Origin of the sequence: Antrihabitans stalactiti (assembly GCF_012932915.1) — a bacterium.
GTDB lineage: Bacteria > Actinomycetota > Actinomycetes > Mycobacteriales > Mycobacteriaceae > Antrihabitans > Antrihabitans stalactiti.
In genome coordinates, this window is sequence record NZ_VCQU01000008.1 from 171,552 (window position 1) to 228,968 (window position 57,417).

Sequence of the window (57,417 nt, forward strand, 5' to 3'; positions counted from 1 at the left end):
CCAGCGGTCCGCGGTGTCCTTGGTGACGACGACGGCGTCCTTGTCCTCCGCTGGCGCCGGCGTGGAGATTGCGAGCGAGTCGCCCAGCGCCTCGGTCAGTGCCTTATCCACATCCGCCGACGAGGTGGCCGTCGCATCCTTGTTCAGGTAGCGAAGGAGATTGCCGGTGTAGTCGGGAATCAGGTCGATCGAGCAATCTTCGACCGCAGGGACGTAGGCCTCGCGACTGCCGATGTTCGGCTTGACGACGACGTCGAAACCGTTGTTACGCAGGGCCTCGGCATAGATAAAGGCGATGGTCGACGATTCGGGGAAGTCGGCTGACCCGACCGCGATCTTGTTCGGATCCTTGGAATCGCACGAACCGCCCGAACTGAGCGGATCCGAATTGCCGCACGCTGCGGTTCCGACGAGTGCGAGAGCGAGAGCAGCGGTGGTGAGCCAGCGGAGCGGAGTGGCGGCCATGATGTCCTTCCAACGAGGCATTAGCGTGACAGTCTAACGATGCAATCCGTGGTCGAAGAGAAGGAATTTTCGTGTTCGTAGCTCGCTTCGGCATGGCGATCGCGGTGCTTGCCCTGGTTGCGGGTTGCAGTCTGGACGATCCCGTCCTCGATCCTGACCCGGCAACACTGCCGGTTGTCGTCGGCTCGGGGGATTCGACCTACAGCGAGTTGATCGCCGAGATCTACGCAGGCGCGTTGGCTCGCGGGGGCAGCACGGTCGAGGTCCAGGCACACCTCGGTGACCGCGCGGCGACCTTGGCCGCACTCGACAGTGGCAAGGTCACGCTGATTCCGGAGCTGACCGGCAGTTTTCTCGCCTACCTGAATCCCGCTGCCACACAAAGCAAGCCGGACGACGTTCGGGATGCGCTGAGCAAGGCTCTACCCGCGGGCTTGTCGATCTCGGACTACGCAGGTGCGCAACATCGGTCGGTGTTCATCGTCGGGGAGTCGACAGCTGCGCGATCGGTCGGCGACCTGCGTTGCGGTGAGCTGACCTTGGGATCGTCTCGCCCTGTGCCTGCTGTCGTGATCGATAGATTGCGGACCGAATACTCCTGCGAATTCCGGCAGGTCTCGTCCAAAGCTGAAGGATCTCGCGAGGGCACCGATGTCGGTGTCCAGGAACCCGGGGTCGGGTTCTCGAAAGGCGTTATCGCGCTGACCGACGACAAGTACGCATTCGCAGCCGAGAACGTCGTTCCGGTCTTTAGAACCGGGTCGCTCACGCAAAAGCAGATCACCAAGCTGAATGTCGTTGCAGGCGAACTGACTACAGACAACCTGAGTGACCTACTCGCGGACGCGAATCGTGGGGCTTCGGTAGCAGATCTTGCCCGCACGTGGCTCGACCAACACGGCCTGTGAGCAGTAGAGCTAGACGGCGACGTCGTCTTCCGTAGCCGTCCAGACGTCACGAAGGAAGACGCCGATCTCCTGGACCGCGCGGTGTGCATCTGCTACCAGCGAGGCCTGCAGTTGCGCGCAATGCCAGAGCCGGGCGTGTTCGGTGAACTCGACGTCGACGCCTGTCGTGCGGAGTGCGGACACGAAGGCGACTGCCTGCGGGTGCAGCAGTTCCGTTTGCCCGACCTGAACCAAGGTCCGGGGGAGACCGCTCAGATCGCCCAACAAGGGCGCGTACCCGATGTCGCTGGGGTCTGCGTCGCCGAGGTAGGCGGCGGCGCAGCGCCGCGACCACTTCTGCGTCAGAACGAGATCGCCCTTCGGCTCTGCGATGACGTTCGGATCCACCCACGGCGCGATCAGGGCGAGCCCGGCCGGCGTGATGGCATGCTCGTCGATCAGCCGACGAGTCGTCGCGACGGCCAAACCGCCGCCGGCCGAATCGCCGCCGAGCGCGACCTGGTCAGCGGAGTAACCGTGCCCGGACAGCAGATCGCGGTACGCGGCGACGGAATCGTCGAGCCCCGCCGGGAGCGGGTGCTCTGGCGCAAGCCGGTAATCGATCAGGTAGACCGCGGCGCCGGACTCGCGAGCGATATGCGCCGCGAGTGACCGATGCGTAGCGATCGACCCGATCGTGTAACCGCCACCGTGGAGATACAACACGGCAGTCCCGTTGTCGGACCCTGCCGTCACCTTCTCCGCCCGACGCCCGCCGAGCAATAGCTGTTCGACGACCGTGCCTGCTGGAATCAGCTGCAGGCGCGCACCGATGTCCAGCAGCGCGCGTTGTGTGCGATAAGGCAAGCGGTGGTACATCGCGACCCGGTAGAAACCGTGCAGCGCTGCGCCCGCTACGGGCAGGGGAAGATGCATGGAGCTATTTCGCCTTCGGCTTCGGAATCAGTCTGCTTGCCGCCTCGGCGACAACTCGCTGATAACGCGACCCGGTGACCCGGACGAATAGGTCGAGGGCCTGAGCGTCGAGGCCGATGAGCACGCGGCCCTTGCTGCCGCGAACGCCGTCGAGGATCGTCTTGGCGGCCATCTCAGGGGAATTCCGCGCCAATCGCTTGTTGAACACGTCGGCCATCGCCGTGATGTCCTCACCGCCGGCAGCGGTCGAGTTATTGGCGATGTTGGTCTTGATTCCGCCTGGGTGTACGCAGGTGACCTTCACCTTGTGGCCGCTGGCGAGCATCTCCATGCGCAACGACTCGGTGAAGCCGCGCACTGCGAACTTCGCTGCGTTGTACGCGCTCTGGCTCGGCATCGCGATCAGGCCGAACAGGCTCGATACGTTGACCACATGCCCGTCACCGGACTCGATCAGGTACGGCAGAAATGCCTTGGTGCCGTTGACAACGCCCCAGAAATCGACATCCATGACGCGCTCGATGTCCTTGAACTCGGACACCTCCACGTCGCCGGAGTAGGCGATTCCAGCGTTGTTGTAGATCTGGTTGACCTTGCCGAAGTGCGCATGCACCGCGTCGGCGTAGGTCAGCACAGCTTCACGCTCTGCGACGTTGAGGCGGTCGGACTTGACCTCTGCGCCCAGTGCTTCCGCCTGCCGCACGGTCTCCGCCAACCCCTCGGTGTCGATGTCGGAGAGTGCGAGCTTCGCGCCACGCTTTGCAAGGTCGAGAGCGAGTGCTCTACCGATACCGGATCCAGCACCGGTTACCACGGCCACTTTGCCGCTGAAGTCGCTCATCTAGCTGCCACCTTCTCGTTCGTTTCGTCTGCAATGACGCTGATCGGATCGACCTCGACGTCGGTTGTCGTGTCGTACGCGGCGACGTCGAACTTACGCGTCAGCTGGCGGAACTCGAACGTGAATCCTGGCCACAGCGTGGTGTTGTTGCCGTGCTTGTCGAGGTACCAACTGGCGCAGCCGCCGTTCATCCAGACGCTACTCGCCATGTCTGCCTGCAGTTCCGCGTTGTAGGCGTCCTGGGCATCCTGACGGACCTCGACGGTCCGGAGGCCTTGCTTCTCGATTGTCTTGATCGCGTCGGCGAGGTAGTTGATCTGCGACTCGATCATGAAGACCATCGACGTGTGGCCCAGGCCGGTGTTGGGCCCGACGAGGAAGAACATATTGGGGAAGTTGGCGATCGCGGCGCCCTTGTAGCCCTGCTGACCACTCTCGTCGAAGACGTCGGCCAACGACCGGCCGTCCTTGCCGAAGATGGTCTGGAATACGGGGGAGTCCGTGACGTGGAAACCGGTGGCGACGACGATCGCGTCGACCTCGCGCTCGGTCCCGTCCTTGGTCACGATCGAGTTCGAGCTGACTTCGGCGATGCCGTCGGTGACGACGTCGACGTTGTCACGGCTGAGCGCCGGGTAGTAGTTGTTGCTGATCAGCATGCGCTTGCAGCCGATCTGGAAGTCCGGGGTGACCTTCGCGCGCAGTTCTGCGTCGCGAACCTCGGCCAGGAGCTTCGCCCGTGCGATGAGCTCCAGCGGCTTCATGAAGATAGGTGCCTTCGCGAGACCGACGACCTGGACTTCGCGCGCCCAGTAGATTCCTGCGCGCGACAGGCGCTGGACGCCCGGGATGTATTTGAAGGCGAGCCGCTCCGGCGTGGTGTACGCGCGGTCGAAGCGGGGGAGCAGCCATGGTGCGGTGCGCTGGTACAGGTCCAGGCTGGCGACCTTCGGTGCGATCGCGGGGACGACCTGGATCGCCGAAGCGCCGGTGCCGATGACCGCGACGCGCTTGCCCGTGAGGTCCGCCTCGTGGTTCCACTGTGCGGTGTGGAAGATCTCGCCTTCGAAGCCGTTGATGCCCTTGATGTCGGGCAGGTTCGGCTCCGCCAGTGCGCCGACGGCGCCGACGAGGATCTTGGCCGAGTAGCGGCCCGTCGAGGTCTGGACTTCCCAGATCGCGTCGTCGTCGTTCCAATGCGCGGACTGGACGTGGGTGTTGAAGACATGCTTGTCGAGGATGTCGTGCTTCTTGGCTACGGACTCGATGTAGGCCTGAATCTCGGGCTGCGTCGAGAACGAGCGCGACCAGTTGGGATTCAACGCAAACGAGTAGGAGTAGAGCTGTGACGGAACGTCGCAAGCAGCACCTGGGTAGGTGTTGTCGCGCCAGGTACCGCCCACGGTCGCACCGCGTTCGAGGACCAGGAAGTCGTCTTTCCCTTCTTGGCTCAATCGAATGGCGGCGCCGAGTCCCGCAAACCCGCTGCCGATGATCAGCGTGTTTACGTGGCGCACGCCCTTGTGCAATTCCACATTGTCTGTAACTTCAGGACTCATGCAAACGAGCGTAGAGTTCTACTGACTGTTAGTCAATAGCTATTGAGTGGTGCTCAGTACGGGCGTGGAGGTGATGATCGATGGTGCGAATCAGGCTGGACCCAGCGCAACGGCGTGACCAGCTGATCGAACTGGGCGCAAAGATGCTGTCCATCCGCGGTTTCGACGACATCTCGATCGAGGAAATCGCCAAGAAGGCCGGTATCTCACGCGGGCTGCTCTTTCATTACTTCCCGTCGAAGCGGGACTTTCACCTTGCGATCGCAGCGCACGGCAGCGACGAGCTGTTGGCGATCCTCAAACCCAACACCGACCTCCCGCCGGTGGAGATGGTCCGTGACCTCCTCAACCGCTACGTCGATTACGTGCTCGAGAACCGGGATGGCTACACCGCGATTCTGCGTGGTCCCTCCAGCGGTGATCCCGACATGCGTTCGGTCGCGGACGAGAGCCGGAAACGCATCGTGGACCAGACGCTCAGCTTCGTGCCCCTACCGCCCGAGCAGATCACGCCGCGAATTCGGCTCGCCACCCGTGGCTGGATCGCGTTCGTCGAAGAGACCACGCTGAACTGGCTAGAGGATCAAGAGCAGATCAGCCGCGAAGACTTGATCGACATGAACATCCGCGCGTTGCCTGCTGTTGCGCTCAGTCCGGAGGTCGCAGCAGTGCTGCTGGCCGCTGCTGGAATGGACTCACAGGTGCCGGAGAAACATCTCGGGTGAGTCGAGGAATCGGCGCCAGTTACGGACGATGTCGAGGTCGCCCCAGTCGGGGGTCTCGATCCCGTCGTCGGTGAGCTCCCAGATATCGGCACCCGGGCACGCTGCGAGTACCGGCGAATGCGTCGCCATGACGACCTGCGAACCTTCGGCCACCAGATCGTTGATCGCCCCGATCAGTGCAAGGCACGACTGAAAAGACAGCGCCGCCTCTGGTTCGTCCATGATCCACAGTCCGACGCCGATCGGGCGTTCGGCGATGTAGCGCAGAAACGATTGACCGTGGCTGAGCTCGTTGAACGCTTGGTCGTCGTCCCGCGCACGACCGCCATCGGCCGCTGCGAACATCTGATGCATCGACTCGGCCCGTAAGAAGCAACCGCCGTGCGGCCGCGGACGCATGCCCCCGCACCACAGATGCCAACCAAGGTCGGTGTCCTCACCGCTGCCGCCCGTCGACCACATGGCGTCTTTGGCGGCGGTGAGCCCACCTTCCCAGCTCGAAGCGATCGCCTCGACCAGCGTCGACTTGCCTGCCCCGTTCTCGCCGACGATCACCGTGACCGGTGCGGCGAAGGAGAGTCCCTCGTCGCGCAGTTCGGCGATCGCCGGCAAGTCGAAATACCAGGCGTTCGGGTCGAAGGGGTGGGCGAGACTCTCCCTCGGACGCAATTCGACCCGGTCGAGCGGCAGCAAATCAGGCGAACGCCGGATCAATCAGCGAACGCTGCGTCGATGATCGCCTGTTGCTCGACCGCGTGCACCTTGCTCGACCCCGACGACGGTGCCGACATCGCACGCCGCGAGATGCGCTTGATACCCGTCAGCTTCTCGGGAAGGTATTCCGGCAAGTACAGCCCGAACGTCGGCCACGCACCCTGGTTCGCGGGCTCCTCCTGCAGCCAGAAGTACTCCTTGGCGTTGGGGTAGCCGTCGAGTGCTTCGTTGAGCCGGAAGCGCGGGATCGGGTACAGCTGCTCGATCCGGACGATCGCAACGTCCTCGCGGTTGTCCTTCTGCTTGCGCGCCAACAGTTCCCAGTAGAGCTTGCCGCTCGTCAGCAGGATCCGCTTCACCTTGCTGCGGTCGCCGTCGCCACTCTCGTAGGTGGGCTCGTCGAACACAGAGTGGAACTTGCCGTCGGTGAAGTCCTTCAGGTTGCTGACCACATTCTTGTTGCGCAGCATCGACTTCGGTGTGAAGACGACCAGCGGACGGCGAATTCCGTCGTGCGCGTGCCGACGCAGAAGGTGGAAGTAGTTCGCGGGAGTCGACGGCATCGCGACCGTCATCGAACCCTCCGCACACAGCTGCAACCAACGCTCGATGCGACCGGACGTGTGGTCCGGACCCTGCCCTTCGTGACCGTGCGGAAGCAGGATCACCACTTCGGAGAGCTGGCCCCACTTTGCTTCACCGGACGAAATGAACTCGTCGATGATGGGTTGTGCGCCGTTGACGAAGTCGCCGAACTGCGCTTCCCACAACACAAGTGCCTCGGGGTTACCGAGTGAGTAGCCGTATTCGAACCCCACGACCGCGAACTCGCTCAAAGCCGAGTCGTGAATCGCGAATCGGCCGGGCTTCTCGCTACCGATGTTGTGCAGCGGCGTGTACTCCGCGGCTGTCTTGCGGTCGATGATCACCGCATGGCGTTGGGTGAACGTGCCGCGCCGAACATCCTGACCCGTGAGCCGGACGCTCTTTCCTTCGTCGATCAAGGTGCCGAAGGCGAGCAGTTCAGCGAACGACCAGTCGACATTGCCCTCGTACGCCATTTCGCGTCGACGCTCGAGAACCGGCTTGACGCGCGGGTGCACCGTGAAGCCCTCGGGCACGTTCAGGTAGGCATCGCCGATGCGTTGCAGCAGCGCCTTGTCCACGGCGGTCACGAGCTTCTTCGGAAGGGGCTGATCCATCTCGACCGACTTCGTCGGCTCGGGTGTGTACTTCTCCAGCTCCCGGACCTCGTTGAACACTCGCTCCAACTGACCCTGGTAGTCGCGCAGGGCGTCCTCGGCCTCTTTGAGCGAGATGTCGCCACGACCGATGAGGGATTCGGTGTAGCTCTTGCGAACCGAACGCTTCGTGTCGATCGTGTCGTACATGTAGGGCTGCGTCATCGACGGGTCGTCGCCCTCGTTGTGACCGCGGCGGCGGTAGCAGATCATGTCGATGACGACGTCCTTGTGGAACTGCTGCCGGTAATCGACAGCCAGCTGCGCAACCCAGACGCACGCCTCGGGATCGTCGCCGTTCACGTGGAAGATCGGCGCCGCAACCATCTTTGCGACATCGGTGCAGTACTCGCTGCTGCGCGAGTTCTCCGGTGCCGTGGTGAAGCCGATCTGGTTGTTCACGACGATGTGGATCGTGCCGCCGGTCCGGAATCCGCGCAGCCCTGCGAGGTTCAGCGTCTCGGGAACCACGCCCTGGCCCGCGAAGGCCGCGTCGCCGTGCAGCATCAACGGCACGACGGAGAAGCCGCCGGGACCGTCGCCCTTGTCGAGCAGATCCTGCTTCGCACGGACCAGACCTTCGAGCACCGGGTCGACAGCTTCGAGGTGGCTCGGGTTGGCAGTCAGCGACACCTCGATGTCGTTGTCGCCGAACATCTGGATGTAGGTGCCGCTCGCACCGAGGTGGTACTTCACGTCGCCGGACCCGTGGGCAGCCGACGGGTTCATGTTGCCTTCGAACTCGGTGAAGATCTTCGAGTACGGCTTGCCGACGATGTTGGCAAGCACGTTCAAACGACCGCGGTGCGGCATGCCGATGATGACCTCGTCGAGGCTGTGCTCGGCCGCCTGATCGATGACGGCATCCATCATCGGGATGACCGTCTCGGCGCCCTCCAGCGAGAAGCGCTTCTGACCGACGTACTTCGTCTGCAGGAACGTCTCGAATGCCTCGGCGGCGTTCAGCTTGCTCAGGATGTACTTCTGTTGCGCAACAGTCGGTTTGACGTGCTTCTTCTCGACTCGCTCCTGCAGCCACTTGAGCTGGTCGGGCTCGAGAATGTGCATGTACTCGACACCGACGTGGCGACAGTAGGCGTCGCGCAAAATGCTGAGTACGTCGCGCAACCGCATGCGCTCTTCGCCGCGGAAGCCGCCGACGTTGAACTCGCGATCGAGGTCCCAGAGGGTGAGCCCGTGGGTGACGACGTCGAGGTCCGGGTGGCTGCGGAACTTGTCCTTGACCAACCGCAGCGGATCGGAGTCGGCCATCAAGTGACCGCGGTTGCGGTACGCCGCGATGAGTTCGAGCACACGGGTGGTCTTGTCGACACCGCGCTCACGCATGTCCTTGCGCCAACGGACCGGCTCGTACGGGATCCCCATCGCGTGGAAGATCTCATCGAACAGCTCGTCGCTGATCAGCAAGTTGTGGATTGTGCGGAGGAAATCGCCCGACTCTGCACCCTGAATGATGCGGTGGTCGTAGGTCGAGGTGAGCGTCATCAACTTGCCGACGCCGATATCGGCGATCCGCTCGTCACTGGCGCCCTGGAACTCGGCGGGGTACTCCATCGCACCGGCGCCGACGATCGTGCCCTGGCCCGGCATGAGCCGCGGTACCGAGTGAACGGTCCCGATCGTGCCCGGGTTGGTGAGGGAAATCGTCACGCCGGAGAAATCCTCGGCGGTCAACTTGCCGTCACGCGCGCGCCGGACCACGTCTTCGTACGCTGCGTGGAACTGCGCGAAGTTCATTGCCTCGCAGCCCTTGATCGCCGCGACGACCAGGGTGCGGCTGCCATCCTTGCCGGGCAGGTCGATCGCGAGACCGAGGTTGGTGTGCGCCGGCGTGACCGCGTTGGGCTTGCCGTCGATCTCGGCGAAATGTCGGTTCATGGTCGGCAGCGCCTTGACGGCTTGGACGATCGCATAGCCGAGCAAGTGCGTGAAGGAGATCTTGCCGCCGCGCGTGCGCGCGAGGTGGTTGTTGATCACCAGTCGGTTGTCGATCATCAGCTTGGCCGGGATGGCGCGGACGCTGGTTGCTGTGGGGATGCTCAGCGACGCCGACATGTTCTTGACGATCGCCGCAGCGCCACCACGCAGGATCTTGTTCTCGTCGCCGGTTGCCGCACCGGGCTGTGTCGGTGCGGTGGGCTTCGCGGCGTTCGACGCAGGCGCAGGCGCACTCTTCGGTGCGGGCTTCTCGGGTGGAGCAGACTTCGGAGCTTCTTGCGGCGCAGCGGCTTTCGGCTTCGTGGCCGGTGCCGGGGCTGCAGCCTTCGGCTCGGCGGCTTTCGGCTCGGCGGCCTTCGGTGCCGGAGTCTTCGATTCCGCGGGCTTCGGTGCTGGGGCAGCAGCTTTCGCGGGCGGTGGCGGCGCGGCGGATTTTGCCTCGGCTTGCCCGTTGGCCGCGTCGGCGCCGTCGGGTGTGTAGTCGGTCAGAAACTCGTGCCAGCTTTCATCGACGGACGCGGGGTCTTCCTTGAACCGCTGGTACATCTCGTCGACGAGCCATTGATTCTGTCCGAACTGGGCAGTGGAGCTGCTCACGGCAGGTAATCCTCTTTTCGTTCCTCATTACCGATCTGCACGTCTATATACGAGGCTAGACCTGTACCTGAACGCGTGCGCAGAATCCCTGCACTTGGTTGACGTGTCAACTGCGCGCAGTCGAGCCGTTAACCAGGACTTGCCCGGAATCGAAGACCTCGCCGCCTTCTTGATGTGCTGCATCCCACAGCTTCGCGTACGGTCCGCCCGCCGTTCGGAGGGCTTCGTGGCTGCCGGACTCGACGATTGTGCCGTGGTCGACGACGACGATCAGGTCAGCCCGCGCGGCTGTAGCGAGCCGGTGCGCGACGATCACCGCAGTCCGTCGCCGGGTCACAGCCTTGCTCGCTGCAAGCACCACGGCTTCGGTTGCCGGATCGAGAGTCGCCGTTGCTTCGTCGAGCAACAACAGGTCCGGGTCGACCAATTCGGCGCGGGCGAGGGCGACCAGTTGGCGTTGCCCGGCAGACAGCCCTTGACCGCGTTCGCCGATCGGAGTTCGCATACCGGCCGGCAATGCCGCGATCGTCGCCAACGCACCGACCGAGCGCGCCGCAACCTCGATCTCCTCGTCGGTTGCGTCGGGTTTGCCGAAAGCGATGTTGGTGGCGATATCACCGGTGAACAGGTGCGCCTCTTGTGGCACCACACCGAGGCGGGCGCGGTACTCACCGAGTCGGTAGCGCCGAACATCGACGTCGTCCACCGCTACCGACCCGGCCGTCGGGTCGTAGAAGCGGGCGAGCAGTTTGACGATGGACGACTTGCCGGCACCCGTACGTCCGACTAGCGCGACTGTCGTTCCCGCCGGAATGTGCAGATCAACATCTCGCAACGCGGCGGCGTCCTGCTCGCGGTAGCGGAACGTCACGTCGTGCATCGTGACCTCACCACGCAGGTGTCCTTCGATGGGCATGATCTCGTTCGGCTGGGCATCCTCGAGCGAGGTGGGCGTTCGCAGCAACTCGCCGATCCGCCGAAGGCCCACCGCTGCCTGCTGGTAGCCGTCGAACACTTGCGAAAGCTGTTGGATCGGCACGAACAGCAGGCCGAGGTAGAGGACGAAGGCAACGAGTGTGCCGGGCGTCGTTGTCCCCTCGGCCACGTGCCGGGCGCCGACGTAGACCACTGCAGCCAGCGCGAGATCCGAAAGCAGCGCGATGAACGGAAAGTAGATCGAGATCGCTTGCTGAGATCGCATCCGACTGCGCCGGTAGCTCTCTGCACGTTCGGCAAACCGCTGCGCCGCGAAATCTTCGCGGCGATACGCCTGAGACGCGCGCAGGCCCGCGATGTTCTCCTGGAAGTCGGCGTTGACGATCGAGATTCGTTCCCGAGACGTCGTGTACGCCGCCGACGAGAGCCGGCGGAACACCACAGTGGCAACGAGCAGCGGCGGGATCACCATCACCGCGACAAGTCCGAGCGATAGGTCGGTGACCAGCAGGGCGACGGACACGCCGCCGAGAACTGCCACGCTCAGCACAGCGGTCGACAGTCCGGTCTGGAGAAAGGTCGACAACGCATCGACGTCGGTGGTCATGCGGGTCATGATTCGGCCGGACAGTTCGCGTTCGTAGTAATCGAGACCGAGCCGCTGCAGATGCGCATAGCTGCGGACGCGGAGTCCGAACAACACACGCTCGCCGGCGCGCGCGGAGATCAACGTTGTAGCCGCAACGACGAACCAGTCGATGAGCACGAGGACCGCACCGAGTGCGCTCGCCTCCCACAACGCCGACGCCTGACCGAGCGAAACACCGTGGTCGATGGCGTAGCGCACGATGGACGGAAAGGCGATGACGATCGCCGAATCGATTGCCAGACACGCGACGACGGCGGCCAACAGCCAGCGCACCGGCCTGAGCATCTTCGACAACGCGAACTCGGGATCGGGCTGACGGAGTGCGGCGGTATCCAAGCCCGGTTGCTCGGTTGCAGGTGGTAGCGCGGCGATGGCCGCGAGCATGGCCGGCGTAGGCGGCATCGAGCCGACCGCCGCTGAGACCGGTCCGCTGAAACCAGGGGGAGCGGTCGTCTCTTTCGTGGCCGGGAGATCGATCTGCTGCTCAGGCCAGAGTTCTGGGTTGGCTGCTACGCCGGCCGCTCCCAACTCCACCACGCGATCGGCGAAGGCCAGCGTCGAATTTCGGTGGGCGAGAATGATCGTCGTTCTAAAGCTGTCGGCCGGCAGTGCGGCAAAGATCGCGGCCTCGGTCGTCGCGTCGACCGCAGAGGTCGCGTCGTCGAGGATCAGTACCCGCGGCTCGACGAGCAGTGCGCGGGCCAGTGCGATGCGTTGGCGTTGGCCGCCGGAGAGCGTCAACCCTCGCTCACCGATGACCGTGTCGTAGCCGTCGGCAAGCTCGGAAATGAAGTCGTCGGCCGCGGCGATCTTTGCGACCCTGCGGATTTCCTCCGTCGTCGCGTCGGGCTTGCCCAGCGCGATGTTCGCGGCGACGGTGTCGGAGAACAGGAACGGTTCGTCGAACACGATGCCTATCGCCGCGCGCAACTGGTCCGCTGCGACCTCGGCAATATCGACCTCGGAGCCGCCCGGTCCGGTCAATACGACTGCGCCGCTGCGCGGGGCGTAGAAGCGCGGCAGCAGCAACGACAATGCCGTCTTCCCCGAACCCGCCGGACCGACGATCGCGACAGTTTCACCCGGCGCAACGGTGAGGTTCAGACCGCGCAGGACGTCGTGCTCAGGATCGAAACCGAAACTGACGTTGCGAAAGTCCACACCGAGCGGACCATGCGGCACGTCGACAGGGGAGTGCGGGTCGGCGACCGTCGGCACGGTGTCGATCACCTCGAAGACCCTGTCGACCGCAGCGCGGGCAAGCTGGGCCAGCACGACGACCGACGACAAGACTCGCGTCGTACTCGTCATCGTGGCTGTATAGGCCGCGAACGCGAGAAATGTGCCGACCGTGATGTTTCCGTGCAAGGCAAGGAAGCCGCCGAAGGCCACGACGGCCACGAGGCCGAACTCGGGGAGGACCGTCATCGTCGGCGCGAACCGCGAATTGATGAATGCGGCGCGCATCCGCTCGGCGTAGAGCGTCCGGCCGAGTTGTTCGAGCCGGTCGGTCACGCGACGCTCCTGGCCGAACCCCTTTACGACGCGCACCCCGGTGACTGTCTCTTCGACGTGCTGCGCAAGGTCCGCCGCGCGCTGCTGTGCCGACCACGTCGCCGCATGCACCGTCGGCCGGACTTTGTAAACGATCAGCGCGACTGCCGGAACGATCAGCAGCGCGACCACCGTGAGCAACGGACTGAGCACTGTCATGACCGCGACCGCAAGACCGAACTGCAGCAACGCACCCGCCGACAGCGGCACCATCGCGAGCAAACCCTGGACCAATTGCAGGTCCGAGATCGATCGAGACACAACCTGGCCGGTGCGAATTCGGTCCTGACCGTGGCCGTCCAGGCGCTGGAGCGACGACAACAGCGATAGCCGCAGATCGTGCTGGACGCCGAGCGACATTCGTCCGGCAAGCATCCGCCGCCCGTACTGGCACGCGAACCGAACGACGGCCAACACGGCTAGCAAGGCCGCCACTGCGCCGATCTTTTCGACGGCACCTGCTCCCGCAGCATCGACGGCAGTCTTGGTGAGCAGCGGACCGACGATCTCGATCAACGCTCCGACTGCCGTGGCCGCCAACGCCCCGATCGTGACTCCGCGATGGGCCCAGCACTGGCCCCACAGCCTGCGTATCCACCCGTCGTCGCTCATCGTTTTCCACCGTAGACCGACGCTCCGACACCCCCACCCTCGTGAGTCTTTTAGGAGTCCCTGGACTCCTAAAAGACTCACGACCCGTCAACTCACGTGACGTCTCGGGTCCGCGCTACCAACCAGCCGGCACCGACGAATACGACGGCGTAGATGAACATGAGAATCGGTGGAATCGGCCAGGGTGGAAAGAGATCCGTTTCCTCGGCGTTGCCGCCGATCATCGTGCCGAAGGTGGTGAACAGCGGCAGCCAATAGCGCACGGGGTCGGCGCCGAGCCCGGCAAGGATCGTGCCAAGGACGAGGTCACCGATCGGGCCCGCCGTCACGACGAGGACGGCCGCGAGGCTCGACCCGAACAGCATGCCGAACCCGGCGCCGATCACGCCCCAGCACACGATGACGTAGAGACCGAGTGCGAGCGATGCGAGGACGTCGCCGTCGAATGTGGCGTCGCCGGTCGAGAACACGAATACGACGAGCACGCTGACGATCTCGATCACGAGTCCGTAGAAGAGGGCGAACGCGGCAGTGACGAGAATTTTCGCGCCGAGTACGCCGTCGCGACCGGAGGCGGTCAGGAAGGTCGGGGTCAGCGTCTTGTGCGCGAATTCCGTGCCGGCGTTGAGCGCGCCGAAAAGTCCGGCGAACATGATCGTCGTGAAGACGGCGACGATGAGTCCGGCGAAGGCGGCGACGGCGATGAGTTCGTTGCTCTGAAAATCGTCGGTGTCGCGTAATACGCTCGCGGAGAACGCGCTTGCGCCAAGCCCGACAAGCAGCGGGCCGATCATCAGGGCCCACCAGAACCGCAGTGTGATCACCTTGCGGAATTCGGCTTTCAACAGATTCATCGCGGAACTCCGTCGGTCGGACCGTGGTAGTAGCCCGGTGGTGGCGAGTAGGTCTGCGGTGGCGGTGCGTGCTGTGCAGCGAACTGTCCGGACGTCAACTGCAGAAAGACGTGCTCGAGATCGACGCTGTCGAGGGCGGTGCCGAAGACTTCGATGCCCGCGGACCGCGCAACACTGTCGATCTGCTCCTTCGTGAGTCCCGCTACCGCGAGCCGGCCGTCGGGAACCATGTGCGCGTCGGTGATGCCTTTGGCGACCAGCGCATTCGCCAACCCGAACGGGCTGGAGGCCGCGACGAGAATCCTGCTTCGATTCGCGCCACGCAATGCATCGAGCGCACCTTGGTACACCAGGGATCCGCGACTGATGATGACGACGTTGTCGACCGTTTGCTCGACTTCACGCAGGATATGGCTCGAAATCAAGACCGTTCCACCACGTTTCGCGTACGACCGCAAGAAGTCGCGGAGCCAGGCAATGCCTTCGGGGTCGAGCCCGTTTGCCGGTTCGTCGAGAATCAGGACCGGCGGATCGCCGAGCACCGCCGTCGCGAGGGCGAGCCGTTGCCGCATGCCCAGCGAGAACGTCCCGGCGCGCCTGTTGGCCACCTCGGCGAGGCCGACGAGACCGAGAACCTCACGCGCTCGGGTATCGGGCACCCCGATCGCGGCTGCGTAGACCTTCAGATGACCGAGTGCGGTCCGCTTGGGGTGCAGGCTGAGTGAGTCGAGCACCGCACCGACCGCTCGCGCGGGATCCGCGATGTTGGTGAAGGGAACCGAGCCGACCGTCGCTGTGCCGGCAGTCGGCCGGATCAGGCCGAGCATCATGCGCAGAGTCGTCGTTTTCCCAGCGCCGTTCGGACCGAGAAATCCGGTCACCGAGCCTGGGGGAGCGGCGAAGCTCAGGTTGTTGACCGCGATCGTCGAGCGAAACTGTTTGGTGAGGCCATGGACCTCGAGGTACGCGCCTTGCCACAATCCCGAAGTCACCGGGCCAGATTAGCCCGCGCGGCGAATCTCCTGGGCAACGAACGGCATGACGGCCGCAAGGAATTCGTCCGGTCTGTCCAGTTGGGGGCAATGACCGCAATCGGGAATCACGACGACCCGCCGTGCCGGTCCGTCGACGAAACTGCGGGCTTTACGTGACGGAGTCAGGACATCGTGTTGGCCCCACAGCAGCAATACCGGGACGGTCGCTTCCCTGATCATCCGTCTGATCGGCAGCGCGGCGATACTCGCGAGAACGCGACGTCCGGTTGGCAGCAGCGAAAGGACATTCGCCTTCTCGGCGTAGTAGCGATCGAAGCCGGTACGCATGACCGCGAACCCAGGCTGCAGCGGATGCCGCATCGCCCCAGCGGCGTACGCGAGGCCGATGCCGTGCCGGAGCAACGGCGACGGTATCGGAAACGCTGCTGTTCGGAGTAGCAGCTCGGTGGGCCGTGACATGACAACGCCCCAAGCCTTGGGCAAACGGTCGATACCCGGCATATCAGCGAGAACAACTCGGTCGACGAGTTCGGGGTGTGCAGTCGCGAGCGCGAGTGCGGTGACAGCACCGAGCGAGTTGCCGATGACCATGACCGGTCCGTTCGCTTCCGCGCGGAGCAACTCGCGAAGGAGTTCGACGTAGCCAGGGATCAAAGGGTCCGACATCGCTCGCGACGCTCGACCGAAACCAGGCAGATCCACGGCCAGCACGCGGAAATGGGCACCGAGGGTCGGGACTACTTTGTGCCAGGTCGCAGAGTTGTCCGCGAAACCGTGGATGAGCAGCAACGTCTGCGGACCATTGCCCGAACGCTCGACGTGGAGCGCGATTTCGGCTGTGTTGTGCGGCATCGAACATCACCTCGCTTCGACGACATTGTCATTGCAGAGGTGACGAACGTTACAGGCGCAGCGCCCGTTTCACGCCTTTCGTTATCAACTCTCAACCGCGGGTAGAGGGTCCGGATCGATGATCAGCTTCTCCGCTGGCCATCGCGCGGGAGCGGGTCCGAATGCGTTGCGCGCGTTGTTGATCACGCCTTTCCCCAGCGTGCGGTTACCGACACCGCCGATCACTGCGCCGATGCCGGCTGGGATGATCTTGCCCGCCATCAGGGCCGCACGCTTCGCGACGAAGCGGGAAATGAACTTCTTGAGCAGCGAGTCGTTCATGTCTTTGATGCCGGGGATGCGGCTGCCGAGCAGCGAACCCCAGTTCTTTGCGCCGTGCCCAGCCGTCCGTTCGACGATGTCCATCCCGCTCTCGCCGAGCGCGACCGCCAGCACGAGCGCCTTGCGGTGTTCGTTGTCTTCGGGCGAGATTCCGTGGACCGACGCGATCGCCAACGTCAGCAGGGCTGAGGCCTCCAGAAAGAAGGCGGTCTCGGCACCGGCTGCGGCCAGCGCCGCCGCGGTGCCGACGCCGGGCGCGGCAGCCGTTGCTCCAACGGCGCTACCGCTGCCGGTGACCGCAAGCAGGAACATCTTCTCGAGGCGCTCGATGATCTCGGCGGGGCTCTCGTTGGGATGTGACCGCCTGACGCGGTTGACGTACTTGTTCACAGTGGGTGCCTGGAGGCGGCTGCCGTCATCGAGCACAGCCTTCACCGCACCCTCGACCTTGTCCTTCAAGAACGCCATCGCTGCCCACCTTTTCTAAGTCGCTCTGGTCGGAAGAGAACTCTATGGCAACGAACGGACATTCCGGTCTGTTCCGCCTACCCTCGAAACTATGACCGGCGTCTCGGATGGCGCATTCAGCCTCCCCACCCCAAGGCTGCGCCAATTCGTGCGCGGCTACGAGGGATACTGGCTCTCGGGCTTCCCGCCTGGGAAACACGTCGGAATGCCGTCGACCAGCCTGACTGTGATCATCACCATCGGTGACCCGCTCGAAATCGCCGAGGCGTCGCATCCAGACCAGCACTCGACGTCCTGGACCTCGCTCGCGAGTGGCATCACCGTGGTCCCGTGCACCATCGCGCACGACGGAAACCAACACGGCATTCAGGTGGGGCTGACACCGCTCGGCGCGCGAGCGATCTTCGGGATGCCGACGGCCGAACTCGGCGCCTGGATGGTCGATCTCGACGACATTCTGGGCGCCGATGCCCGCGAGCTGCGTGACCGCGTTTCGTCGACGCCGGACTGGCGAAGACGGTTCGCGGTACTCGACGAGATCTTTTCGCGGCGGGCCGAGCGGTGTTCGATTCACGACGCCCCCATGAACCCGGCGCTCGAGCAGGCGTGGTCGATGCTCGCCGGAAACGACGGACAAGCACGCGTCGGCGACGTCGCCGAGGAGATCGGCTGGAGCCGACGTCATCTGGTGAATCAGTTCACGGCGGAATTCGGGATCACGCCGAAGGACTCGGCCAGGATTGCGCGGTTCAGCGCCGCTCATGCGATTTTGCGTCGACCCGAAATTCCTTCGCTGGCCGACGTCGCCGCAATGTGCGGATACTACGACCAAGCGCACATGGCCAGGGATTGGCGCGATCTCGCGGGTATGTCGCCGTCGAAATGGCGCGCGAGCGAGGTGTTCACATTCGTCCAAGACTCGACGACACCGGAGCTCGCAGACTTGGCGGTATGAACGAGACAGCACTTGCCCAGACAACGATTTTTCCGATCGTCCAGTACCGCGACGCGCGTGCTGCGATCCGGTTCCTTGTCGACGCTTTCGGTTTCGAAGAGGCGGCGGTGTACGGCGAAGGTGACCGAGTCGACCATGCTCAGCTGAACTGGCCCGGCGGCGGCGCCGTCATGCTCAGTTCGGGCGGCCGCGAAGGCGGCGGACTCGACGACCACCCGGTCGGCGCTGGCTCCGTCTACATCGTGATCGACAATCCCGACGAATTGTTCGAGCGCGCGGTCGCCGCGGGCGCGACGGTCAGCCGCGGGTTGCGCGACGAAGATTACGGGTCGCGGGGCTTTTCGGTCCGCGACCCGGAGGGCGTGTTCTGGAGCTTCGGGACCTACGCGGGCACCTGACCCCGTGCGCGCGTCTCACCCTTCCGGGGGTGAAATTCGCTCACAGTTTGAGACGGCTGATCCAGGCTCGGGAGTCGGCAGGGTCGATGACGTCGTCGAGTTCGAAGGTCGTTGCGGCGTACAGGGCCTTGCCACGTTCGTAAGCCATGGCGACGAGTTGGTCGAACAGTTCGGCGGGGTTGTCCGCGGCTTCGAGCTCCTTACGGAACCCCAGCCGGACCGCACCTTCCAAGCCCATGGGTCCGATCTCGCCGGTCGGCCACGCGACCGTGAACTGACCGGCGTGGAACGAGCCGCCCGCCATTGCCATCGCACCGAGGCCGTAGCCCTTGCGCAGGACGATGGTCCCGAACGGAACGGTCAGACGTGCGCCCGCGATGAACATCCGGCCGAACCGCCGGACCGTCGCCTCCTTCTCGGACTCCGGCCCGACCATGAAACCTGGTGTGTCACAAAGCGTCACAACTGGAAGGTTGTGCGACTGGCACAGGGTCAGGAAATCGGCAGCCTTGTCGGACGCTTCGGCATCGATCGCGCCGCCGAGGTGATGACTGCTGTTCGCGAGCATGCCGAACGCGGCGCCTTCGACGCGGACGAGCGCGGTAACGACGCCGACGCCGTAATCGGGACGCAACTCGAGGACCGACCCGACGTCAGCGATCGACTCGATGGCCTTGCGGACGTCGTAGGCGCGTAACCGGTTCTCCGGCACGACGTGTCGCGAGATCCGTGGGTCCGGCGCGGTCCACTCGCTGACGTCGCCTTGGAAGTAGGACAGGTACTGCTTGGCCAGCGCGACCGCGTGAGCGTCGTCGCGTGCGACGAGATAGACGACGCCGTTTCGGCGCTGGACCTCGATGGGACCGATGTCGGTAGGGCGATGGGTGCCGAGCCCGCCGCCCTCGACCATCGCCGGACCGCCCATCCCGATGTTGGCATCGGGCGTGGCGATCAGCACGTCGCATACGCCTGCCAGAGCAGCGTTTCCGGCGAAGCAGCGACCTGACACGACGGCGACCAGCGGCACCGAACCGTTCAGTGCGGCGAGCGATTTGAAGGTGTCCAGATCGAGGCCGAACGCGGCGCCGGCGTCCGTATCGCCTGGTCTGCCGCCACCTCCCTCGGCGAACAGCACGACCGGAACCTGCTGCCGTGTCGCAAGTTCCAGCAGTCGGTCGGTCTTGGAGTGGTTGCGCATGCCCTGCGTACCGGCAAGGACCGTGTAGTCGTACGACATCACCACGGCGGATGCCGCTGCCGCGCCGAAGGTTTCGGCGCCGATGGTGGCAAGACCGCCGATCAGGCCGTCGGCGGGTGTGTTGTCGATCAGGTCCTGCTCGCTACGCCGACTGCGTTGCGCGGCAAGGGCGAGTGCCCCGTATTCGACGAGACTGCCGTCGTCGACGAGGTCCAGGATGTTTTCGCGCGCCATACGCCTGCCCGTGCTGTGGCGCTTCGCGACTGCCGCGGGCCGTGCCTCGTCGAGCGTGCGTCGGTGGCGGTCGAGGACTTCGGCGAGATCGCTCCGGACGGTGTCGAGATCGTTGATCACGTTGGCGGTCAACGCAGTGTCGGTGCCGGTTGCGCGCACGATCGCGAGGACGTCGCCTGTCGTGAGGGCCTGACCGGGACGGGCGAGGACCCGGACCACTTCGGCATCGTGCGACGCCGGCTGCGCGTGCTGCATCTTCATCGCCTCCAGCACGGCGACCGGCGACCCGGTCGCGACCACGTCTCCTTCGGTGGCGATTTCGACGACGACGCCGCTGAGGTTCGTGCGGATGGCGGTCTCGTCGGCACGCAATTCGATGGTGGGGGTCGCGGCTGCCGGATGGGCGTCCAGTGCGCGTGCGGCGAGGTCGACGAGCCGGTCGCCGAGCCACGACGTCGACACCGCTCCCGGTTCGAAAGTCTTGTCGGACAGTACTGCCCGCAGGAACGCGATGTTGGTGGCGATGCCGTCGATATCGAACTCGGCGAGCGCGGCGTCGGCTTTGTCGACAAGCGCGGCGAGGTCGTCGGTGTGAGTGATCACCTTGGCGAGCAGGGAGTCGTACCGCGGGCTGAGGCGCAGCCCCCGGCGGCCGAAGGTGTCGACGCGAACGCCACGGCCGGTCGGCGGTGCGAAGGAAGTCAGCGTCCCCGCCGTGGGCACGACGTTGCCGAGTTCGTCGAACGTCTCCATGTTCACGCGAGCCTGCAACGCGAAACCGTGTGCGGCAGAACTCAGGTGGTCGGTCGACTTGCCCTGCGCGATGTCGAGTTGCACGCCGACCAAGTCCAGTCCGGTGACCTCCTCGGTGACGGTGTGTTCGACCTGAATTCGCGGGTTGACCTCGAGAAACACGAATTCGTTTCCCTTGACGAGGAATTCGACCGTCGCGAGGCCGCGGTAACCGTGCGATGAACACAACCGCGTGGCAGCGGCGTGCAATGCCTCTCGCGTCGTGTCCGAAAGGTTCGGCGCTGGTGCGATTTCGATCAGCTTCTGCTGCCTTCGCTGCACACTGCAATCGCGATCGCCCAGTGCCACCGCAGCGCTGCCGTCTCCGGCAATCTGTACCTCGATGTGGCGCGCATCCGTGAAGAGCGCCTCGGCGAACAGGTCCGAGTTGCCGAAGCCCAGCAGTGCCTCCGCCGCGCACGCGCGGTATGCGTCGTCGACCTCGGACTCGTTGTGCACCAAGCGTATTCCGCGTCCACCGCCGCCGGCGAGCGCTTTGATGACGATGCCGTCGGCATGCTCGGCCAGGAAGGCCCGGACCTGTTCGACCGTCGCCCCAGCGTCCGTTGCAGGCAGCACCGGTACGTCGGCGTCGATCGCCGCGGCCCGTGCCCCGACCTTGTCGCCGAACAGTCGCAGCGTCGCCGAATCGGGTCCGACGAACGTAAGTTTGGCGTTGGTGCACGCGTCGGCGAATTCGGCATTCTCGCTGAGGAATCCGTAGCCGGGATGGACAAGCGTGCAGCCGGTCGATGTCGCTGCGGCGAGTAGAGCCTGCTGATTCAGATACCCAGCGGGGCCGGAATCGCCCAGTGCCACTGCGGTGGTCGCCGCATGCACGTGCGGGCTGTCGGCGTCGTCGTCGGCGTAGACGGCGACGGTGTCGAAGCCGCGTTCGCGCGCGGTCCGGATGATGCGGAGTGCAATCTCGCCACGGTTGGCGACGAGGATCGACACGCGCGTCATGCGGTGTGTCCGGCCGGAACGGCTTCGGCAGGCTTCGGTGGCGCTGGGGGAGTGCCTTCGCCGAACGGGCTGCCTCCCAGGGCTTCCCGGCCGTGCGGGTCGTGCCAGTTGGCTAGGTCCGGACCTTGGGGGACGATCTGCGTCGGATTGATATTCGTATGGACCTTGTAGTAGTGCTCCTTGATCTGGGGAAAGTCGATCGTGTCGCCGAAACCCGGCGTGTGGAACAGATCGCGCGCATACGCCCACAGCACCGGCAACTCCGACAGCTTGTTCCGATTGACCTTGAAATGGCCGTGGTAGACCGAATCGAACCGAACCAGCGTGGTGAACAGGCGGATATCGGCCTCCGTGATCGTGTCGCCGACCAGGTAGCGCTGCGTCGCCAGGCGGTCGGTCAACCAGTCGAGGCGAGCGAAGAGCCGGTCGTAACCCTTGTCGTACACCTCCTGCGAGGTCGCGAAACCGCACCGGTAGACGCCGGAGTTGATGTCTTTGTAGACCAGTTCGTTGACCTCGTCGATCTCGGCGCGCAGGGCGGCCGGATAGAGGTCCGGTGCGCCGTCGCGGTGAAAAGCCTTCCACTCCAACGAGAAATCGAGGGTGATCTGCGCATAGTCGTTGGTGACGACTTGACCAGTCGGGACGTCGACGATCGCAGGAACGGTGATGCCGTGCTCGTATCCAGGGAAGCGGGCGAAGTATGCCTCCTGGATTCGTGGGATCCGCAAGACGGGGTCTACGCCGCCAGGGTCGAGGTCGAAGGTCCAACTGCGCTCGTCGTGGGTCGGTCCGCACATGCCCATCGAGATGACGTCTTCGAGTCCGAGGAGCCGGCGAACGATCACGGTGCGATTCGCCCACGGGCACGCCCGCGCTACGACGAGTCGGTATCGATTGGGCTCGACGGGGTAACCGTCGCGTCCGTCGGCCGTGATGCGGGTCTTGATGAATTCCGGCATCGAATCACTGTAGCCAACCCCCTGATTGCGACTCCGCGTGTTGTGCCCGCGACTTCCGCGCCGTATATTCCGGACGGAATAATTGGTGCGGACCATGTCGGACCGTCCCGCTAACGTCGTTCGGGTGGAGGTGATGGGGAGATGACGTTGACGCCGTTGGGTATCTCGGTGCTCGCGCTGTTGGCCGAACGCCCCATGCATCCGTACGAGATGTATCAGCTCCTCGTGCAGCGACGAGAAGACCGAATCGTCAAGGTCCGGCCGGGCTCGCTCTATCACACGGTCGATCGCCTGGCCGAGCAGAAGTTGGTCCGCGCGACCGGGACCGACAGGGAAGGAAACCGGCCCGAACGGACGATGTACGAGGTCACTCACGAAGGTGAGGAGGTGCTGAGGGCGCGAATCACCGAGCTTCTCGGCGCTCCGATCCGCGAGTATCCGTTGTTTCCGGTTGCGCTGGCGGAGTCGCACAATCTGCCTGCGCACGAGGTCGCGCAATTGTTGAAAGAACGAATAGAACTGCTTCACAACGATATCGACGAACTTGACGCCGTCGCGCAAGTAGCACGCGAACTCGACGTCCCCAGAGTGTTCTGGCTTGCCGTCGAATACACCGGAACCATCCAAAAAGCCGAGGCGAAATGGCTCAGCGAACTTGTGAGTCAGATCGACAGCGGCGAGTTGCCGTGGCTGATCAGAAGCCCCAACGAGAAGTAAGGACGATCAACATGGAGAAAGTGCTCAATCCATGGCGCGCGCTGGGCGCGCTGTGCCTGGGGTTCTTCATGATCCTGCTGGACATGACGATCGTGTCCGTCGCCAATGTCGCGATCATGAACGACCTGCGTACCGACATCAACAACGTCATCTGGGTGACGAGCGCCTACTTGCTTGCGTACGCCGTGCCGCTGCTCATCACCGGCCGATTGGGAGATCGCTTCGGCCCCAAGAACATCTATCTTGGCGGCTTGGTGCTGTTCACCATTGCTTCCCTGTTCTGCGGGCTGTCGCAGAACATCGAAATGCTGATTACCGCCCGGGTGTTCCAGGGCTTCGGCGCAGCGATGATGACGCCGCAGCCGATGGCCGTCATCACGAGGATCTTCCCGCCGGACAAGCGCGGCGCAGCAATGGGCCTCTGGGGTTCAGTCGCGGGTGTCGCGTCGCTGGTCGGGCCGATCGCGGGTGGCCTCCTCGTCGACGGACCTGGTTGGCAGTGGATCTTCTACGTGAACGTGCCGGTCGGCCTCATTGCGTTCGGAATGGCATGGATCTTCGTTCCGGCGCTCGAGACCCATGAGCATCGCTTCGACTTCCTCGGTATCGCGTTGAGCGCGATCGGTCTGTTCTGCCTCGTCTTCGGACTCCAAGAGGGCAACAACTACGACTGGTCGGCCGGCATCTGGCTGCTGATCGCATTCGGCGTCGCGGTGCTCATCGCTTTCATTTGGTACCAGTCGCGCGTCAAGACCGAACCGCTGTTGCCGCTCTCGCTGTTCAAGGAACGCAACTTCTCGCTCGCCAACGTGGGCATCACGGCAATGGCCTTCGCGATCACAGCGATGTTCCTGCCTGCGATGTTCTACGCCCAGGCGGTCCGCGGCTTCTCGCCGACCAAGTCGGCCTTCCTGTTCGCGCCGATGGCCATCGTCACCGGAGTCCTCGCCCCGTTCGTCGGCAAGCTGGTCGACAAGACGCATCCGCGAATCATTCCCGCGGTCGGGTTCGCGAGCTTCTCGATCTCGCTGGTGTGGTTCGCCGCAGTCATGCAAACCGACACCGAGATCTGGAAGTACATGGCTCCGATCGTGTTGATGGGTGTCGGCAATGCCTGCATCTGGGCACCGCTCGCAGCTACCGCAACGCACGACCTTCCGCCGATGCAGGCGGGTGCGGGAGCCGGCGTCTACAACACGACACGGCAGGTCGGGTCCGTGCTCGGCAGTGCCGCGGTCGCGGCGCTTATCGTCTCGCGGTTGTCGGCCCATGGCATCGACGGCGGTGCCGCCGAAGGCCAGACCGGTGCGTTGCCGCCATTCGTGCGCGAGGCGTTCAATTCAGCGCTGGCGGAATCGCTGCTGCTCCCTGCCGGAGTGTTGGTGATCGGCTTCATTGCGTCGATGTTGTTCGCCAGTACACGCCGCCCGCAGGAGTTGCCGAAGCCGGTCGAGGACGTCGCCGTGCCTGCCGCCTAGTCGGGCGGAGCCCGCCATCGAAAAATAAGCGGCGCTGACAACTTGTTGTTCAGCGCCGCTTACTGTGAGGGGATGAACTCGCCCCGTACGCGCTTGGAACGCGAAACGACAGAGGCCGGAGCTGAATTCGCGGTCCTCACGCTGGATAGTCCGCCGCTGAACCTCTTCGACCAGGAGTTGGTGGAGTCGCTCATCGCGAATGTGGCGATTCTTGATGAGGCTCCACCGCGGGCGGTGCTGCTGCGCGCCGAGGGCAAGGTCGTGTCGGGCGGCGTGGATGTCCATATGTTCGACGGGCTCAGCGTCGAAGAGGGCGCGCAGCTGTGGCGCCGACTTTTCGCCGACATCATCCATCCGATCGAGTCGCTACCGTGCCCGGTCGTGTTTGCGGCGCACGGTCTCACCTTGACCGCCGCGCTGGAGATCGCCCTGGCGTGCGACATCATCGTCGCCGCACCAAAGGCCAAATTCGGGCTGGTGGAGACCGTCGTGGGGTTGACGCCCTCGATGGGCGGGCCGCAGCGGCTGGCGGAACGCGCGGGGTCAGGTCGTGCCCGCGAATTCGTCATGACCGGCGACCTCTACGACGCCGCGACCCTGCACTCCTGGGGAGTCGTCAACGCCGTGCACGAGGACGTCGATGCGGCCGCGCGGGCACTCGTCGCGCGCCTCGCCGACGGACCGACTCGCGCGCACCACGCGACGAAGCAGATCATCGCCGCTTGGCGTTCCGGCGGTGTGGCGCATGCGGACGACATCACGCCGGACGTATCGGGAGCGCTGTTCGACACCGAGGACCTGCGCGGTGCCGTACGGAGTTTCCTCGATGTCGGCCCGGGAAAGGCGACTTACCGAGGCGTTTGAGGTCGCCGTAAATGTGATCTAGGCCATATAGTCGACCCCAAGAGATAGCTGGAGGTCGAAGTTGCCTTTGTCGCTCGTCGAATACCCGACGCACGAGCGGTGGCGCGATCGCTCGGTGGTGCGGCTCCACGACGGACTGCTGCATTACGGGGGGTTGGTGCCGTCGTTGACGGAGTACCTCGACGTGCGCGCGCACCGATACTCGAACCGCGAAGCCGTCGTCGAACTGGGCGGCACGCGTCTGACCTACCGCGAATTGTGGACGTCGGCGTCGCGAATTGCCGGTGGGCTGCAGCAGCACGGCATCGGCTACGGCGACCGCATCGCGATCGTCTTTCCGAACGGTGTGCGCTGGGTCCAGGCGTTTCTCGGCGCACTCCTCAGTGGAGCGGTGCCGGTTCCGGTCAATGTCGCGCTCGGCAGTGCCGAGGTAGAGCGACTGCTCGCCGACAGCGAACCCGATTACGTACTCGACGACGAATTGCCGGACGGACTCCCGTTCATCGACGACGGCGCGTGCCTCAGCGAGTTGGCCGTGCTCTGCTACACCCGGGGCATTGGTGAGCCGGCCAGGGGAGTGGAACTGAGCAACGAGAACATCCTGTCGGCGATCGAGACCGTCGTCCATGACGAACAGCTGACCTGCGATGGCATCAGGAACTTGATGATGCTGCCGCTGGCACACGCGAGCGGTTGCGTGAATCAGTTGCTGCCGACGTTCGCAGTCGGCGGCACCGTCGTGCTGGACCCTGCGCTCGACACCGATCTGATGAGCACCATCGAGCGCGAACATATCGATGTCGTCACGGGCACGACCAACGACTACGTCCGTAAGGTCGCGCAGCGCACCGGCGTTGCCGATGCCGGGCGCGTGCGCCGAATCAGTTGCAACGGTGGCAGATTCGGCGATGCCGAGGCTGCGCAGTTGCGCACTACGTTCCCGACCGCACAACTCTGGTCGTGGTCGGGCTCGACCGAGACCAGCGGAATCGGCCTCGCACTGTCCGACGAGTGTGCGCAGACGCACCCCGGAAGTGCCGGAATAGCTTGTGGGGGAATGGAGCTGGCGCTCTACGGACCCGACGCCGAGGTCGGGCGCGGTGAGTTGCTCTGCCGCGGACCCAATATCATGCGCGGTTATTGGCGCGACCCGGAGACGACGGCTCGCAAATTCACCGGAAACTGGTTCCACACAGGCGATTTCGCTGAGATCGACGGTGAGGGCTTCGTCCGGATGGTGGGTCCGGCCGCGTCAGTCGAGCAGGCGACCGCGAAGCCGGCCCACAGCGCCTGAGTCGAGGCCGAGCGAACCGAGGTAGTCCTCGAAGCTGCCGTAATGGTGCTCGACCGCATCCATGGCGACGCGGTAGTACTCCTCGTCGACGCCGAGCAAGTCATCGGAGAGGTTTACGGCTTGCCCGTACTGTGCCGACATCCTCGACCGCAGGGTTCCGATTGCGTCGTTGCTGCGCAGGTAATCGGCGACGATGTCGTCCTCGGTGACACCGATTGCTCGCAGTAATGTGGCGGCGACCCAGCCGGCGCGGTCTTTGCCTGCGGCGCAATGGATCAGGACCCTGTTGTCGGTATCGGCGACCGTGTCGAATATGTCAGCGATCGCGGCATGTGCGCCCGCGAGCAGGGGGAACTCGGCGTATGCCCGCGACAGGTATTCCCGTCCGCCGCCAGGCGAATCGAGGCGAGTCTCGTGCGGCGCCGTCGCATCGTCCAACCGGCGCTCGTGAAACGGCGCCACATGCAGTCGAACGCCGTCGGGCAAGTTGTCGCGTCCGCCGTGGCGGGCTTCTGCATCACCGCGCAGATCGAACACGTCCGTGATGCCGAGTTGGAGGAGCGCAGCCTGACCGTCATCGTCGAGTTCGGCGAGCTGTGACGACCGGAAGACGATTCCCGGCCGTACCGTACGGCCGTCGGCGGTTCGCAGGCCTGCAAGGTCGCGAAAGTTCCATGCCCCCGACAGGCGGAACTGGTCTGCATCGGTACTCGTCACACCAGCGACGATAGGCTCTCTGCTCATGGCAGTTCCCTCTACCCGGCTGCTCGTGCTCGCGATGGTGCGGTTGTTGCAGCCCGTTCACGGGTACGACGTGCGTCGCGAACTCCTGTCTTGGCGCGCCGATCAATGGGCGAGCATCGCCCAGGGGTCGATTTACAGTGCGCTCCGAACGTTGCAGCGTGATGGGTTGATCGACGTCGACGGCGTCGGTCAGGATGGTGCGCGGCCGGAGCGAACGCAGTACCGCATCAGCCCCGAGGGGGAGCAGGAGTTCCATGCGTTGCTTCGGGAGACGCTGCGCTCCATCGACCAGCCGAAGTTTCCGTATATGCCTGCGGCCGTGCTGTTTCCGTTCGCCGATCGTGCCGAGGTGATTGCCGCACTGCAGAGCCGAATCGCGAAGCTGGAGGTCGATGCCGAGTTCATGAACAGCGAGGTCCGACGGGTGTTGGCCGGGTCGGGGGATCCGATCGAGGCTGAGCCGTACCACGTCGCCGACGCGAATCGGTTTCTCGCCCTGCACCTCGAAGCCGACCTGCAATGGTCCAGAGAGACGCTCGCTCGCATCGAAACGGGCGAGCTCGACGTGTGGACGGACAGTCGAATCGCGCCCTTCACACGGGGTTAGTCAAGGGCGATTAGTCAACATTGACTAACGTCGGTCGCGAGTTCTATCGTGGTCGGCGTGACCACGACTGCACTCACCAAGAGCGACATGATTTCCGTTCGCGGACTGTCGCGGACGTTCACTACGAAGACTGGCCCAGTCGAAGCCGTCAAGGGCGTCGACTTCGACGTTCACCAGGGCGAAATCCTCGGCTTGCTCGGACCGAACGGCGCCGGCAAAACGACGACGCTGCGCATGATCAGCACGCTGATCGATCCGACGTCTGGTGAAGCCACCATTTCCGGGGCCGACCTACGGACCGATTCGCAAACCGTCAGGTCGCGGATCGGCTACGTCGCCCAGGGCGGATCCACAAACGATGACGAACTCGTCATCGACGAACTTGTCTTGCAAGCAAGACTTTTCGGCCTCAGCAAAGCGCAAGCGGTCAGCAACGCCGAAGAATTGCTCGCCACTCTCGACCTCGAAGGGCTGGGCGGACGCAAATGCAAGCAGCTGTCCGGTGGTCAGCGCCGCCGGGTCGATATCGCCCTCGGGTTGATCCACGGCCCCGCGTTGATCTATCTCGACGAGCCGACGACGGGTCTCGATCCGCAGAGCCGCGCGAACTTGTGGGGCCACGTCAAGGGTCTGCAGGAGCGCGGCACCACGATCGTGCTCACCACGCACTATCTGGACGAAGCCGACTTCCTGTGCGACCGCATTCTTGTGATGGATCACGGCGAGATCGTCGCGCAAGGCACACCGGAAGAACTCAAGCGACGCATTTCAGGTGATGTGATCAGCCTCGAAATCGACCAGGCGCGAACCGATCTCGCGATCGAGGTCGCGGAGGCGCTCCTCGAGGTGCGATCCAAGGTCGTCGAACTCGGCCGCGTCCACCTCACCGTCGAGCACGGTGATGCCGCCGTCGTTCCGCTGCTGCGCGCGCTCGACGAGCGGGGCATCGTCGCCCGATCTCTGACTGTCAAACGGCCCAGCCTCGACGACGTCTTCCTCACCGTCACCGGGCGCTCCCTCCGGGAAGGAAACCACTCATGAGATTTCTGCGCGATACGGGACTGATCTTCTGGGCACAGCTGCGCACGAATCTGCGCAACCCGACGTGGTTGATCATCGGGCTCACTCAGCCGATCCTCTACCTCGTCCTGTTCGGTCCGTTGGTGAAGGGAATCGCGGGATCACTCGGTGCCGACGCCGATCCGTGGAAGATTCTGGTGCCCGCCTTGGTCATTCAGATCGGACTGTTCGGCGCGATGTTCACGGGCTTCGGCTTGGTCAGCGAACTCCGAGCGGGAGTGCTCGAGCGGCAGCGCGTCACCCCGGCGAGTCGAGGTGCACTGCTGATCGGTCGAGTGCTCAAAGACATGGTCGTGCTGATCGTCCAAGCGCTGATCCTCGTGGTTGTCGCAATGCTTGCCTTCGGCCTGCGCCCTAGCCTGCTCGGAGCGGTCTTGTCGCTGGCGTTGATCGCGGTCATGGCCGCAGGTTTGGCATCCGCGTCCTACGCGCTCGCATTGTGGGCACGCACCGAAATGACCCTCGCTTCGGTGCTCAACAGTGTGGCGCTGCCGGTGATGTTGTTGTCGGGAATCTTGCTGCCGATGAGCGTCGGACCCGGCTGGTTACAGACGATCGCGAAGGTGAATCCGTTCTCACACACGGTCGACGCGGCGCGCGCCTTGTTCCGCGGCGACTTCGGTTCGACCGACGTGTACGTCGGCACCATCGTCACCATCGCGGTCACGTTGGTATTCGGCCTTCTCGGCGCCCGAAGCTTCGCGCGAGAGAACGCCTGACCCGCGCTACTTGACCTTCACAACCACCTCTGCGTAGCCCGTTGCCCCGTCCGGCACGACGTCCGCCTCAGCCGAAGTTTGGACCTCGCCGGTGCCGTCCGTGGCACGGGCTCGCAGCGTGTGTTTGCCTTCGGTCAAGTTCGACTCGACGACCCATTGCCGCCAGGTATCGATCGACACCTCGTCGGCGAGCCGCGCCTGCTGCCATTCACCGTCGTCGACCTGCACCTCCACAGCGCGGATACCGCGATGCTGAGCCCACGCGACTCCGGCGATCATCAGCGGTCCGGACCTCAACTCCGACGACCACCGCGGCGTATCGATCCGGCACGCAGTCTTGATCGGTCCGCGTGCGGACCAGCCCCGCTTCGTCCAATATGCCTTCGCCCGATCGAATCGCGTGACTTCGAGGTCGGTGACCCATTTGGTCGCTGACACGTATCCGTACAGCCCGGGCACCACCATCCGCACCGGGAAGCCGTGCATGATCGGCAGCGGTTCGCCGTTCATCCCGACCGCGAGCATCGCGTCCCGACCGTCCATCAGCACGTCGAGCGGCGTGCCTGCGGTGAAATCGTCGACGCTGGTCGAGAGCACCATGTCCGCGTCGGCATCCACACCCGCCTCTTCCAGCAGGTCCTTGATCGGGAAGCCGAGCCACTTGGCGTTGCCGATGAGGTCACCGCCGATCGGATTCGAAACGCATGCGAGCGTGACCAGCCGTTCGATCGGCTGCCGTGCCGTCAGCTGGGCGAAGTTGATCCGGATCTCGCGGTCGACCATGCCGTGAATGCGCAACGACCAGTCGTCGGTCGACAGCTGCGGAACGACGAGCGCAGTGTCGATCCGGTAGAAGTCGGGATTGGCCGTGATGTATTTCGTGATCCCGGGGACTTGCAGGTCGGTGCTCATCGGCACCGGTGGAAGCGCGGCCGCGGGTGCCGGCAGCTTGACGTTGGCTCGGTTCGCGGACACGTCGCGCGATCCCGACGCCCACACGCGACCACCTAGCCAGGCCAGCAACCCGAATGCTCCCGCACCGACGAGCATTCCGGTGAACTCGCGGCGGGTGCTGCCCGCAGTAGCTGTGTGCGGTTCGTCTGGCGTGGTCTCCAAGATCGGCCGCAGCAGCCAACGGAGAACGCCGATACCGACGCCGACTCCGAGCACGCTCGGCACCGCGTACGTCCACGAAGAATCGGTCCGCGTCAGCGCGGCCGCGGCGCCGACGATTCCGAACGCAACGAACAGTGCCGATCCCCACGGTCGAGTCCGGCGTTCGAGCATGCCGGCAGCGCAGGCGACGACGACGCTGACCGAGAGCATGACGGTGAACAACACCATTTTGTCTGCGGTACCGAAGTTCTCGATCGCCCATCGTTCGACGCCGAGCGGGGTGCGCTTGACGACTTCGTCGCCGACTGCGATCAATGGCGAGCTGTTCGAGGCGATTGGAGCCGAGACGAGCTCGGCAACTCCGAGGATCACCCCGGCCGAAACGACTCCAGCCAAAGCACGGCGTTGGACGTTTCCCACCTTTGGAGGGTATCCCGATTCGGAATATGTCCTGATCGTGAAGGCCGTCCAGCGGTAGGCCGTCAGTGTTCTGTCACAGAAAGTCGTTCTACGATCGAATGATGCTGACCCGACTGCCGGCGGACGAGCGCCGAGCGCAACTCGTCGAATCCGCTATCGCGGTCGCCGAACGGGGCGGGATAGCCGCGGTAACGGTCCGAGGCATCGCAGAGCATGCGGGGGTGTCGCTCGGTGTCGTGCATTACGTCTTCGAAAGCAAAGAGGCGTTACTCGCTGCGATGGGTGAGTCGATCGTGTTGCAAGTCAGCCAATCGATGCATGCCGCATTCGGCGAGGCGTCGCATCACCCCGAGGTCCGCGGCATACGCGGACTTCGCATTTTGCTGCACCGTGGTCTGAGTGCGATGTGGCCGCTCATCGAGGCGACTCCTGATCGGCAGAAGCTGTCGTTCGAATTGCGGTCCTATTCGCTCCGCGGCGCCAGCGCCGCCGACAATTCGACGGCCACGCTGATGAACGCGATTGCGAGTGAGCAGTACCAAATCATGGATCGGGAAGCCGTCGCATTCCTGAACAACTGTTCGGAGCGGAGCGGAACCACCTGGCTCGAACCGGTCGCCGCCGTTTCGCGTTTCGGTCTTGCGTTGCTCGACGGGCTAGTCCTGCGGTGGCTTGTCGATCGGCGCAGTGAGGCGATGTTGGCGCAACTCGACGACATGGCGGGGATCATCGCGTCGAAGGCGACCGAGGTTTAGGGCGAATGCCCTTCTTCGACGGAGCTGTCGGCCGCGTTCACTACCGTCGCTGGCAAGTAAAAGCACCTCGTGCGGTGATGGTGTTTCTCCACGGTCGTGGGCAGCACAGCGGTCAGTACCATCGCTTCGCCCGTACGCTCGGCGCCGCTGAAATCGAGCTCTGGGCAATCGATTTCGTCGGCCACGGCTTGAGCGAGGGCGAAGAGGGCGTCGTGGTGGCGCTCGAGTCATTGGCTGCTGATGCGTCGAATTTATTGTCGATAGCCCGGTCCGAGCGGGCAGGGTTGCGGGTGGTGCTGGCCGGACATTCATTGGGTGCCGCTACGACGCTGGCCGTGTTGGCGAACAGCTCCGTCGATGGTGTGGTGCTCTGCGGAACGCCTCGCTCGATCGCCGGAACCGCGGTGCCAGGTGGCGATTTGCTAGTGGTGCACGGAGTTGACGACAGACTCGCTCCCATCGAACCAGTCCGAGAGTGGGTCGCCGCACGGTCCGGAGTGGTGTTCCACGAGTACCTCGATGCCGGCCACGATTTGCTCCACGAACCAGTCCAGGCCCAGGTCACCGCCGACATTGTGGAGTTCGTCCTCAGCTTGTGATGGCCTCGCCGATCTGTGAAAGTAGACGGGGCAGGGGAGTGATCCGGGGCGGAACACACATTCGACGGAACCGATCGTGGTTGCGCTGCGTCGAACATCGTGAGCAGTTTTTTAGCGGGGAGGAGCTGGCTGGTGAGTGATAAGGCACCGACGGTCGAGGAATTGCGGCAATCCGTAGAAGGGGGTGTGCTCTGGCTAGAGCCTGGGACTGCCGAGAAATGCGCTGGCCGTGCCGAGGCTTTGCGGGATGGACTTCGCTCGACACGGCGGAGTTTGATCGCCACCGAACAGCTGTCCGGGTTCGGTGGATTCGGTTCGGGTGACGCCCTGCGTGCCCAATTTGTGGCAAAGGCAACCGAGGCGATCGACTATATCGACCGTCAAATCGCGATCGCTGCCAACATGGCGGAAACATTTCGTGCAGCTGGCCGAGCATATGCAAACCAAGAGGCGACCAACGCGGCGGCAATAAGTGCTGTCGAGGTCGGTCAACCGCGGTGAGGCTGCGCGGGCCGCTGCTCAGCGCGCTGCTTCTATTCGTCGTTGCAGGTTGTTCCCTTGGCGCTGACGACGGTGATGCGGCCAATTCGTTGGCGAGTTCCCTGACCGCTGTCCATGGGTCGACAACGACAGTCGTGCCACAGGGACTGGAACCGCCGAAGCAGTTCAACGAAAATGGCAGAGCAGATGTCACGTTCGACCCGTGCTTCGATTTCGATGACGAGGTGATCAAACGAGCTGGTCTGGATCCCGCATCCCGCCAGCGAACGGACATCGCCGCAGAGTACACGTTTCTGGGCTGTGTCTTCTTGGGAAAGGATTTCAGCGCCGGCGTCACGATCGGAAACGTGACTTTTGAGGAAAATATCGAGCGGTACAAGAACGACTCGCCACAGTTCCTCACAATCAACGGCCGAGAATCGTTGCTGGTGCGAAGCGATATTGCTGCGTCGTCATGCGCGATTGTTGTTCGAATGGCTAGGGGGGTAATGCTGATTTCAATCGGACCCGACTACGAACCTACGACGGCGGGGAATGACGGTTGCGTACTGGCGCCCGACGTGGCGCGGGCGTTCGAACCAGCTCTCCCCAAAGATCGCTGATGAGCGTGTTCTTGGTCCCAGCAGTCTCCACGCCGAAAGGACGTTGAAATGGCGCCGAAAGACCCCTCCCAGGACTATCCGTTCCTTCCGCCTGGGTTGGAGCAGTTGGTAAACGAGCACAAGGTCGTCGAGGATTCGGCCCACTATCGCGGGCCGAATTCTGTGGTCGCCGAAATGTTCGAGCCGATTCCGCACGAGACCATCTACGCCTCCGTGCAGGCCTTGAGTCCAGGCGCAATCGGCGGGAGTGCGTCGAACTGGACGAAAGCTGCGTTGCAGATGTACACGCATGCGACTGAATTCGCCGCCGGAATCGCCACCGACATGCGAGATGGTTGGCGTGGGGCAGCCGCGTCCAGTGCACAGAGCGGCGTCAACGCGGTGACGACCACGACGGCTGAGGGCTCGGGGCTCATGACCAACGTGGGTAATCGACTTCTCCAGGCGAGTGAGGCGGCAAGCGTCGTCAAAGCCGGCGTTCCACAGCCGATCTCCGTCGAGACGCGGGCGGCAATCACCGCCGTCCTCTACCCCGACACCGGACTCGCGCTAGCGGCAGCGCAAAAGGAAGCCGAAGCCGCCCATCGCGAGGCGGTGCGGGTGATGAATACCGTCTACAAGGGTGCGTTTCTGACCGTGGGCAATGGTGTGCCGGGATTCACGATGCCGACCGACCCAACTAACGGCGGCGGGGCAAACGGTACCGACGAATACGTCCATCGCCTCAACTCTTTTACCAGCAGCGAAAGCAACAACGCCAGTGGCGCGGACAACAGCCGGACCGCTGAGTCTGTCGCGAATACGAACCAAACCGACCCGAATGCTGTGCAGCAGGGCCAAAATCCAGCGAGCACGAAGACGAACGATACGACCAGCGCGAATCCAACATCCACCACCGCAACGAGGAATGCGTCAGCCGACCAGCCGGGCAACATCAATGGCAACTCGCCGACCGCCGACAACAGCGTCTCGCGAGGCCCGGTCGCGACCGGCGTCAATCCACAAAGCCCGAATTTCTTCACGAGCCCGACCGGTCCGAATTTGCGTCGCCAGGATGACAAGAGTCGGGACAATGCGAATGCGAATCTCGGGATGGGAATGCTCGGCGGCACTGCTGCTGTGGTGGGTGCCGACAGCCTTCGCCAAGGACCGAGTGTCGCGGCGAATGCCGTTGCCGCAAAGTCTGTTCCGAGTGGAATGATGCCCCACGCCGCGCGCGCCGCGGGGGATGAGGACAAAGAGCACAAGACTCCGTCGTACCTCGTGAACGTCCACAACGGCACCGAACTGATCGGCCCGATCGACCCCGCAGCGCCGCCTGTGTTGGGGGAGTGGAAAGAGGCGTGAACTGGACGTTCACCCCGGACCAGTTCAGTTACGCATGGGAAACGACTGGCCTTGATTGGCATCCGTATCCGCTGAGTGTGTGGCCTACCGCGCAAACCGAAGACGAACGAGCGCAGCATCTTCGCGAGTTGAAGCCGTGGGTTGAGCGGGCTGTCACCGCAGATCTGGAGGTCGCGTTCCGGATCCTCGCCCAGCCGGATCTGCGGATCACGGTGTTCGGGCTCGAAGGTCCGGACGAATCGCGACCGATTCGTGTGCTCGCCGCATCCGAAGGCCGGACCGGTGTCGTTGCGGCACAACAGGAAGGCCGACACGGGAAGGTCTGGGTGTCACTCGGACAGCTGAATACGTTGCTGCTCAGGACAGTTGCATCGATTCCGCCCGAGCCGGCCGGTCGCGAGCCGGCACGGACCGAGCGGCTCAGCGATGTGCAACGAGACGGTCGCGACGTGATCGTAACGTCGGTTGCAACGAAATCCGTTGCGGCGCAAATCCGTCAGCTTGCGGCGAAACCTCGTCGCCGGACTGGAAACGTCTTGGTGGCCACTCGCTTGAGCGAAGGTATCGAACGCCCGGACCGCATTCTAAGTTGGATCGACGTCGAAGGCGATGGCCGCTACATCATCCGTGCACGAGAGGAAGTCGACGTAATCCCCGCAACGCGTGACGTATTCGTCGAACAGATCCGCCGGCTCATCCGCGAGGAATGAACGGACGCGCGCGAGGAATGTAGTTTTCCACTCGGTATCCGAGAGGAATTCCACACTGCTGAGACCCGCGGATCGCCGTGACCTCTGCGCCCCCTGAATGCACTGCAAGAGTATGGGATTCCACTCGCCATCCGAGCGAAATCCCACACTCTCGCGAGCAGTTCCTACGAGTAGATCGCGTCGACCTCGTTGCCGTACTGCTTGAGCACGACGTTCCGCTTGAGCGACATCTTGGGCGTGAGTTCGCCGCCCTCTTGCGTCCAGTCGACGTCGAGGATGCGAATCTTTTTGATCTGCTCGGCTTTCGAGACCTTCTTGTTGGTCTCGGCGACCGCGGCGTTGATGTCGGCGATCAACTCTTCGTTCTTCGCAAGCTCGCTGACCGAGGTGGTGGCAGGCAGGCCGTGGCGTTCGGCCCAGCCGGGCAGTGCCTCGGGATCGAGGGTGATGAGCGCGCCGATGAACGGCTGCCCGTCGCCGACGACCATGCACTGGCTGATCAGTGGGTTCGAGCGAAGGGAATCCTCGAGCTGCGACGGCGACACATTCTTGCCTGCGGCGGTGACGATGAGTTCCTTCTTGCGGCCGGTGATCGAGACGAAGCCGTCCTCGTCGATGGCACCGAGGTCGCCGGTCTTGAACCAGCCGTCGACGAAGTTGTCGGCCGTCGCGGCCTCGTTCTTCCAGTACCCGGTGAACACGACCGGACCGCGGACCAGCAGTTCGCCGTCGTCAGCGACCTTCGCGCCGTGCCCGGAGATGGGTCGGCCGACGCTGCCGACGCGGATGTGCGACGGCGAGTTGACCGTGACAGCGGCGCTGGTCTCGGTGAGTCCGTAGCCTTCGTAGATCGTGACGCCGACGCCGCGGAAGAAGTGGCCGAGGCGAGCGCCGAGCGGTCCACCGCCGGAAACTGCTGCCTTGCACTGACCGCCGAGCGCGGTCTTCAACTTGCTGTAGACGAGCCGGTCGAAGACTGCATGCTTGAGCTTGAGACCGATTCCGGCGCCGCCGGTCTCCTGCGCTTCGCTCCACTTGATGGCCGTTTCGGCGGCCGAGTCGAAGATCTTGCCCTTGCCGCCGTCGTGCGCCTTCTGCTTGGCCGAGTTGAAGACCTTCTCGAACACGCGCGGCACCGAGAGGATGAAGTCGGGCTGGTAGGCGCCGAACTGTTCGACGAGCGTGCCCCAGTCGGACGTGTGCGCGACCGTCACCTTGGCATCGAGCGCACCGACCGAGATGGCTCGCGCGAAGACGTGAGCCAGCGGCAGGAACATCAGGGTCTTGTTGCCTGCGACGAACAACTCGGAGAGGTCGCCACGTACTGCAGCAGATTCTGCGTAGAGGTTGGCGTGTGTCAGCTGGACGCCCTTCGGCTTGCCCGTGGTGCCGGAGGTGTAGATCAAGGTGGCGGGCGACGAGGCTTTGACCTGCTTGCGTCGCTCGTGAACGAGGTCGTCGGAGACGTCGGCGCCGCGGCTGATCAGCTCACCGATTGCACCGCCGTCGATTTGCAGGACTTCGCGCAGGTCGGGAAGGGAATCGGCAACCTCGGTGATGGTCGCCGCATGCCGCGGCGCTTCGGCCACAGCGAGGACCGTCGCGGAATCTTCGAGGATCCACTTCGCCTGCTCGGCGGCGGAGGATTCGTAGATCGCGACCGTGCAACCACCAGCGGTCCAGATCGCGTAATCGAGGAGCACCCAATCGAATCGAGTCGTTGCCATGATCGCGACGCGATCACCGAGGTTCACACCCGACGCGATGAACCCCTTCGCGACCGCGGTGACATTCTCGGCGAACTCCGCGGCAGTCACGTCGGACCAGCCGCCGCCAGAGACCGGCAACTTGAACGGGACGAACGTCGGCGATTCCTTCGCCAACCGGAAAACGCTCTCAGCCATCGAAGCGTCCTCAGGGATTGTGTACGTCGCCGGCACTTCGAATTCGCGCATCGGGTGATCCCTTCGGTTACCTACCAGTAGACATGTATTCCATCACATTAGGCTCGCTCATCAGTCTGGGTGTACGGGTTCGCAGCGAGCAGAACAGTGACCTCGGAATCGTCGAGTTGGTGAAAATCGCGATAGGCACCGCCCACGCCACCGAGATCATGTGGCGTGCAAGGGCAGACGACTTCGTCAGCGACCGCACCCACCCGCCCGACCGCCTCGGGCGCCGAAACTGGGGCCGCCACCACGATCCACCGAGCCCCTTCTTTCCTCGCCAGCTGGCACGCGGCGAGCGCGGTAGCGCCCGTTGCCATTCCGTCGTCGACGATGACGACGACGCGGTCTGCGAGTGGGATGCGTCGACGCGTACCACGCAACACTCGACCACGGCGCTCGAGTTCTGCCTGCTCATGCGCCTGCGTCAGCGCGAATGCGGTCTCACTGATGTTGGAGTGCCGCACGACGTCGTCGTTGATCACCCTGATGCCGCCTTCGGTGATCGCGCCCATCGCCAGTTCCGGTTGCCAAGGGACGCCCAGCTTCCGGACCAGAATGATGTCCAATTCGCCTGGAATGTCTTCGGCGACTGCATAGGCCACCGGCACACCACCGCGGGGGAGCCCCAACACGAGCGGATAAGTCCCGTGCAGGTAGGTCAGCGACTTAGCCAGCGCGCGACCTGCTTCGGCGCGATCGGCGTATTTCATCAACTATCGACGCTACTCCGCTGGAGCGTCGAATCGCACTGATCGCTACGCGTTGACCAGCGCGCGGCTGAGCAGGGCGTCCCAAACTGCGGGGGAGCCTGCGATGTCGCCGAGACGTGCTTCGAGGGACCGAGCCATTTCGGCGTCGGCGACCGCGCGACGCAGGTCCGCGCTCGATTCGATACCGCTGCGGTACAGCAGTTCCGCGGCATGTTCGATCGCAGCGGCAGCGACGGGCGACGAGTTGGGGGAGTAGCGACGACGGTAGTTCCCGACCTTGCCGGCCCAGGCTTCGATTCCGCCGACTTCCTCGAAGGTGCGAAGCAGCGCCCGAACTCCGTCGGTCATTGCAGAGTGGCCCTTTGCCTGGCGGTACGCGTGGTAGCACTCGACGACAGCTGCGGTCTGTGCTGGTTCGGCAACATTGGCATGCATTGCCTCGACAAGACACAGCGCGAGGCTTGGCTCTGAAACTGCTCGTTGCATTGTTGCCAACATGGTGTTGCCTTCCGAATCGACACCCTCGGCAACTGTGTCGTTCACAACAGTCCCATGCGTTACGGGACTCGCTAGATTGGCTCGACTCCGCGGAATCTGCGCAGTTGAAGCGCGGGATTTTTCCGTCGAACTTCCGCGACGCGGTCGGCGGAAATCGTCGCCGTCGCGGTCCCGGTGCGCTCGCCGAGCGCGGCGAGAACGACGCCCATCGGATCGATGATCATGCTGTTTCCCGCGCCGAACGGTCCGGCTTGGTCGGCTGCAGCTATGTAGATCGTGTTTTCGATGGCGCGCGCTCGCAGCAGGGTGGTCCAGTGATCTTCCTTCAGCGGTCCGGGGACCCACTGCGCGGGAAGTAGCACCACCTCGGCGCCCGCGTCGACGATGCGCCGCGTCACTTCCGGGAAGCGGACGTCGTAACAGGTCTGCATGCCGAAGGTCACACCGTCGACCTCGAACGTCTGCGGAGCATCGGTCGGGGCTGCGACGACGAAGTCGGATTCTTTGAAGCCGAAGGCGTCGTACAGATGCAGTTTGCGGTAGGTGGCAGCGACGATCCCGTCCGGTCCGACGGCGACGAGAGTGTTCGAAATCCGGTCGTTGTCGGTGAGGCGTTCCGCGACCCCGGCGATGACGTAAACGCCTGCGTCACTCGCGATCTCACCCAGCTTCGCAACAAATGGACCGTCCAGCGGCTCGCCCGCGTCGACGACGCCTTGATCGAGTTTCGGCGCCGTGAACATGGAGTACTCAGGCGCGACGACGACCCGTGCGCCACGTGCGGCTGCCTCGCCGACGAGCGCACGAATCGTGCCCAGATTTGCCGCCTTGTCCGTCCCTGGAGCGAACTGCGCAACCGCTACCTCTACCGTCACGAAGCCCAATCTAGTTCGGGTCGCTCCCGAGGCAGTAAACTCCAGGTCACATGAGCGAAAATCACGGCGACGGGCCGACGAACGGCCCTGAGCCGGAGCCCGACCGAACACCGGAAACACAGAGTTTTGCCGATCTCGGCGTCGACGATCGAGTGCTCGAAGCGATCAAAGACGTCGGATACGAGTCCCCGTCGCCGATTCAGGCTGCGACGATTCCGCCGCTGCTGGCGGGCAACGACGTGGTCGGTCTGGCGCAGACCGGCACCGGAAAGACGGCCGCCTTCGCTATCCCGATCCTGATGCGCGTCGACGTCACGGCGCGCGAGCCCCGGGCGTTGATTCTCGCCCCGACCCGTGAGTTGGCAATCCAGGTCGCCGAAGCGTTCGGCAAGTACGCGTCGCACATTCCCGGACTGCATGTGCTGCCGATCTACGGCGGCCAGAACTACAACGTGCAGCTGTCCGGGTTGCGGCGCGGCGCGCACGTTGTCGTCGGTACTCCCGGCCGCGTGATCGACCACCTCGAAAAGGGCACGCTCGACATCTCGAAGCTCGAGTTCCTCGTCCTCGACGAGGCTGACGAGATGCTCAAGATGGGCTTCCAGGAAGACGTCGAGCGGATCCTCGAGGACACTCCGAAGACCAAGCAGGTCGCGCTGTTCTCCGCGACGATGCCGTCGGCGATCCGCAAGATCTCCAAGCAGTACCTCAACAATCCGATCGAGATCACCGTCAAGTCGAAAACGACGACGGCATCGAACATTTCGCAGCGCTGGGTCCAGGTGTCCCATCAGCGCAAGCTCGACGCGCTCACCCGGGTTCTCGAGGTCGAACAGTTCGAGGCAATTCTCATCTTTGTGCGGACCAAGCAGGCCACCGAGGAACTCGCCGAAAAGCTCAGGGCGCGCGGACTTGCGGCGTCGGCGATCAACGGCGACATCGTTCAGGCGCAACGTGAACGCACGATCGGCCAGTTGCGGTCCGGCGGCCTCGACATCCTCGTGGCCACCGACGTCGCGGCGCGCGGTCTGGACGTCGACCGCATCTCGCACGTCGTGAATTACGACATTCCGCACGACACCGAGTCCTACGTCCACCGCATCGGCCGGACCGGTCGGGCCGGAAAGAGTGGCGAGGCACTGCTTTTCGTCGCACCGCGTGAACGCCATCTGCTCAAGGCGATCGAGCGAGCGACGCGCCAGCCGCTGACCGAGATGCAGCTGCCCAGCGTCGAAGACGTGAATGCTCAGCGCGTAGCCAAGTTCGGCGACTCGATCACCGAAAGCCTTGGCTCACCGAATATTTCGCTGTTCCGCAAGCTGATCGAGGATTACGAGCGCGAGCACGACATCCCGCTCGCCGACATCGCCGCGGCACTCGCACTCCAGTCACGCAACGGCGAGAGCTTCCTGATGGAACCCGAGGCGCCGGAGCCGGTGCGGGAGAGGCGAGTTCGCGACGACGAACCGCGCCGCGAACGGCCGCCGCGCAAGTTCGACGAACGGCGCAACGAAGAACCCAGCGCGCATCGCAAAACCGGTGTCGAGCTCGCGACCTACCGGATCAACGTCGGCAAGCGGCATCACGTCGTGCCGGGCGCAATCGTCGGCGCGATCGCGAACGAAGGTGGGCTGCGTAGAAGCGATTTCGGTCACATCAGCATTCGGCCCGACCACAGCCTCGTCGAGCTGCCCGCTCAGCTGTCGAGTGAGACGTTGGAAGCGTTGCGCCGCACCAGAATCAGCGGTGTACTGATCCAATTGCAGAAGGACGGTGGACCGCCCAACCAGCGGCCGCCGTTCAAAGGGCCCAAGCGCGAGAAGTTCGGCAAGGACCGCAAGCGCGACTAGCTCACAGGTTCGCGTAAGAGTGCGCATGGACAATGTGGTGTGATCTCGCCCCAGTTCTTCCATGCGCTCGTCCTGCTCAACCTCTTGTTCGTCTGCGGCGCAGTGTGCCTCGTGAAGCCGAGCTGGATTTCGGTTGCGGCTGTGACGGTCGCGGGCGTGCTTTGGGTGCTCTTCAACGGGCCGATCGAGGGCAGGGTGTTGTTCGTGCTCACCTCCGAGAACGGCGTGACCGAATCGGATCTACTGGCGATCGCGGGCTGGGTGATCGCGGCGTTGGGGGTCTGGCGCATCCGCACCCGACGGACCTAGGTGCGGAGCGAATCCATATGCGTGCGGTACCACTCGACGGTCGAAGCGATGCCTTCGCGCAGGCCGATCCGTGGGGTCCAACCTGATTCCCGCAACGTGGTGACGTCGAGGAGCTTTCGGGGAGTGCCGTCCGGCTTCGTTGTGTCCCACTCGACGCGGCCTTCGTAGCCGACCTCGGCCGCTACGATTTCGGCGATTTCCTTGATGGTCGAATCCTCGCCGGTACCGACGTTGACCTGGGTGGGTCCGTCGTAGTGTTCGAGCAGGTGCAAGCACGCGGCCGCCATGTCGTCGACATGCAGAAATTCGCGTCGAGGCGAGCCGGAGCCCCAGTTGGTGACCGAGCTGGCGCCGTCGCGACGCGCTTCGTCGTAGCGACGGATCAAGGCGGGCAGCACATGCGAACCCTGCCGCGAAAAGTTGTCGCCCGGACCGTAGAGGTTGGTGGGCATCGCCGAGATCCACGGCAGCTCATACTGTTTGCGAACCGACTGCACCTGCAGGATCCCCGCTATCTTCGCGATCGCGTAGGCATCGTTGGTCGGTTCGAGAGTGCCGGTGAGGAGGTATTCCTCCTTGATCGGCTGAGGCGCCAGCTTTGGGTAGATGCACGATGACCCGAGGAAGAGGAGTCGCTCGACGCCATGCTCGAGGGCCGCGTCCATCACGTTCAGCTGAATGCGCAGGTTCTCGGAAAGAAAGTCGACCGGGAAGGTGCTGTTGGCCATGATGCCGCCGACCTTCGCCGCAGCGAGAACGACAACGGCCGGCTTCGCCTGCGCGAAAAACGCGAACACGGCCGCGCGGTCGCGCAGGTCAAGCTCGGCGGACGATCGGCCGACGAGCTGATCGAAACCCGAGTAATCCAGATGACGCCAAATGGCAGAGCCGACGAGACCGCGGTGGCCGGCAACGTAGGTCGTGGCCGAGCGGTCGAGCGCGGACGGTACGAAACCCATTCCCTCAGGCCCAATCGCTGAGTGCCGGGCGATCGATCCATTTACCGCCCTCGTGTGTGAGGGCCTCGATGTCGGCGTCGACCATGATCCGCGCGAGATCGGGTGTCTGGATCGTCGGCTTCCAGCCCAGCTTTTGCTCGGCCTTGCTCGCGTCGCCGATCAGTGCGTCGACCTCGGTCGGGCGCAGGTACCGCTCGTCGAACTTGACGTACCGCTCCCACTCCAGGTCCGCGCGCTCGAACGAAAATTGCAGGAAGTCCTTGACCGAATAATTGCCGCCGGTCGCGAGAACGAAATCGTCGGGCTCGTCGGCTTGCAGCATCCGCCACATTCCTTCGACGTATTCGGGCGCGTAACCCCAGTCGCGGATCGCGTCGAGGTTGCCCATGTACAGGACGTCCTGTGTGCCTGCCTTGATCCGAGCAACCGCGCGGGTGATCTTGCGCGTCACGAAAGTCTCACCGCGACGGGGAGATTCGTGGTTGAACAGGATGCCGTTCACGGCGTGCAGACCGTAGGCCTCGCGATAGTTTCTCGTGATCCAATACGCGTAGACCTTCGCTGCCCCGTACGGCGATCGCGGATAAAACGGCGTGTCTTCGTTCTGTGGCGGGGGAGTCGCGCCGAACATCTCCGAACTCGACGCCTGGTAGAACCGGCAGTTCAGCCCCGTCATGCGGACCGCTTCCAACAAGCGAATCGCTCCGACGCCGGTGGTGTTTCCGGTGTGCTCAGGCTCGTCGAAGCTCACGCGAACATGGGATTGCGCAGCGAGGTTGTAGACCTCGTCGGGCACGATCTTGCTCAGCAACGTGACCAGTCGAGCGCCGTCGCTCAGGTCGCCGTAATGCAGAAACAGCTTGGCGGACGGTTCGTGCGGATCAACGTAGAGATGTTCGATTCGAGCCGTGTTGAACGTCGATGAACGGCGAATGAGCCCGTGCACCTCGTAGCCCTTGCTCAGCAGGAGCTCGGCCAGATACGAACCGTCCTGACCGGTAATCCCGGTGATCAACGCGCGCTTCAATATGAGCTCCAGACTAGTTAGGGGCGCCGGCGCTTCAGTTGCCACTGTGCCTGGTTGCGCTCCCACGCACTTTCGACAGTCCCCAGTTCGCGGGCAGGATTACCTGCTACGACCATCCCGTCGCCGACGGACTTCGTTACAACCGAACCAGCCCCGACGATCGCGCCGTCGCCGATCGTGACCCCGGGCATGATGATCGACCGGATACCGATGAACGCGTAGTCACCGATGCGGATCTTGCCTTTGGTCTCGTATTCCATATCCGATGGTGCGATTCCCATCTTCTCGGAATAGCGGTCGAGCGAGAAGTCGTGGGTGAGCAGCATGACGTGCTCGGACAACACGCAACGGTGGCCGAGGGAGATGATCCCTTGCTCCTTGCTGTCGACGTAGATACTCGGGGCAACCCACAGCGGTTGACCGTCGATCTCCATCCCCCCGGAGCGGAGCGCGGCTGTGGCGAGGCGCATGTACCTGCGCTGGCTGAACCTGTCCACCAAGCGCAACAGGGGCAGCGTCTTCATCAGGATCCTCATCAGTCCCCACGCTAGCCTGTTCGCCATGCCATCGTCGCGTGGAACTGCAATCGTGCTGGGCGCGTTGATTGTGCTGGTCACCGCGTGCTCCGGTACCGACTCGAAGCCCCGGCTCGAATTGTCGACACCGCTTCCTGCCATCGCTGCGAACGTCCTGGCTCAGCGCGGCACCATCGTCGAGTCGAAGCCCGCGCAGCTGCCCGACGACGTGATGGCCAAGATCGGCCAAGCGTCGACCGTCGTCTATCGATCGGTATCGGGTTACGACGGCAAGGCGAGCGAAGTCGCCGGGACCGTCTTCGTACCGAAAGGCTCGCCGCCGGACGGTGGCTGGCCCGTCATCGCCTATGCACACGTGACGACGGGTACGACCGTCGACTGCGGACCGTCGCTCAGTGCGGACCTCAGGGGAACAGCGTCGTCGATTGCTCCGATCGTCGAGTCCGGATTCGCCGTCGCCATGACCGACTACCAAGGCCTCGGTCACCCGGGTGGGCATCCGTACCTGGAACCGAAAACGGCGGCGTTCGACGTGATCGACTCGGTCCGTGCACTGCGCAACGTCTATCCGAATGTGTCGACCCGCTGGCTTGCCTTCGGCAGTTCGCAAGGGGGACAGGCCGCGTGGGCTGCAAACGAGTACGCCGCGGACTATGGCACCGGACTCGACTTCCTCGGCAGTATCTCGATCGCTCCGCCGGCAGACTTCACGGGTTACGCCGTCGCCGCGGAATCGGAAACTCTGACCCCGGGCCAGATCTTGTTCATGCCGCTGATCATCGCCGGCTTGCAAGTGGTTCATCCCGACCTCCAACCTTCCGACTACCTACGCGGCGTTGCGCTCAACGACCAGCTGGCGCTGACGTCGTGCACGACGCCTGAGGCAGCGAACAAGAAGGCGCTTTTCGGCGAGCTGAATTCCGCGCAAGTGCGGCCGTCGTCGAAGGAGGCTGCTGATCGGCTCGTCGGCTGGCTGAAGGATTCCGCCCTCCCGCAGCGCCGAGCGTCGGGTCCGATGTTCGTGGTCAACGGCAGCCTCGATGACGTCGTCCTGCCGGCCTGGGTCTCGAGTGCGGTGAGCCGGGCCTGCGAGGCAGGCGACACGATCATCCACCGCGAGATTGCAGACCGCGGTCACACCGACGTCGACGGCGGCGAAGAGATGTATGCGTGGATCCGCGACAGATTCACCGGCGCGGAGGCGCCGTCGAATTGCCCGTGAGCGGCTAGAGGGTGCCGAGGACTGCGGCGAGGGATTCCTTCGGCGTGAAGTCGGACCGCACGAGACCGTAGTTGAAATCCGCCACTGGGCTACCCGTCTCGACGTCGCGGTAGTCGAACACGAAGATCCCTCCGCAGAACGGCAGCGCTTTCAGATAGTTGATGCCGTCGACCAGAAATGCAGCTTGGTCAGGCTCGCTCAACGCGCGGGGGCCTCCGGTTGTCGCGCCGAATTCGGTGAACCAGATCTTCTTCTTGGCGTCCCCGTTGCGGACCATCGTCATCCGTACCTGGGCAATGGCGTTCGCCGAACTTCCCTCACCGAAATATCTGCTGAGAAATCCGTGGTCGCTGTAGGGGTGCATGGCGATCGCGTCGAACGAGTGTCCCGCCCCTTCGCGATAGAGCTGCTCGAAGAAGCTGGCTGGGCTGAGGTCGTATCCGTTGTCGACGGTCGGTGCAGTCGCGCCGCTCACGACAACGATGTTCGGGTCGATCGCTTTGATCGCTGCGTACGACCGGATCAGCATCGCTGCGTAGAGGTTCACGTTGACCCCCGGCCCGAACGCTATCCCGATATTGGGTTCGTTCCAGATCTCCCAGGTTCGGATGCGGTTCTGGTATCGCTTCGTCGCGATCGACACGAATTCGGCGAACCTCGCTGGGTCTGCGGGTGCGGGGTGTTTGACCAGTTGGTTCTGCGGCGGTACGGCCCACGTCGGCGCCCACGTCGCCACGCCGAGAATTTCCGTCCCACGATCGTGGAAGCTGTTCACCAGGTTGTCAGTCGACGTCCAGTCGAAAGTGCCGAATTCTTGGTTGACGATCGGCCACTCGATTGTCAGGCGGACCCAACGTATCTTCCGTTCGCTGATTTCGCGGCTTTGTCGGTCGAGCAGGTCGGGAGTCGCGCCTGCGGTGACTGCCGTGACACCTAAATTCGAAGCGCTGCAAGACCCTTCGTGCGGTGGTGCGGAGTGAACCGCGGACGGCGCAGCAAGCTTGTGGCTATCCACGCTGGTGCATGCCGCGAGCGAAAAGGCAGGTAAAAGGAGCGCCGTGAACACAACGCGCGTGATGGTCATTCGTCCAACAAAAGGGTTCGAGATTGCAAGACCTTTCTTCCCCGAACCCGCGTCCTGTTTGCCTTCGAAATCGCGGACGGAAGGTACCGTAACGATTCTGGCGATGGCATCGACTAGAGGGTAGGTCGGGATCAACGGGGTCACCTGAGCTATTGGTAGTCGGTTGCAAGACTTACGGAGATTTCACTAGATGGATTTCGCCAGCAACGCGCACACGCAAGACGAGTCTGTCGGAGAATTGCTTGGCAGTGCGCGCAGAGCGTACCCGAGTCAACGCCCGTGGAAGCAGGCGTACAGGCGGAAGGTCCTCGCATCGGACGCCGCCGTCATCGTGTTCGCGGTTGCACTCGCGCAAATGCTGCGCTTCGGCATCGACGGAATTGCGGCGCAGCAAGACCCCGATTTCGCCGCCGTCACGACGTATTCCGCAGTTCTCTCGCTGTTGTGGATCCTGTGCCTCAGTCTCGTCGGGTCGCGCGACGTCGGACTGATCGGTAACGGGGCCGACGAATATCGCCGCGTCGTCGCGGGGACGGGCTGGGTGTTCGGCACGATCGCGGTCGGCACCCTGCTGTTGCAGGCGGGCATGGCTCGCGGCTACCTCGGTATCGCACTCCCCGTGGGATTGATCGGACTCATCGCCGAACGCCACATCTGGCGTCGACTGCTGGCGAAAGCCCGCGCGCGCGGCGAGTTCACCAGTGAGGTCATTGTCGTCGGCTGCCTGGAATCGGTTGCGTCGATCGGCAAACGACTCGACAGGGCAACAGACGCCGGCTACCGAGTCATCGGCGCGTGCGTGCCGGGCTTTTCTGGCGGTGTCGGTGAGACGGTGCAAGCCGGAACGCGATCGATACCGATCCTCGGCGACGAGAACTCGATCGATGCCGCGCTGACTCTGACCTCTGCGAGCACCGTGGCCGTTGCCGCCGTCGAGCAACTCGGTTACGAGCGCATGCGCAACTTGGCCTGGAAACTCGATGCGCTCGACGTCGACCTCGTCGTCGCTCCGGGCGTCGCAGATGTCGCAGGTCCGCGGCTGAAGATCCGACCCATCGACAATCTCGCGATGCTGCAGGTCGACAGGGCGAAATGTGAGGGCGCATCGATGATCGGGAAGTCGATCTTCGATTTCGTGTTCGCCGTGGTCGTCTTGCTCGTCGTCTTACCGGTCGTCGCCCTCGCGGCGATCGCGATCAAAGCCGAAGACGGTGGACCGGTGTTCTTCCGCCAGGAGCGCGTCGGTCTCGGTGGCAAGACGTTCCGAATCTGGAAATTGCGGACCATGGTCACCGACGCCGACAAGATGATCGACGAGGCCAAGACCAAGGCAGGGCAAGACGCCGCTGTCTTCTACAAGTCCGCGAACGACGCTCGCATCACCCGGATCGGACACTTCCTCCGCAAGACCAGCATCGACGAGATCCCGCAGTTGTTCAACGTGCTCGGCCGGGACATGAGCCTCGTCGGTCCGCGCCCGCTCGTTCCCGGCGAGGGCTCCCATGTTTTCAACTTCATCGAGCGGCGCACCCTGGTCAAGCCCGGCATCACCGGGCTGTGGCAGGTTTCCGGCCGGTCGTCGGTCTCCGAGGAAGAGCGCATCCGTCTCGACCACTACTACGTCGACAATTGGTCGGTTGTGCAGGACCTTGTGATCATCTGGCGAACCATCGCCGCCGTCGTCAAATCCGACGGCGCTTGCTGAGGTGCCGGCAGGAGTTTTCACCGATCTCGCTGGCTTGAAAGTCTGCGTCGTCGCTTGCCATTTCGATCCCGAGACCACTGGGAGCGCGCCGTACAACACGGCGCTGGTCAAGGCCCTTGGCGAGGGGGGTGCCGATGTCGAGGTCGTCACAGGCATCCCGCACTACCCCCAATGGGCCGTCGGCGACGAGAAGTATCGCCGCGGTCTCCGATGGAAAGAAACCTTCGGGCCTGCTCGAGTGACGCGCGTGAGGCATGCCGTCCCGCGCACGCCGAACCTGATCGGCCGCGCGCGAATGGAGTTGAGCTTCGCGTCGCTCGCGTTGCCGTATGTGCTGGCGTCGCGCAGCGATGTCGTTGTGGCCGTGACTCCCTTGCTCGGCGCATTCGTCGCGGGACGCTGTGCCGCGCGCGGTAGACCGCTCGGCGTGGTCGTGCACGATCTCAGCGGCAACGCAGCCCAGCAGTCCGGCACCACGGGTGCAGGCGCAGGCGCCGTCATCGGAAACATCGAGTACCGCCTCGCTCGGTCCGCCGATCTGGTCGGCGTGATCACCCCGCGCTTTCGCGACGTGCTGGTCAATGACGGCGGCGTCCGCCCCGAGCGAATCATCGACGTCCCGCTGTTCACTCACATCACCGGCGTGGACGAGACGACTGCAGCAGCGCGCGCACGCCTTGGCTGGCCGAGCACCTCGGATTTCGTCGTCGTCCACACGGGCAACATGGGCATGAAGCAAGGTCTGGACAATGTCGTGGACGCCGCGCGAATTGCCTACCAGCGCAATCTCGGAGTCTCGTTCGTCCTCGTCGGGGATGGCAATCAGCGGCGTGCCCTCGGCGATCTCGGCAAGGGCATCCCGAACCTGCGCTTCGTCGACCCCGTCGACGGCGATGCCTATCCCCACGTACTCGCCGCAGCGGATGCATTGCTGCTCAACGAGCGCCGCGGCGTGCTCGAAATGTCACTGCCGAGCAAGGTGACGTCCTACGTTGCGGCCCGCAGGCCAATGATCGCCGCGGTGGAATCCGGCGGTATCACGCACTCCGTCGTGGACGAGTTCGCCGCAGCACACATCGTCGATCCTGGCAGCGGCGAGGCGCTGGTCGCGGGTGCACTGGCGCTCCGCGACGACGAAGGACTGCGGACCAAGTTGGTCGACGCTGCGGCGCAACTGGGCGAAGCGAAGTTCGGCGAAGCCGCCGGACGCGAGGGCTTTCGCCGCTTCGCCAAGGCCCTAGCCAACACCCACTGACCCTCGTGAGTCTTTTAGGAGTCCCTGGACTCCTAAAAGACTCACGACCTCAGATGGCCACGGCAGGGGCGGATTCGTCGTCCGGCGTTGGGGCTCGCCGCCGGACTAGTTTGGGCACGTTCGCGAAGTCGGGAAACACTTGCGCGGTGAGCACGGCGGCCGCAGCCACGAAGACGACGCCGGCGGCACCGTATTCGGGCGCCACCGCAATGCCGCCGACGACGCTGATGACGCCCATAGCCATGATGCAGAATGCCTGCCAGCGCATCTCTGTCGGCGTCGTCAACAGCACGCCGGACGGTAGATGAATGCACTGCACGACGAGTAAGAGTCCGAACGCCAACGCCAGAACCGTCGTCGTGTGCACCCGCCCGCTCGAGAGAATCGACGTTGCAAACGGGCCGAGCGCGGTGATGCCGATGGCTCCGACAATCGAGACGCCGCCGAATGCGTAGACGATCTTGAGCCAGAGCGACACAGTCCCGTCGTGGTCGTCGCGCCGTTTGACGAACACCGGCCAATAGGCCATGCCTGCGGTGGAGAAGACCGACCAGCCCAGTGCATAGATCTGCGCCATGAGCGCGTAGCGAGACAACTCTTCAGGGGTCGACAGGTGCGAAAGAATCACGCGGTGCGATTGCAGTCCGAGCGGCAGACCGACACTGGCGACCAACATCCACGCCGACCCGGACAGCAGCTTGGCGTCAGCTAGGTCCGCCGGCGGCGACCGAAACGCTGCGCTCCCGATGCCCGACATGCGCAGAGCCACGATCGTGCCGAGCACGTTGCCGATCAATGCACCCGCCACGCCAGGGATCGCGTACCAGATTCCCGTCGCACCGGAGAACAGCAGTCCGAACGTGATCAGTAGGCCGAACACCGAATTCGACATCAAGATCAGGACGGCGAGCTGATTCTTGTCGATCCCGATGAGAATTCGGGTGCCCAGGCTTACCGGCAGCGTGAGCGCGAAGATCGACGCCGCCACGGTGACGATCCAGCGATCATCCGGACCTGTCGTCAGTCCGATGACTGTGCCCCACGCGTCGAACGCCATGACGGTGATCAGGACCGCGACCAGGCCGACGGATACCAAACTCAGCACGCGGAACGCACGCTGAATGGTGGCGACGGCGATTCGGTCGTCGGCGATGTTTCCAGGGCGCGAACTCGCACTGGTGACGACTGCACCTATCCCGAGATCGGCGAAGGGGAACAACAAGCTGATCGTCGAGATCAGTGCGACGACGCCGAACACGGCCTCGCCGGTTTCTTTGACGATTATCGCTGTGTTGAGCAGCCCGACCAGTGCGACGACCGGCGTGCCGATCACCCGAAAGATCGTCCCCCACACCACAGCGCGCTGCTCTTCGGTGTTGAGCGCGGAATCGGTGTCTGCGCGCAGCATTCCGATGGGCTGAATGTCCTCGACGGACGTCCGAACGACATTCGACGGCCGGTGCCTACCCTTCACCGTTCGATGCCTGCCCGACTGCTGAGCAGCCGTGACGGGACGACGTTTAGTTGCCATCACCGAAGTCTTTGCGCGGTGCGCGGTCGAGCAGTCGCTTGGTCGCGAAGATGGTGCGCACCAGGTACTCCATGGCGCGAGATTGCAGGCGATCTCGCGTGCGATTGCCGTGTGGGTAATACCCGATGAGGTCCCAGGCTTTGCGCAGATCATTGAAGTTGTGCTTGATCGGCCGAACGGTCCCTGCGCCTGTGGCGTCGAAGTCGCAGACGACGCGGTCCAGGGCAATGGGCAACTGGTCGAGCGCGGCGCGGAACAGATACAGCTGATCGGCTGCCAGTCCGAACGTCTCGTCGTACGGACCGAGTTTCGCTCCGAGGTCCGCGCCGATGAATGTGCCTTGGTGCGGAACCGTGTTCATGCCGGACGTGAACTTGCGGAGATCGAACGGAATGTAGCCGAGGGTGCCGAGCTCTTCGCCGTTCGCGCCCACCCGCCGGACCTTCCCATACCCCCACACGTTGCGGGGGTCGTCGAGCTGCCGGACCACGTAGTCGATCGCGTCCGGATCGGAGAAGCAGTCGCCCGAATGCATCAGCCACACGATGTCGCCGGTCGCGCGCGCGATGCCCTGGTTCATGCCGTCATAGCGGCCCTTGTCCGGTTGCGACTGCCAATACGCCGGTTGCGGATCGAGGGACTGCAGATACTCGACGGTCGCCGGACCGGATCCGCCGTCGACGATGATGTGCTCGATGTCTGCGGTGCTCTTTTGCTCGCGCACGCTGGCGACCGTCTTGCGCAGACCGTCGAGGTCGCGGAAGCTGATCGTCACGACCGAGACCTTCATGATCTGACCTTCCCGAGCAGTACCCGCGCGATGGCTGCGAACGCGTATACGAGTGCCCCTGGGCCCGGTGTGCCGTATCGGAGGCCGGTCGCAATCGATCGGAGAACTCCTAGAAGCGAACCTCCGGCAATCGCTGATGCGACGGGGCTGGTCAGGAAATAGTCGCCCCGCGTTCGGCGGTTCGACGACGCGAGATGCTCGCGGCCCCAGGCGATGTAGCCTGCACTCTGGTCGCGACCGGTCCGCGACAGGGAGCCGTGGCTGAGGTCGTAGCGCACCAACGGTTCGCGGAGCTGAACGATCGGCACGTCCGGAAATTCTTTGCGGACCGCCAACAGCCAGGTCGGATCGTCGTGCAGCGTGCCGCGTGGTGCCGTCCACGGGACGCGCTCGGCCACGAGCCGCGGAAACAGCAGGGTCGACGTCTGCACGCTGGCGCCGCCGAACCTGGGGGAGTGGAACCGGAAGATGAAGTCCGCCACTGGTTGTCGAGGTTCGATCAGCCGTCGCGGCCACACCCGCGGCGGCCCGTCACCCCGGACCTCCACGCTGCACGAGGCGATCCATTCGTCGGAACAGTCGCTGACGGCCGCGAGTTGGCTGGCGACTTTCTCCGGTAGCCACACATCGTCGTCGTCGAGCAATGCGATCACACTGCCGGTCGAGGAATCGATGCCGAATTGTCTCGCTCTGCTGCTGCCGAGGCCACCCGAAGTGTGGATCACCTTGATGCGATCGTCGGTCGGAACAGCGACCTCGCCGCTGGCATCGACGACGACGATCACTTCCGCGACGGGGTACGTCTGAGCCAAAGCGGACTCCACTGCGGCAAATAGTGAGCTACGACCGATGGTCGGGATCACCACGCTGACGGTCGGTTTCATGCGGCGCGGTCGGTCCGGTCGACGAGATGAACGGAGGCGAAGACGACGGCGAGGACCGCGAAGATCGGCAGGATGTTGTAGGACGTCGGTGAGAACAGCAGATCCCAGATGGCCTGAATCGCTATCACGACAGCCATCGCTCCCCACAACCCATATCTGGGACTGTTCCACACGACGGCGAATGCTGCGCACAGCAAACCGATCGGCAGCAGCGCGGCGAACACGCCGCCTTCGGCCCAGGCGTTGAAGAACGTCGAATGCAGCGAGACATCGCCGTTCGGCAGGTGCCAGTTGATGTTCAGGTCGATGCTCGAATCGAAGCCGATGCGCGCGGCGAACCGTTCGCCGCGGTCGAAGACGTCATTGGTGATGTTGTTCGCCGAACCCCAGCCGAACCAGGGCTTCTCGATGATCGCGGACACCGAGAGCGGCGACTCGGTTCGGCCCGCCAGGATCGACGGCACGCCCGCGGAGTCCTGCAACTCCGTCTTCTCCTGGATCGCTGCGCCGAGGACGCCCGACTTCGCAACGGCGGGAAGCAAACTGCCGAACGCGGCGACGGCCACGCCGACGAACGCGAATTGCAGCCACCGCGCGATCCGTCCGCGTGCGAAATCCGTGACCAGAAGGACGGCCGCTGCGCCAAGGCAGACGAGCGCGTGCGAGCGGTAGTTGAGAACCAGGCTCGCGCAGGCAAGGAGGATCAGCGCGACTGCCTGCAGCCGCAATGAGACCCGCATCAAGACGAGGGCGTAGAGACAGATCAACGTGAGCCACGGCGCATAGGCGTACTTCCAGAACGACTCGATGCTCGGCGTGCCCAGCGCCGGTAGGCCTTTGGTCGAGAAATAGATGCACGATCCAAGCGCGACACCGGTGGCGAGCGCGAAAACTCGCTCCAGATCCTTGCCTGCAAGAACCAGCAGACCGATGAAGTAGAGGCCGAACGCTGCCCACTGGAACACTCGTTGGTCGAGGACGCTCACGGCATTCAGGCGCGACGAGATGAGAAAACCGCCGAGTCCGACCGTTGCCAGCGCGATCGGAATCCAGTCGCCGAGACTCAGCTTGCGCAGGAGCAAGGCTGGTGCCACCAGCAAACAGATGCCGCTGAACAGCGTGACCGTGAAGCCCATGACCTGCAGGCCCGACAGCGCACCGAGCGCGATCAGAACAGCGGCAGCGACGGCTCGTTTGCCGAATTCGCGACGCTCGGAAAATGTCTTGTTGAAGTGGGCCGTCGAGGGTTCACGCACTTGGGTGGACGCGGTCATGGTCGACCTACCGCCTCCTGATTGGTTGCGCCCAAGCCGGGCGTTCGCCGTCTCGCTGCGAGGGAGATATCCCGGGTAAGTTGGGTATCGTTACCGGCTGCAAGCCGATCTTTCACCTCGGACGGGGACGAGGCAATCCCGAAAGGGCCTCTTCGTGAGTACTCAACATGCCTCCGACCGATCGCTCGGTGCGCTGCGCGGGCGCTCGTACGATAAGGGCCGAGGCATCGTTGCACAGGCTCTCTGGGTCGCGATTTCGTCTGCTCTCTTCACTCGCGTGTGGTGCCCGAACAGTCTGCGCATCAAGATTCTGCGAGCCTTCGGCGCCGAGATCGGTACAGGCGTTCTGGTTCGGCACAACGTATCGATTCAATGGCCGTGGAAGCTGACGATCGGTGACAACTCCTGGATCGGGGTCGGCGCGGAGGTGCTCAACCTCGAACGGATCACCATCGGATCCGACGTCTGCATATCCCAGCAGGCCTACCTCTGCGCTGGTAGCCACGATCATCGTTCCCCGGTTTTCGAATACGACAACGGCCCGATCACCCTCGAGGACGGCGTATGGATCGGGATGCGCGCGGTAGTGCTGCGCGGCGTCCGGGTCGGTGCCAATTCAGTCGTCGGGGCGACAGCGTTGGTGACCGAGGACGTCGCACCGTCGTCGCTCGTTCTTGCTCCACGGGGTTCGGTCCAGCCGCTGGTGCGACGGATCGAGAAGTCCTGAGCATGCGGATTCTGCAGGCCGTCACACTTTTGAGTCCTGACGGCGCGTACGGCGGTCCGGTCCGGGTTGCGTTGAATCAATCGGCAGCGCTGCGCAAACTCGGCCACGACGTGACCCTGTCCGCGGGCGTGCGCGGCTACGAATCAATCCCTGTGGAACAAGAGGGCGTGCCGCTCGCGCTGTCGCCCGCTCGCACGCTGGTGCCTGGCGTCGGCTTTGCCGGGCTGACCGCGCCGGGGCTACTGCGCTGGCTGTGGCAGCGGCGTCGCGAATTCGACGTCGTCCATCTACATCTCGCTCGCGATCTTGTGTTGTTGCCGCTCGCCGTGCTTGTGCGCCTACTCGGCATCCCGTACGTCGTCCAGCCGCACGGCATGCTCGCGCCGAGGTCCAACGCGCTCGCGCCGCTGCTGGACCTGTTGTTCGTTCGACGGATCCTCCGCGGCGCAGCGGAGGTCTTCTACCTGACCGAACTCGAACGCACGGACCTCACGACGATCGCGGGGCCCACGGTCCGGTTGACGGCGCTGCACAACGGCGTGCCCGCTTACGAACCGATCGAGGAGTCCGGCGACGTTCCCGAGGTGCTGTATCTGGCCCGCCTGCACGAGCGCAAACGGCCGGTCGACTTCGTGCGTGCTGCCAGTGCCTTGCTCGCGGACGGCGTCGATGCCCGGTTCGCCCTCGTCGGACCCGACGAAGGGGAAGGTGCTGCTGTGTCGGCATTGATTGCGCAGACGGCGGCGATCACGTGGGAGGGCGCGATCGCCAGCGGAGCCGGTCCGGAGCGGATGCGGAGCGCGAGCGTGTATGTCCTGCCGTCAGTGAACGAGCCATACCCGATGTCGGTGCTCGAAGCGATGTCGGTGGGACTGCCGGTCGTCATCACCCACGACTGCGGACTTGCCGATCTTGTCACTCGAACGCAGAGCGGGATCGTCTGCGAACCAGGCGTCGAGCCGATTGCGGCGGCCGTCGCGACGCTGGTTCGCGACCGCGTCGCTGCCAGAGCCGCAGGCGCGCGAGGACGTGCTGCAGTGTTGAACGAGCTCGGTATGCCGAGAGTTTCCGAGCAATTGCAACGGTCGTACCGGTGCGCAATAGAAGGCAGCTGATCAGTAGATGAACTCTCCTCGACGCCGCCCACGTGCCAAAGCCGCCGCGACGACCCTGCTTGTCGTCGCTCTGCTGGCGGTCACCGGCCTCGTTGCCTACATCCTGATCGCGAACAGCAACGAGACGCCGCCGACTCCGAAGGAGACCTTGCGGGTGGCGGTCATCGGTGATTCCTACAGCGCTGGAGTCAAGAACTCCGTGGTGTGGCCGACCCTCATGGCCGAGTCCACAGGTGCCAGTGTGAGCAACGTCAGCGTGCCAGCTTCCGGATACTTGGCCGATGCGGGCGGACTGGGTCCGTTCGCAGCGCAATTGGACAAAGCGCTCGCATCGAAGCCGGATGTCATCGTCGTATTCGGCGGATTGTTCGACGTCGGCCAGCCGCTGGACCTCATCGGTCAAGCAGTGTCGGACCTGGTTGCGAAGCTGGCTCGGTCCGCGCCGAACGCCAAGATCATCGTGGTGGGTCCGCTCTGGCACGAGGTTCCCGCGCCCGACGTCGTCCGTCAGATCGATGAGACCGTCGGCACGTCGGTGCGAAATCTGAAGCTCACTTACCTCAGCCTCGTCGACGAACCCTGGCTTGCCAAACCAGGCTTGTTCCGTAACGACGACTCGCAGCCCACCGATACCGGTCAACGAGTGTTGGCGAATTCGCTGACCGACGCACTACGAGCGGGCGGCGTTCCTTTTGGCTGATTCATCGAGAAAGCGCTGGGCTGGTGTCGGAGTTCTGGCTCTCGGAGTCGCCGTCGCCGCCGTGGTGAGCATCGTGGTCATCAGCCATCGGCAGTCCGACCCGGCGATCGCCGCCGAGGCGGCGGCAGCGGCGTCGGAGGTAACCGAACAGGACGGTTCTGCGAAGTCGGCGCTGTTCATCGGCGACAGCTACA

Annotated in this window: 53 protein-coding genes (2 of these 53 running past the window's edge); 26 read left to right on the top strand and 27 right to left on the bottom strand. The window is 63.9% G+C overall.

Annotation, left to right across the window (positions count from 1 at the left end):
• Positions 1-486, bottom strand: partial view of an ABC transporter substrate-binding protein gene (locus FGL95_RS22220; protein ID WP_240963222.1) — the 5' portion only. Its footprint begins 480 nt before the window's first position; the window shows 486 of its 966 coding nt (coding positions 1-486); the start codon lies at positions 484-486; the stop codon falls past the left edge of the window.
• Between the two features lie 50 nt (positions 487-536).
• Here FGL95_RS22220 and FGL95_RS22225 point away from each other — a divergent pair, with 50 nt between their 5' ends.
• The gene (locus tag FGL95_RS22225) at positions 537-1,373 is read left to right on the top strand and encodes a glycine betaine ABC transporter substrate-binding protein (protein ID WP_169590823.1); all 837 of its coding nucleotides are present in this window, start codon (positions 537-539) and stop codon (positions 1,371-1,373) included.
• Between the two features lie 9 nt (positions 1,374-1,382).
• Here the strand turns inward: FGL95_RS22225 and FGL95_RS22230 are convergent, their stop codons facing one another.
• The 3 genes from FGL95_RS22230 to FGL95_RS22240 are packed head-to-tail and all read right to left on the bottom strand — an operon-like array spanning position 1,383 to position 4,688.
• On the bottom strand, positions 1,383-2,288 hold the full coding sequence (locus tag FGL95_RS22230) for an alpha/beta hydrolase (RefSeq protein ID WP_169590825.1): 906 nt from the start codon (positions 2,286-2,288) through the stop codon (positions 1,383-1,385).
• A 4-nt stretch (positions 2,289-2,292) separates the two neighbouring features.
• Positions 2,293-3,129 (bottom strand): SDR family NAD(P)-dependent oxidoreductase, encoded by an 837-nt coding sequence (locus tag FGL95_RS22235; RefSeq protein WP_169590827.1) that lies wholly within the window; start codon positions 3,127-3,129, stop codon positions 2,293-2,295.
• Positions 3,126-4,688 (bottom strand): flavin-containing monooxygenase, encoded by a 1,563-nt coding sequence (locus FGL95_RS22240; RefSeq protein ID WP_169590829.1) that lies wholly within the window; start codon positions 4,686-4,688, stop codon positions 3,126-3,128. Before FGL95_RS22240 ends, FGL95_RS22235 begins: the two co-directional genes overlap by 4 nt.
• Positions 4,689-4,768: 80 nt before the next feature.
• Between FGL95_RS22240 and FGL95_RS22245 the strand changes: the two genes are divergently transcribed.
• Complete coding sequence (locus FGL95_RS22245) at positions 4,769-5,413, top strand: TetR/AcrR family transcriptional regulator (RefSeq protein ID WP_169590831.1); 645 nt, start codon at positions 4,769-4,771, stop codon at positions 5,411-5,413.
• Here the strand turns inward: FGL95_RS22245 and FGL95_RS22250 are convergent.
• The 7 genes from FGL95_RS22250 to FGL95_RS22280 all read right to left on the bottom strand — a co-directional run bounded on the left by FGL95_RS22250 (position 5,384) and on the right by FGL95_RS22280 (position 17,165).
• Entirely contained in the window at positions 5,384-6,082 is a 699-nt protein-coding gene (locus FGL95_RS22250) for an AAA family ATPase (protein ID WP_169591187.1), read from the bottom strand. The genes FGL95_RS22245 and FGL95_RS22250 overlap by 30 nt on opposite strands.
• A gap of 41 nt (positions 6,083-6,123) precedes the next feature.
• Positions 6,124-9,873 (bottom strand): multifunctional oxoglutarate decarboxylase/oxoglutarate dehydrogenase thiamine pyrophosphate-binding subunit/dihydrolipoyllysine-residue succinyltransferase subunit, encoded by a 3,750-nt coding sequence (locus tag FGL95_RS22255; RefSeq protein ID WP_240963238.1) that lies wholly within the window; start codon positions 9,871-9,873, stop codon positions 6,124-6,126.
• A gap of 157 nt (positions 9,874-10,030) precedes the next feature.
• Positions 10,031-13,675, bottom strand: a complete 3,645-nt coding sequence (locus tag FGL95_RS22260; RefSeq protein ID WP_169590834.1) for an ABC transporter ATP-binding protein — start codon at positions 13,673-13,675, stop codon at positions 10,031-10,033.
• A 92-nt stretch (positions 13,676-13,767) separates the two neighbouring features.
• On the bottom strand, positions 13,768-14,529 hold the full coding sequence (locus tag FGL95_RS22265; protein ID WP_169590836.1) for an ABC transporter permease: 762 nt from the start codon (positions 14,527-14,529) through the stop codon (positions 13,768-13,770).
• Entirely contained in the window at positions 14,526-15,521 is a 996-nt protein-coding gene (locus tag FGL95_RS22270; protein WP_169590838.1) for an ATP-binding cassette domain-containing protein, read from the bottom strand. Before FGL95_RS22270 ends, FGL95_RS22265 begins: the two co-directional genes overlap by 4 nt.
• A gap of 9 nt (positions 15,522-15,530) precedes the next feature.
• Positions 15,531-16,376, bottom strand: a complete 846-nt coding sequence (locus tag FGL95_RS22275; RefSeq protein WP_240963223.1) for an alpha/beta fold hydrolase — start codon at positions 16,374-16,376, stop codon at positions 15,531-15,533.
• An 84-nt stretch (positions 16,377-16,460) separates the two neighbouring features.
• Complete coding sequence (locus tag FGL95_RS22280) at positions 16,461-17,165, bottom strand: hypothetical protein (protein WP_169590840.1); 705 nt, start codon at positions 17,163-17,165, stop codon at positions 16,461-16,463.
• A 91-nt stretch (positions 17,166-17,256) separates the two neighbouring features.
• On the opposite strand from FGL95_RS22280, the gene FGL95_RS22285 reads away from it, so the two are divergent.
• Both FGL95_RS22285 and FGL95_RS22290 read left to right on the top strand, forming a co-directional pair.
• Positions 17,257-18,120: a helix-turn-helix transcriptional regulator gene (locus tag FGL95_RS22285; RefSeq protein ID WP_169590842.1), complete on the top strand. Its 864-nt coding sequence runs from the start codon at positions 17,257-17,259 to the stop codon at positions 18,118-18,120.
• On the top strand, positions 18,117-18,518 hold the full coding sequence (locus tag FGL95_RS22290) for a VOC family protein (RefSeq protein WP_169590844.1): 402 nt from the start codon (positions 18,117-18,119) through the stop codon (positions 18,516-18,518). The genes FGL95_RS22285 and FGL95_RS22290 overlap by 4 nt, the downstream gene beginning before the upstream one ends.
• Positions 18,519-18,558: 40 nt before the next feature.
• Here FGL95_RS22290 and FGL95_RS22295 read toward each other — a convergent pair whose 3' ends face one another.
• Entirely contained in the window at positions 18,559-21,708 is a 3,150-nt protein-coding gene (locus FGL95_RS22295) for a carboxyl transferase domain-containing protein (RefSeq protein WP_169590845.1), read from the bottom strand.
• Positions 21,705-22,670, bottom strand: coding sequence for a glutathione S-transferase family protein (locus tag FGL95_RS22300; protein WP_169590847.1), 966 nt, complete (start codon positions 22,668-22,670; stop codon positions 21,705-21,707). The genes FGL95_RS22295 and FGL95_RS22300 overlap by 4 nt, the downstream gene beginning before the upstream one ends.
• Positions 22,671-22,811: 141 nt before the next feature.
• On the opposite strand from FGL95_RS22300, the gene FGL95_RS22305 reads away from it, so the two are divergent.
• From FGL95_RS22305 to FGL95_RS22320, 4 genes are all read left to right on the top strand, one after another.
• Positions 22,812-23,387 (top strand): PadR family transcriptional regulator, encoded by a 576-nt coding sequence (locus tag FGL95_RS22305; protein ID WP_169590849.1) that lies wholly within the window; start codon positions 22,812-22,814, stop codon positions 23,385-23,387.
• Between the two features lie 11 nt (positions 23,388-23,398).
• A complete protein-coding gene (locus FGL95_RS22310) occupies positions 23,399-24,865 on the top strand; it encodes a DHA2 family efflux MFS transporter permease subunit (protein ID WP_169590851.1) in 1,467 nt (488 codons plus the stop codon).
• A gap of 72 nt (positions 24,866-24,937) precedes the next feature.
• Entirely contained in the window at positions 24,938-25,729 is a 792-nt protein-coding gene (locus FGL95_RS22315) for an enoyl-CoA hydratase/isomerase family protein (protein ID WP_169590853.1), read from the top strand.
• Between the two features lie 61 nt (positions 25,730-25,790).
• A complete protein-coding gene (locus FGL95_RS22320; RefSeq protein WP_169590855.1) occupies positions 25,791-27,023 on the top strand; it encodes a class I adenylate-forming enzyme family protein in 1,233 nt (410 codons plus the stop codon).
• Here the strand turns inward: FGL95_RS22320 and FGL95_RS22325 are convergent.
• Positions 26,982-27,767 carry a tyrosine-protein phosphatase gene (locus tag FGL95_RS22325; RefSeq protein WP_169590857.1) on the bottom strand — a complete coding sequence of 262 codons (786 nt, stop codon included), beginning with the start codon at positions 27,765-27,767 and terminating at the stop codon, positions 26,982-26,984. The genes FGL95_RS22320 and FGL95_RS22325 overlap by 42 nt on opposite strands.
• On the opposite strand from FGL95_RS22325, the gene FGL95_RS22330 reads away from it, so the two are divergent.
• Genes FGL95_RS22330 through FGL95_RS22340 form a run of 3 tightly spaced genes read left to right on the top strand, consistent with a single transcriptional unit; the run spans position 27,766 to position 30,173 of the window.
• Positions 27,766-28,374 (top strand): PadR family transcriptional regulator, encoded by a 609-nt coding sequence (locus tag FGL95_RS22330; protein WP_169590859.1) that lies wholly within the window; start codon positions 27,766-27,768, stop codon positions 28,372-28,374. The two genes, FGL95_RS22325 and FGL95_RS22330, sit on opposite strands and share 2 nt — an antisense overlap.
• A gap of 57 nt (positions 28,375-28,431) precedes the next feature.
• Positions 28,432-29,415, top strand: coding sequence for an ATP-binding cassette domain-containing protein (locus FGL95_RS22335; protein WP_338079979.1), 984 nt, complete (start codon positions 28,432-28,434; stop codon positions 29,413-29,415).
• A complete protein-coding gene (locus FGL95_RS22340) occupies positions 29,412-30,173 on the top strand; it encodes an ABC transporter permease (RefSeq protein WP_169590861.1) in 762 nt (253 codons plus the stop codon). The genes FGL95_RS22335 and FGL95_RS22340 overlap by 4 nt, the downstream gene beginning before the upstream one ends.
• Positions 30,174-30,179: 6 nt before the next feature.
• Here FGL95_RS22340 and FGL95_RS22345 read toward each other — a convergent pair whose 3' ends face one another.
• The gene (locus FGL95_RS22345) at positions 30,180-31,709 is read right to left on the bottom strand and encodes a molybdopterin-dependent oxidoreductase (RefSeq protein ID WP_169590864.1); all 1,530 of its coding nucleotides are present in this window, start codon (positions 31,707-31,709) and stop codon (positions 30,180-30,182) included.
• Between the two features lie 101 nt (positions 31,710-31,810).
• On the opposite strand from FGL95_RS22345, the gene FGL95_RS22350 reads away from it, so the two are divergent.
• The 6 genes from FGL95_RS22350 (at position 31,811) to FGL95_RS22375 (ending at position 36,223) form a co-directional block, all read left to right on the top strand.
• Complete coding sequence (locus tag FGL95_RS22350; protein WP_169590866.1) at positions 31,811-32,464, top strand: TetR/AcrR family transcriptional regulator; 654 nt, start codon at positions 31,811-31,813, stop codon at positions 32,462-32,464.
• Positions 32,465-32,469: 5 nt separating this feature from the next.
• Complete coding sequence (locus FGL95_RS22355) at positions 32,470-33,063, top strand: alpha/beta hydrolase (RefSeq protein WP_169590868.1); 594 nt, start codon at positions 32,470-32,472, stop codon at positions 33,061-33,063.
• Between the two features lie 132 nt (positions 33,064-33,195).
• Positions 33,196-33,564 (top strand): hypothetical protein, encoded by a 369-nt coding sequence (locus FGL95_RS22360; RefSeq protein WP_169590870.1) that lies wholly within the window; start codon positions 33,196-33,198, stop codon positions 33,562-33,564.
• Positions 33,561-34,166, top strand: coding sequence for a DUF3558 family protein (locus FGL95_RS22365; RefSeq protein WP_169590872.1), 606 nt, complete (start codon positions 33,561-33,563; stop codon positions 34,164-34,166). The genes FGL95_RS22360 and FGL95_RS22365 overlap by 4 nt, the downstream gene beginning before the upstream one ends.
• Before the next feature lie 48 nt (positions 34,167-34,214).
• Positions 34,215-35,513, top strand: a complete 1,299-nt coding sequence (locus FGL95_RS22370; RefSeq protein ID WP_169590874.1) for a hypothetical protein — start codon at positions 34,215-34,217, stop codon at positions 35,511-35,513.
• Entirely contained in the window at positions 35,510-36,223 is a 714-nt protein-coding gene (locus FGL95_RS22375) for an ESX secretion-associated protein EspG (RefSeq protein ID WP_169590877.1), read from the top strand. Before FGL95_RS22370 ends, FGL95_RS22375 begins: the two co-directional genes overlap by 4 nt.
• A 164-nt stretch (positions 36,224-36,387) precedes the next feature.
• Here FGL95_RS22375 and FGL95_RS22380 read toward each other — a convergent pair whose 3' ends face one another.
• Genes FGL95_RS22380 through FGL95_RS22395 form a run of 4 tightly spaced genes read right to left on the bottom strand, consistent with a single transcriptional unit; the run spans position 36,388 to position 40,255 of the window.
• Positions 36,388-38,178, bottom strand: a complete 1,791-nt coding sequence (locus tag FGL95_RS22380; RefSeq protein ID WP_169590880.1) for an AMP-dependent synthetase/ligase — start codon at positions 38,176-38,178, stop codon at positions 36,388-36,390.
• Between the two features lie 47 nt (positions 38,179-38,225).
• The gene (locus FGL95_RS22385; RefSeq protein ID WP_169590882.1) at positions 38,226-38,882 is read right to left on the bottom strand and encodes a phosphoribosyltransferase; all 657 of its coding nucleotides are present in this window, start codon (positions 38,880-38,882) and stop codon (positions 38,226-38,228) included.
• 45 nt (positions 38,883-38,927) lie between these two features.
• A complete protein-coding gene (locus tag FGL95_RS22390; protein WP_169590885.1) occupies positions 38,928-39,425 on the bottom strand; it encodes a hypothetical protein in 498 nt (165 codons plus the stop codon).
• Between the two features lie 26 nt (positions 39,426-39,451).
• On the bottom strand, positions 39,452-40,255 hold the full coding sequence (locus tag FGL95_RS22395) for a nitrilase-related carbon-nitrogen hydrolase (RefSeq protein ID WP_169590888.1): 804 nt from the start codon (positions 40,253-40,255) through the stop codon (positions 39,452-39,454).
• Between the two features lie 50 nt (positions 40,256-40,305).
• On the opposite strand from FGL95_RS22395, the gene FGL95_RS22400 reads away from it, so the two are divergent.
• Together FGL95_RS22400 and FGL95_RS22405 are read left to right on the top strand one after the other, a co-directional pair.
• The gene (locus tag FGL95_RS22400; RefSeq protein WP_169590891.1) at positions 40,306-42,105 is read left to right on the top strand and encodes a DEAD/DEAH box helicase; all 1,800 of its coding nucleotides are present in this window, start codon (positions 40,306-40,308) and stop codon (positions 42,103-42,105) included.
• A gap of 39 nt (positions 42,106-42,144) precedes the next feature.
• Positions 42,145-42,414, top strand: a complete 270-nt coding sequence (locus FGL95_RS22405; protein WP_169590894.1) for a hypothetical protein — start codon at positions 42,145-42,147, stop codon at positions 42,412-42,414.
• Here the strand turns inward: FGL95_RS22405 and FGL95_RS22410 are convergent.
• From FGL95_RS22410 to FGL95_RS22420, 3 genes are read right to left on the bottom strand one after another with little or no spacing between them, the layout of a single operon-like run.
• Complete coding sequence (locus tag FGL95_RS22410; protein WP_169590897.1) at positions 42,411-43,373, bottom strand: GDP-L-fucose synthase family protein; 963 nt, start codon at positions 43,371-43,373, stop codon at positions 42,411-42,413. The two genes, FGL95_RS22405 and FGL95_RS22410, sit on opposite strands and share 4 nt — an antisense overlap.
• 4 nt (positions 43,374-43,377) lie before the next feature.
• On the bottom strand, positions 43,378-44,400 hold the full coding sequence (gene gmd / locus FGL95_RS22415) for a GDP-mannose 4,6-dehydratase (RefSeq protein ID WP_169590901.1): 1,023 nt from the start codon (positions 44,398-44,400) through the stop codon (positions 43,378-43,380).
• A 17-nt stretch (positions 44,401-44,417) separates the two neighbouring features.
• The gene (locus FGL95_RS22420) at positions 44,418-44,924 is read right to left on the bottom strand and encodes an acyltransferase (protein ID WP_240963224.1); all 507 of its coding nucleotides are present in this window, start codon (positions 44,922-44,924) and stop codon (positions 44,418-44,420) included.
• A 37-nt stretch (positions 44,925-44,961) separates the two neighbouring features.
• On the opposite strand from FGL95_RS22420, the gene FGL95_RS22425 reads away from it, so the two are divergent.
• Positions 44,962-46,158, top strand: a complete 1,197-nt coding sequence (locus FGL95_RS22425; RefSeq protein WP_169590905.1) for a lipase family protein — start codon at positions 44,962-44,964, stop codon at positions 46,156-46,158.
• Positions 46,159-46,162: 4 nt separating this feature from the next.
• Here the strand turns inward: FGL95_RS22425 and FGL95_RS22430 are convergent, their stop codons facing one another.
• Positions 46,163-47,242, bottom strand: coding sequence for a glycosyl hydrolase (locus FGL95_RS22430; RefSeq protein ID WP_169590906.1), 1,080 nt, complete (start codon positions 47,240-47,242; stop codon positions 46,163-46,165).
• Between the two features lie 190 nt (positions 47,243-47,432).
• Between FGL95_RS22430 and FGL95_RS22435 the strand changes: the two genes are divergently transcribed.
• Positions 47,433-48,947, top strand: coding sequence for a sugar transferase (locus FGL95_RS22435; protein WP_169590909.1), 1,515 nt, complete (start codon positions 47,433-47,435; stop codon positions 48,945-48,947).
• 1 nt (position 48,948) lies between these two features.
• On the top strand, positions 48,949-50,202 hold the full coding sequence (locus tag FGL95_RS22440; RefSeq protein ID WP_169590911.1) for a glycosyltransferase: 1,254 nt from the start codon (positions 48,949-48,951) through the stop codon (positions 50,200-50,202).
• Positions 50,203-50,251: 49 nt separating this feature from the next.
• On the opposite strand, the gene FGL95_RS22445 is transcribed toward FGL95_RS22440, so the two are convergent.
• Genes FGL95_RS22445 through FGL95_RS22460 form a run of 4 tightly spaced genes read right to left on the bottom strand, consistent with a single transcriptional unit; the run spans position 50,252 to position 54,681 of the window.
• Complete coding sequence (locus FGL95_RS22445; protein ID WP_240963225.1) at positions 50,252-51,733, bottom strand: lipopolysaccharide biosynthesis protein; 1,482 nt, start codon at positions 51,731-51,733, stop codon at positions 50,252-50,254.
• On the bottom strand, positions 51,723-52,523 hold the full coding sequence (locus FGL95_RS22450; RefSeq protein ID WP_169590914.1) for a glycosyltransferase family 2 protein: 801 nt from the start codon (positions 52,521-52,523) through the stop codon (positions 51,723-51,725). The genes FGL95_RS22445 and FGL95_RS22450 overlap by 11 nt, the downstream gene beginning before the upstream one ends.
• A complete protein-coding gene (locus tag FGL95_RS22455; protein ID WP_169590916.1) occupies positions 52,520-53,407 on the bottom strand; it encodes a glycosyltransferase family 2 protein in 888 nt (295 codons plus the stop codon). Before FGL95_RS22455 ends, FGL95_RS22450 begins: the two co-directional genes overlap by 4 nt.
• Positions 53,404-54,681, bottom strand: a complete 1,278-nt coding sequence (locus FGL95_RS22460; RefSeq protein WP_169590919.1) for an O-antigen ligase family protein — start codon at positions 54,679-54,681, stop codon at positions 53,404-53,406. Before FGL95_RS22460 ends, FGL95_RS22455 begins: the two co-directional genes overlap by 4 nt.
• A gap of 154 nt (positions 54,682-54,835) precedes the next feature.
• Between FGL95_RS22460 and FGL95_RS22465 the strand changes: the two genes are divergently transcribed.
• The 4 genes in view from FGL95_RS22465 to FGL95_RS22480 are tightly spaced (at most 7 nt apart) and all read left to right on the top strand, a layout consistent with a single transcriptional unit that may run on beyond the window.
• The gene (locus tag FGL95_RS22465) at positions 54,836-55,408 is read left to right on the top strand and encodes a DapH/DapD/GlmU-related protein (RefSeq protein ID WP_169590922.1); all 573 of its coding nucleotides are present in this window, start codon (positions 54,836-54,838) and stop codon (positions 55,406-55,408) included.
• Positions 55,409-55,410: 2 nt separating this feature from the next.
• Positions 55,411-56,523: a glycosyltransferase gene (locus tag FGL95_RS22470; RefSeq protein WP_169590925.1), complete on the top strand. Its 1,113-nt coding sequence runs from the start codon at positions 55,411-55,413 to the stop codon at positions 56,521-56,523.
• Between the two features lie 7 nt (positions 56,524-56,530).
• A complete protein-coding gene (locus tag FGL95_RS22475; RefSeq protein ID WP_169590928.1) occupies positions 56,531-57,223 on the top strand; it encodes an SGNH/GDSL hydrolase family protein in 693 nt (230 codons plus the stop codon).
• On the top strand, positions 57,216-57,417 hold the 5' end (the start) of the coding sequence (locus tag FGL95_RS22480; protein WP_169590939.1) for an SGNH/GDSL hydrolase family protein. The gene runs 605 nt beyond the window's last position; the window shows 202 of its 807 coding nt (coding positions 1-202); the start codon lies at positions 57,216-57,218; its stop codon lies beyond the right edge, outside the window. The genes FGL95_RS22475 and FGL95_RS22480 overlap by 8 nt, the downstream gene beginning before the upstream one ends.

Bases quoted from the DNA above. Each gene is read 5' to 3' on its own strand.
- FGL95_RS22230 (WP_169590825.1), bottom strand. From the start codon at position 2,288: ATGCATCTTCCCCTGCCCGTAGCGGGCGCAGCGCTGCACGGTTTCTAC.
- FGL95_RS22235 (WP_169590827.1), bottom strand. From the start codon at position 3,129: ATGAGCGACTTCAGCGGCAAAGTGGCCGTGGTAACCGGTGCTGGATCC.
- FGL95_RS22240 (WP_169590829.1), bottom strand. From the start codon at position 4,688: ATGAGTCCTGAAGTTACAGACAATGTGGAATTGCACAAGGGCGTGCGC.
- FGL95_RS22245 (WP_169590831.1), top strand. From the start codon at position 4,769: ATGGTGCGAATCAGGCTGGACCCAGCGCAACGGCGTGACCAGCTGATC.
- FGL95_RS22255 (WP_240963238.1), bottom strand. From the start codon at position 9,873: ATGTACCAGCGGTTCAAGGAAGACCCCGCGTCCGTCGATGAAAGCTGG.
- FGL95_RS22260 (WP_169590834.1), bottom strand. From the start codon at position 13,675: ATGAGCGACGACGGGTGGATACGCAGGCTGTGGGGCCAGTGCTGGGCC.
- FGL95_RS22265 (WP_169590836.1), bottom strand. From the start codon at position 14,529: ATGAATCTGTTGAAAGCCGAATTCCGCAAGGTGATCACACTGCGGTTC.
- FGL95_RS22275 (WP_240963223.1), bottom strand. From the start codon at position 16,376: ATGCCGCACAACACAGCCGAAATCGCGCTCCACGTCGAGCGTTCGGGC.
- FGL95_RS22280 (WP_169590840.1), bottom strand. From the start codon at position 17,165: ATGGCGTTCTTGAAGGACAAGGTCGAGGGTGCGGTGAAGGCTGTGCTC.
- FGL95_RS22285 (WP_169590842.1), top strand. From the start codon at position 17,257: ATGACCGGCGTCTCGGATGGCGCATTCAGCCTCCCCACCCCAAGGCTG.
- FGL95_RS22290 (WP_169590844.1), top strand. From the start codon at position 18,117: ATGAACGAGACAGCACTTGCCCAGACAACGATTTTTCCGATCGTCCAG.
- FGL95_RS22295 (WP_169590845.1), bottom strand. From the start codon at position 21,708: ATGACGCGCGTGTCGATCCTCGTCGCCAACCGTGGCGAGATTGCACTC.
- FGL95_RS22300 (WP_169590847.1), bottom strand. From the start codon at position 22,670: ATGCCGGAATTCATCAAGACCCGCATCACGGCCGACGGACGCGACGGT.
- FGL95_RS22305 (WP_169590849.1), top strand. From the start codon at position 22,812: ATGACGTTGACGCCGTTGGGTATCTCGGTGCTCGCGCTGTTGGCCGAA.
- FGL95_RS22310 (WP_169590851.1), top strand. From the start codon at position 23,399: ATGGAGAAAGTGCTCAATCCATGGCGCGCGCTGGGCGCGCTGTGCCTG.
- FGL95_RS22315 (WP_169590853.1), top strand. From the start codon at position 24,938: ATGAACTCGCCCCGTACGCGCTTGGAACGCGAAACGACAGAGGCCGGA.
- FGL95_RS22330 (WP_169590859.1), top strand. From the start codon at position 27,766: ATGGCAGTTCCCTCTACCCGGCTGCTCGTGCTCGCGATGGTGCGGTTG.
- FGL95_RS22325 (WP_169590857.1), bottom strand. From the start codon at position 27,767: ATGAGCAGAGAGCCTATCGTCGCTGGTGTGACGAGTACCGATGCAGAC.
- FGL95_RS22340 (WP_169590861.1), top strand. From the start codon at position 29,412: ATGAGATTTCTGCGCGATACGGGACTGATCTTCTGGGCACAGCTGCGC.
- FGL95_RS22350 (WP_169590866.1), top strand. From the start codon at position 31,811: ATGCTGACCCGACTGCCGGCGGACGAGCGCCGAGCGCAACTCGTCGAA.
- FGL95_RS22355 (WP_169590868.1), top strand. From the start codon at position 32,470: ATGCCCTTCTTCGACGGAGCTGTCGGCCGCGTTCACTACCGTCGCTGG.
- FGL95_RS22370 (WP_169590874.1), top strand. From the start codon at position 34,215: ATGGCGCCGAAAGACCCCTCCCAGGACTATCCGTTCCTTCCGCCTGGG.
- FGL95_RS22380 (WP_169590880.1), bottom strand. From the start codon at position 38,178: ATGCGCGAATTCGAAGTGCCGGCGACGTACACAATCCCTGAGGACGCT.
- FGL95_RS22385 (WP_169590882.1), bottom strand. From the start codon at position 38,882: ATGAAATACGCCGATCGCGCCGAAGCAGGTCGCGCGCTGGCTAAGTCG.
- FGL95_RS22400 (WP_169590891.1), top strand. From the start codon at position 40,306: ATGAGCGAAAATCACGGCGACGGGCCGACGAACGGCCCTGAGCCGGAG.
- FGL95_RS22410 (WP_169590897.1), bottom strand. From the start codon at position 43,373: ATGGGTTTCGTACCGTCCGCGCTCGACCGCTCGGCCACGACCTACGTT.
- FGL95_RS22420 (WP_240963224.1), bottom strand. From the start codon at position 44,924: ATGAAGACGCTGCCCCTGTTGCGCTTGGTGGACAGGTTCAGCCAGCGC.
- FGL95_RS22425 (WP_169590905.1), top strand. From the start codon at position 44,962: ATGCCATCGTCGCGTGGAACTGCAATCGTGCTGGGCGCGTTGATTGTG.
- FGL95_RS22430 (WP_169590906.1), bottom strand. From the start codon at position 47,242: ATGACCATCACGCGCGTTGTGTTCACGGCGCTCCTTTTACCTGCCTTT.
- FGL95_RS22435 (WP_169590909.1), top strand. From the start codon at position 47,433: ATGGATTTCGCCAGCAACGCGCACACGCAAGACGAGTCTGTCGGAGAA.
- FGL95_RS22445 (WP_240963225.1), bottom strand. From the start codon at position 51,733: ATGGCAACTAAACGTCGTCCCGTCACGGCTGCTCAGCAGTCGGGCAGG.
- FGL95_RS22450 (WP_169590914.1), bottom strand. From the start codon at position 52,523: ATGAAGGTCTCGGTCGTGACGATCAGCTTCCGCGACCTCGACGGTCTG.
- FGL95_RS22455 (WP_169590916.1), bottom strand. From the start codon at position 53,407: ATGAAACCGACCGTCAGCGTGGTGATCCCGACCATCGGTCGTAGCTCA.
- FGL95_RS22460 (WP_169590919.1), bottom strand. From the start codon at position 54,681: ATGACCGCGTCCACCCAAGTGCGTGAACCCTCGACGGCCCACTTCAAC.
- FGL95_RS22470 (WP_169590925.1), top strand. From the start codon at position 55,411: ATGCGGATTCTGCAGGCCGTCACACTTTTGAGTCCTGACGGCGCGTAC.
- FGL95_RS22475 (WP_169590928.1), top strand. From the start codon at position 56,531: ATGAACTCTCCTCGACGCCGCCCACGTGCCAAAGCCGCCGCGACGACC.